The following is a 41,855-nucleotide window of genomic DNA, read 5'->3' as shown; positions in this document are numbered from 1 at the left end:
CTGTTGAGGGTGGTGATGTCGATGGTGGGCACGGCGGCGATGACCTCGCCGGTGTAGGGGTTGTGCACGAGCGTGGTGTCGGTGCCGAGTGTGATGCCGGGGGGCACGGCGGTGTCAGACACGGTGGGTCTCCTTCAGGACGGGGCGCGTGGGGGCGGAGTCGTCGTCGACGTGACGCTGGTGGATGGCGGTGATGTCGCGGGCGGCCGGGTCGGCGGTGAGGAGTTGTGCGGTGGAGGTTGTGTCAAGGTGACCAGGTCGGGGTCGAGGCGGTACCGCTCATCCTCGTGGGCTTTCTGCTCGGTGGCTGCGGTAGTCGTCGAGCCAGCCAAGACCTTCGCTCGTGCCGGCGCGGGGGCGGTACTCACAGCCGATCCACCCGTCGAAGCCCAGCTCGTCGACCACGTCGAGCAGATGGAGGACGTTGAACTCACCCTGGTCGGGCTCACCCCGGTCGGGCACACCCGCGATCTGCAGATGACCGACCCGGCCGGTCGGCAGGTCGCGGCGCAGTGTCGTGGTGAGGTCGCCCTCGACGATCTGGCAGTGGTAGAGGTCGAGCTGCACCTTGAGATGGGAGGCTCCCACCTCCCGCACCACGGCGTGGGCCTCGGCCTGGGTGCTCAGGAAATACCCCGGCATGTCTCGGCCGTTGATCGGCTCGATCAGGATGTCGACGCCCGCCGCATCGGCCCGTTCCGCGGCCCAGGCCAGGTTGGTCAGGTAGGTGTCGCGGTGCTTGGCCCGCTCGGTCGGTGTCGCGTCCGGTCGGACCAGCCCGGCCATCAGGTGCACCCGAGGGCAGCCCAGCACCCCCGCGTACTCCAGCGCCCGGTCCACGACGGAACGCGTCTCCGCCTCACGTCCGGGCAGTGCCGCCATCCCGCGCTCTCCGGATTCCCACGCTCCTGCGGGTGCGTTGAAGAGCACCTGCACCAGGGCGTGTTCGTCGAGCCGACGGCGCAGCTCGGCGGCGTCGTACGCATAGGGGAAGAGGTACTCGACCCCCTGGAAGCCATCAGATGAGGCCGCGGCGAAGCGGTCGAGGAAATCGTGCTCGGTGTACATCATGGACAGGTTCGCTGCGAACTTCGGCATGCTGGCTCCTGTGTTGCGGCAGGGGACGGCCTCGGTCAGTGGTTCAATCACCTCGCTCCGCAGCCTCCCTGCCATTGCGTTTGCGTGGTCTCCCAGGCGCTCGCTGCGGCATGGGCAGGTTCAGCCGTCTGCTCGTGCAGCACACGCACCGCGTTCTCCGTTCCGCTGCGCGGGCTGGAGAGCACGGGCTTGCCGACGGCTTCGGTGATCGCGGGAGCCAGCGGTGCCATGGACGCCTGGGCCAGCACGATCACGTCGACTTCCTTGGCCAGCGCCCGTGCCCCGCCCAGCACTATCGCGTCATGGCCGTCGCGGTCACCGGACATCAGCACCGAGAAGGCCCCCTCGCAGAGCAGCTCCTGGACGGTGATGTCGCGACCGACCGCCCGGGCCTTCTCCTCGACGAGGGCACGGGTCGGCGGCAGCGTCGTGGGGACCGTCGCCAGGACGCCGATGGCGTCCGCGGTCTCGACCGCTGACGCGGCCATCGCGTCGTCGATCTTGACGATCGGGACGGAGACCAGGCGTCGGGCCACGTCGATGGCCGGACCGACCGAGGAGCAGGCGGAGAAGATGACGTCGGCGCCCGCGGCCTGCGCGGCTTGGGCCAGATGCACCATGCGCTGCGTGCTGGCAGGTGAGACCTCGCCGTCGCGCACCACGGCGGCGAGCACGTCGCTGTCGACGAAGTGCAGGACCTTGGCGTCCGGCGCGAGTTCCGAGAGGTACTCGTTGATGACTGAATCAGGGCTGACGAACAGCAAGCTGGTGTGCAGTACGGCGATCGAGGCCGTGGGGGACATGGTGGCAGTGGTGGACATGGTGGCTCCAACAGGGTGCGGGTATGCGGCCGCGTGCCCGGGAGGGCACGAGAGCGCGGGACAGTGTGGGTGCGAACCGCGCGCGGCGCGCACGGCCGGAAGGGGACGACGGTCTTGAGTCCGCCGGTGCGGTGCGGTGCGGTGCGGTGCGGCTCCAGGCGGCGGGGCCCCGTTCAGGTCATGCGTTTGTCCCCTCGGTGCGGGGGCTCAGGCGGCCGATGACCTCCAGGGCGGCGTCCCGGACCGCGTCGCGGCCCGCCGCCCACAGGCAGACGAGGTCGGAGCCGGGCAACGCGGACGGGAGGGTCACGCGGGTGGCCTCCAGATAGGCGCGGCGCAGTTCGGCGTTGACGTTGACCTTGGCGACGCCTCGGGCGAGGGCGCCGTGCAGCTCCTCGACGGGCAGACCGCTGGCGCCGTGCAGGACGAGTGGGACGGTTACGGCCTCGTGGATCGCGGCCAGTCGCTCCAGGTCCAGGCGGACCGGGTGCTGGGTGAAGCCGTGGACGTTGCCGACGGCGACGGCGAGCGCGTCCACGCCCGTCGCGGCCACGAATGCGGCCGCTTGCTGCGGGTCGGTCATCGCCGCGGTGTGTGCGACGGCGTCGGTGGAGACGTCCTCGTCGCCGGGGAGGGCACCGAGTTCGGCCTCCACCCAGGCGCCGTGGTCGCGGGCCCGGCGGACCGCCTGCTTCGTCAACGCGATGTTCTCGGCGAACGGCAGGTGGGAGCCGTCGACCATGACGGAGGTGTAGCCCGCCTCGAGGCAGGCGGTGATCTCGTGCAGGTCCCGGCTGTGGTCGAGGTGTACTCCGAGAGGGGCCGTGGAGCGTGCGGCGGCGTCCAGCGCCAGCCGCATCAGGGCCTCGCGGCCGGCGTGCTTGAAGGGACTGGAGCCTGCCTGGATGACGACCGGCCGTCCGGCGGCCTCGGCGGCGGCCGTGATGCCCTGCACCGTCTCCAGGTTGTAGGCGACGAACCCGGGCAGGGCGTGACCGGCGGCCGCGGCCTCCTTCAGGGAATCGGTTCCGTGCAGCAGCATCAGGCACTCCTGAGCAGGTCGAGGGCGTCGGCGAGGGCGTCGGCGCCCCCGACGTTCCCGGCGAAGACGATGTAAGGGATGCCGGCGGCGGGGCCGTCCACGGGCTCCCAGAGCGAGACGATGCCCGGCAGCAGCGTGCCCCGGGCCCAGGCACGGCGGATCTCAAGGCCGTGGGTGGCGGTGTCGCTGGAGGTGATACCGCCCTTGGCGACGACGAAAGCGGGCCGCCGGGTGGCGTTGACCTGGCGCACGGCCTGAACGAGCGCGGCGGAGACCCGGCGGGAGATCGCCAGACTGTCGTCCGCGTCGGCACCCGTCACCAGCACGCGAGAGGTGCGGATGACGGCGTCGGCCGAGTCCAGCGCGTCGGCGGCCGCGGCCGCGACCTCGGCGATGTGGGCGTCTCGCCGCTCCTCGTCGAGCAGCAGGGCCACGTCCAGCTCGTACTCGGCGATCCCGCCTCGCTCCCGCAGCCGGTCCAACTGCCGTGTCGTCAGCGCCACATGGGACCCCACGACAATGAGACCGTGCGGTGTGTTGCCGCGCAGCGGGCGCAGTTCGGCCGGGGTGAGCGGTGCCCGCCCGGCTTGTCCGGCACGGGCTCTGACGAAGGACGGCCCGACCCGGTACAGCAGCCGCGTGCCGTTCTGCTCCGCCTGCGCGAGGGCCAGGGCGAGCACCCGCAGGTCGTCGTCGCACACCGCGTCGACCACGGCCACTCGTCCGCCGCGCAGCGAGGACAGCAGCCGCGCCGTGTGCTCCGGGCCGCCGCCGCGCAGGTCGTCGAGGGTGACGGGCAGGACCTCGTCCGCGGGCACGCGTCCGCCCGTCTTCTCCTGGACCCACTCGGGCAGCGAGGAGCTGCGGTAGCCGAAGGTGGCGTCGCGGGCGAACTCGCTCATCCCGACCGGGAGCAGCCCGTCGGCGGTCCGCATCCAGTGCTTCGAGCCGACGGTCAGCCGGCCTGCCTCGATGTAGGCGGGGACCAGCACCACGCCGTCCGGAGCTCTGCCGTCCAGCCCGGTCAGTTCTTCGGCGAGGACGTCGGTCTCCAGCGGGAAGTGGCCGCGCAGGGTGGAGTCGCCGCGGCTGGCCAGGACGTAGCCGGTGCCCTCGGCCGCGGCGGCCGCGTGCAGGGCGCGGACCACCTCGCGGTTGCGGGCGGCGGCGTCCTCAGCAGGCAGGCTGCGGGTGTTGGTGAGGACGAAGAAGACGGCGCTGTCCTGGCGCAGCGCCCAGCGCAGGTCGTCCACCGCCCAGGACGTCAGGACGGGCACGTCGGCGACCGTCTGGGTGCCGGTCGGATCGTCGTCGAGGACGACGAGACGGGGACCGCCGGATATCCGGGCGGCCACTTCCGCGGCGCTCACCTCACGGACTGGGGGCAGCCCTTGAAGCACGGCTGCCTCGGGGACGGGCCGCGTCTGGGCATGGAGGGGTAGGGACATGGCGAATTCCTGCTCCATCACGGGTGGTTGGGGGTGAACGTCAGTCGGGGTCGCGCTTGATCACGTCACACCGAGGCCTGACCGGGTCCCGCGACGGCCTCGGGACACAGCAGCTCGGCGAGGGCGCCGACGGGCAGCAGGCCTTTGTCCAGGACGAGTTCCGCGACCCCGCGTCCGGTGGCGGGGGCCTCCTGAAGATGCCGTTCGCCGCCTCGTAGCCGATGTACGGGTTGAGGGCTGAACAGGCCGATCGAGTTCTCCACCGCCGCCCGCAGCGCCTGGGTGTTGGCCGTGATCCCCGCGACGCACCGCTCGGCCAGCGCCAGGCACGCGCGGTCGGACAGACGTCGTTCGTCGACTGGCCGAGGTTGACGTCCTCGTGGGGGTGCAGGTGCTCGTACCGGCCCCTGGCGTGCCCCAGCAGCTCCAGCGCCCGGTTCGCCACGACCTCGTCGGCGTTCATGTTGGTGGAGGTGCCGGCGCCGCCCTGGATGACGTCGACGACGAACTGGTCGTGCAGCTTGCCCTTACGGATCTCACGGCACGCCTGGACGACGGCGGCCAGAGCGTCGATCAGATGCGGGCAGGCGGCAATCGGCGCGCCTGTGATGGCGAAGTTCTCCCGGGCGCGCAGCGTGTGGATGCCCCAGTACGCCTCGGCGGGAACGCCGCGATGACCGGGCAGGTCGTGCTCGCTGCGGTGCGCTACGGCGGTCATGGCAGGCCGGGCCTTCTCTCGGAGCGTGTTCAGGCGTGCGGGGTGTGCGGGGTACGGCAAGGGGGCGAGCGAGCACGACCCACCAGGGCGGTGCGACTTGCCACGACCACGCTGCGGAAGGTCTGGGCACTCTCACCGCCGTCGGTATCGGCTCAGAACGACTCGTCTTTCGCCTTGTCGCGGGCGCCGCCGAACGGCAGGAACCAGACGGTGCCGCCGTAGAAGGGGACGGGTGCCTTCGGCCATCGCCGGGCGGGCGGCAGGACCTCGGCCCGGAGGCCGTCACAGGGGGCGAGGGCGAGGCGGTGGTTCTGGTTCGTCATAGGCCGATTGCAGCAGCGGGTCGGGCGGCGCGTCCAAGACTCAATCCCGATGTGGCTTATAGGGCGGCCCTATAAGGCGATCTCTATCGCGGTCCACCCGGCTCTGCGTCCGGGAGGCCATCGCCACGGCAGACGGCAGACGGCAGACGGCAGACGGCAGACGGCAGACGGGCTGCGGGCGGCTGGAGGCGGGGCCCCCACTCGTGGTCAGCGGAGCGGACAGTGTCGAATCCGAGGACTTGCGAGCGGCTGCCGACGCGGGCGGCTGAGTGCACCACCCCCGGCGCGGCTTCGTCCAGCGGCGAGTCTGCGTGGAGCCGGTCGGCCCACGTTTGCGCGGACCGCGGCAGAGGCGGCCAGGCAGGGATTCCGCCGAGGAGGGAAATCCTTGGGAGCTACCGGGTGGATAGGTCAGGGACCTCCGCCGCAGACTGCGGAGATCCCTACGGTCCTCCAGCGCGACCCGGAGCGCGCTGACGCCATCCACACCGATGCACTCGGCGAGCGCGGTCTCGAGCCCGGCCAGTATCCGCATCGTTTCCCCGGGCGGCGTCGGACGCCGGCCGCCGAGAGGAGCACGAGCTTCGGGGAGGCCGTGCGGGCCCAGCGGCAGTCGGCGGGACGGCGCCAGTACAGAACGCCGTGGACCGTCAGCGGACCACGAAGTGGAACGACTTGTAGTGAAGTCGAAGAAACTCCGCAGTCAGCCGATTCCGCGACCGTGTGGTTGAGCCAGTGCTCGACGTCGAGGAACAGTGCCTTCTCGACGGCGAGGATCTGCGCAGTGTGCGTCCCCAACACATGACTCTCGCGACGACGGCCGGAGCGGTGCGCCCGGTTCTCACCCGTGTGCGTCGCGGAGGGTGCGCAGTGTGCGTTCCAGGTGACGGCGATCCTCCGCCGAGAGCAGCCCGGAGACATGCGTGCGCAGGTGGGAGACGTGCGTTGCCATGGCGCGGTCGAGTGCCGCGGCACCCTTGTCGGTCAGGACGGCGAGTGCGGCCCGCCGGTCGTGCGGATCGGGGTCGCGGCGGATCAACCCTTCCTTCGCCATGCGGTCGGCGAGCCGGGTGAAGCCGCCCGAGCTGAAGGACACCGCCTCCGCCAAGTCCGTCATACGCAGCCGGTGTTCGGGCGTTCGTCCCAGGCGCAGCAGTACCTCGAACCAGGTCTCCGGGATGCCCAGATCGCTGTGCACCAGGGGCTTGAGGCGGGTGAAGGCCTCTACGAACAGCCCGTAGAGCGTCACGTCGTCATCGTTGAGTACTTCCTCGTTCACGACCCCAGAGTGGCATAAGCCACGCAGAGAAGAAGCTGCCGTTGCAATATCTTGCTCGGCAGATATATTGTCTGCATCGGCAGATAATTTCTGCGTGCCCCCACCGATGTGGAGCCGATCATGCGCAAGCCCCTCCTCTCCGTCCTGGCCGCCGCCACGGCCGGAGCCCTCACCCTCGGCCTGGCTCTGGATCCGGCCACCGCCGACGCCGCATCCGACGCCTCGCACCCGGACCGGCACCGCACGCTCACCATCAAGGCCATCGAGACCGGCACCGCGATCAACATGGTCAATGTCGCCCCCGCCCTCGGCGACCAGCTCATCGGCACTGGCGACCTCACCACCCCCGCAGGCCGCGAACTCGGCACCAGCAGCTTCGTCGGCGTCTCCACTGACGCCAAGCCGCGCACCGCCGAACTGCTGACCTTCGTCTACGAGCTGCCCGACGGAAAGATCACCACGTCCGGCACGGCCACGCTCTCCGCCACCGGCCCCGTCTTCGACGAGCGGTTCGCCATCACGGGAGGCACCGGCGCATACCGGAACGCCACCGGCCAGGTGCGCGTGGTGCAGGAGACAGTCGAGCGGGCGAAGGTCACTTTCACCATCCAGCGCTGACCACTCGACGAGTACGACACGCACGAGCACACACGGAGTCACCTGTGAAGATCCTTCTGATCGGCGCCACCGGCATGATCGGCTCCCGCATCGCCGCGGAGGCGCTCAGCCGCGGCCACGCGGTCACCGCCGCCACCCGCTCGGGCGGCGTGGACGCCCTGCCGGAGCACCCGGAGCTGACCGTCCGCACCCTCGACGCCTCCGCAGCGGACCAAGTGGCCCGGGCCGCCGCCGGACACGACGTCGTCATATCCGCCGTCTCCCCGCCCCGCGACGGCTCCGACCCGGCCGCTCCGCTGCTGGCGACCTACCGGTCCCTGACCGACGGGCTGCGCACCGCCGCCGTACACCGCCTGGTGGTCGTCGGCGGCGCAGGCAGCCTGAGGACGGCCTCGGGCCGGGACCGGGTCGACACCCCGGACTTCCCCGCGATGTACAAGGCCGAGTCGCTCGCCCAGCGCGAGGTGCTGCGCCTGCTGCGCGCCGAGGCGACCGATCTCGACTGGACCTACGTCTCCCCGGCCGACGAGATCGCCCCCGGAGAGCGCACCGGCACCTTCCGCCTCGGCGGCGACGACCTGCTGACCGCCGAGGACGGCACCAGCTTCATCAGCGCCGAGGACTACGCCGTGGCCCTCGTCGACGAGGCCGAGAAGAGCGCTGCCATCCGCCGCCGCATCACCCTCGCGTACTGACCGGCGGGGGACGCGCGCACCACAGGGCGGCCCCGGAGGCCTGCCCGGCCGCCCGCTCGTCCCGTCCCCGCCGGAGCAACAAGGTTGCTGCCCGTTTCATCACCCTCCCTGGAAGGAACACGGCCATGCCGATGGCGCGACGTCAGGTACTGGTGGGCGGCTCGATCGCCTCCGCCGCTCTCGCGGTCGCAGGAGCGAGCGGGTTCGCGACGACCCCGCCGGCTTCAAGCCGCCGCGCCGACACCCGTGAGGAGACCAAGAGCCTGGATCAGCTGTACCGCGAGGCGAGGGCGGAGGGCGGCACGCTCGTCGTGTACGCCGGCGGAGACACCGCCACCCAGCAGGACGGCAACAAGGCCGCCTTCGAGAAGGCGTTCCCGGGCATCACGGTGAACATTGTCGTGGACTACAGCAAGTTCCACGACGCCCGCATCGACAACCAGCTCGCCACCGGCACCCTCGTCCCCGACGTCGTCCAGCTGCAGACCCTGCAGGACTTCCCCCGCTGGAAGAAGGAGGGAGTCCTCCGTCCCTACAAGCCAGCCGGCTTCTCCCGCGTCCACCCAGCCTTCAAGGACCCCGACGGGGCGTGGACCGGCATCTTCGTCGACGCCTTCTCCACCATCTACAACATCGACGAAGTGCGCCACGGGAAAGCCCCGGCCACCGCTCGCGACCTCCTCGACCCGCGCCTCAAGGGGAAGATCGTCTCCACCTTCCCGAACGACGACGACGCGGTGCTCTATTTGTACAAGCTCATCGTCGACAAGTACGGCTGGGACTGGCTGCGCCGGTTCGCCGCCCAGGACGTGGCCTGGGTACGCGGTACGCAGGAACCCGCCGACCGGGTCGAGGCCGGCACCGCCGCCGTGGCCCTCGGTACGGACGGCATGCTCACCCCGGCCGACGGCATGAAGACCCGATTCGTCTTGCCCCGGCACGACCCGTTCATGGCCTGGGCCCAGCGAGCCGCCATCTTCAAGGACGCGAAGCATCCCGCCACCGCGAAGCTGTACCTGAACTGGTGGCTGTCGAAGCAGACCCAGTCCGACTTCTACATGTGGTCCGTACGCACGGACGTGGCCCCGCACACCGGCTACCGGCCCATCTGGGACTACCCCAACGCCCACCTCGACGGCTTCGAACACTTCATGGCCGATCGCGCCCTCGTCGAGCGCTTCAAGCAGCAACTCACCCTGTACGTAGGTGAGGTGACCGGCGAACCCTCCCCGCAGTGGCTCGGCCTCCACCCCGGTCGCTGACACGGACGCGGCTCGGATCGCGAACGAGAGAGGCTCCAAGACCGTGCCCTGATGGCCAGTTAACGGTCATGCTGGGCATGGGGAGTGGACGGTGGGGTTGATCGTTCCGGACGCCTTGTGGGAGTTGGCAAGGCCGTTGCTGCCGGCGGCGCGGATTCGTCCGCAGGGTGGCGGGGCCGCGAACCTCGATAATGAGGCGGTGTTTGCCCCGATCATCTACGTTCTGGTCAGCGGCTGCGCCAGGCGGGCGTTGCCACCGTGGTTGACCGGCTCGCCTGCCTCACGCAGTTCGGCCGTGCTTCTGGGGGACCCCGGAGGCCCCACCATGCCCAGCAACTTCAGCAGGCGCCGGTTGCTCACGACCGGTGCCGGTGTCGCGCTCGGCGGTGCCGCCGCCGTCGCCGCGCAGAGCACTGCGAGCGCCGCCCCGGCCGTCGGCTCGTCGCTCACCGGCGTCCGCGAGAAGACCCGCTCTCTCGACGAGTTGTACGAGGCGGCGATCGCCGAGCGCGGCAGGCTCGTCCCGTACCAGGGCGGGACCGTGGACAGCCAGGCGGCCGGGGTGCGTGCCGTGTGGGCCCTGGAGCGTCTGGACTTCACCCGCTGGGGGCGTGAGGGCAAGCTGCTGCGCTACAAGCCGGCCGGGTTCTCCAAGGTCCACCACGCAGTCACCCTGCTGCGGGTCACCCAGGGGTTGCTCGCCAACGCGTGCGAGCACGCGAGTCACCGCACGGCGCCCGGGTCGAAGCCGGTCCCGTCATCGCGCACCTCGACGGCCGCCGCCCCCTCCTCGCCGTACACCAGGGTCACCTGCACCTGATCGGCGCGCCGAACGGCGCGCCCAGCGCCCTCACGAAGGCCGTCGGACGCGGCGCTGCCGGGCAGGTCTGGCGTCCAGCAGCGCGAGGGCGTCGCGGACACCCTGGTCGAGGACGTCGTCGGCGAGCTTGGGATCGGCCAGGGCGCGGGCGAGCTGGAGCGTCCCGACCATCATGGCGAAGACGCCGAGCGCCTGTGCGCGTGCCGAGGGCGGGCTGTCGGGTGCCAGGCGGGCGGCGATGTCGTCGATGACGGTCAGCAGGCCGTCGGTGAACGCCTGCTTGGTCGCCTCCGCGCATCGCCCGATCTCGTCGAGGAGAGCGGCCGTGGGGCAGCCGTTCTCGGGGTTGTCACGGTGCTCGGCGGACAGGTAGGCGCGGATGAACTGTTCGAGCCCGGCGCGGCCGGGCGCGAGTGCTTCGAGGCTCGCGTTCTGCGCGCCCAGCTGGTCGGCGACGGCGTTCGCGACGAGGTCCTCCTTGGAGGCGAAGTGGGCGTAGAAGGCACCGTTGGTCAGCCCCGCGTCCGACATCAGTGTGGAGACTCCGGAGCCGTCGATGCCGTCCTTCTTGAACCGGCGGCCGGCGGCCTCGATGATCCGCTGCCGCGTCGCCTGCTTGTGCTCTTTCGCGTAGCGCGCCACGCGCTCCTCCTCGTAGCTCCGGCGGAGAGGCCGCTTGCCGCTCTCCGTCTCCCGCCCTAGAGTAATTGCATTACGATCGTAATCCAATCAACCAGGAGACCCATCATGACCACGAACCGGCAGGTAGCACTCGTGACCGGAGCATCGTCAGGTATCGGCAAGGCGGCTGCCTCCGCGCTCGTCGATGCGGGATTCGAGGTCGTCGGCACGAGCCGCCGAGCCTCGAACGGCGACCGCCGCGAGGGCGTGACGTTCCTCGACCTCGACGTGGCCAGCGACACCTCGGTCGCCCGCGCGGTCGACCGCGTGATCGAGAAGTTCGGGCGGATCGACGTCCTGGTCAACAACGCCGGCATCGGTTCCGCCGGCGCCGGGGAGGAACGCTCCCTTGCCCAGGACCAGCAGCTGTTCGACATCAATGTGTTCGGTCTGATCCGCATGACCAAGGCCGTCCTGCCGCACATGCGCGCCCAGGGCGGCGGCCGGATCATCAACCTCTCGTCCGTCCTAGGATTCGTCCCCGCTCCCTACATGGCCGCCTACGCGGCGTCCAAGCACGCCGTCGAGGGCTACTCCGAGTCCCTGGACCACGAGGTCCGCCAGCACGGCGTCCGCGTACTGCTCGTCGAGCCCGCCGTGACCAGGACCGCGTTCGAGGCCAACTCCCCGAAACCCGCCACGCCTCTGCCGGTCTACGAGCAGCAGCGGCAGGTCTTCGAGCGCCTGATGGGCGCGGCGATGAAGGACGGCGACGATCCCGCCACCGTCGCCAAGGCGATCGTCGCCGCGGCGACCGACCCGAAGCCGAGGCTGCGCTACCCCGCCGGACCGACCGCCGGACGCGTCAGCGCCCTGCGCCGCCTCGTCCCCTCCCGGGCCTTCGACCGGCAGATCCGCAAGCTGAACCAGTTGCCCGCCTGACCGACACTCCCATGCCCCGCCACCACGACCGGCACCAGGAGCCTTCCGTGGACCTGTCCACCAGCACCTCACCGCCGAGCCGCCCCACAGCAGCTCCAGCTCCAGCTCCAGCTCCTGCTCCTGCTCCTCGCCGAGCTTGTCGTCCGCCGCCGAGGCGAGCGGGCGACCCTCTCCGATCCGCTCGACGGTCTTCGATCGCCAGCCAACTGGTCGCGCTGGAGCGGGAAGGCTGCACGAAGGTGTTCCAGGCGGCCATCGATGAGAGGGCTTCGTTTGGCTCTCGGAGTCCTGGTGTGTGATCGCGCCGAGTTGCGGGCCTGTTCGCGTGGTGGCCAGGCAGATCCAGTCGAAGCCGTCGTATCCCTCGGTGTCGAGATGTTGTGCTCGGCTGAGCCCGGCGCGTATCGCCACGCGCTGGGAAGCGAGGTTGGCCGGTCGAACGCGTGCGATCAGCGGTAGGTCGGGCAGGTGACGGGATGCCCAGGTGACGACAGCAGCCGCGGCCTCACAGGCGAAGCCCTGGCCCCAGGCCGAGGTGGCGAAACGGTGGGAGTCTGCGCACGGGGCGCCCGCGCTCGCCGAAGGGGACGTGGAGACGTCCTTCGGCACTACGCACGTCTACCGCTACGGCCCCGCGAACCAGGCTGCCCCATCCCGCACTCCCGTGGTCCTGGTGCACAGGGCGGGCTCCTGCTCCGCCATGTGGTACTCGAACACCCCCCCGCCCTCAGCGCCCGGTCTGCGCGATCGACACCCCGGGCGAGCCCGGCCGCAGCGTGCAGCGCGAACCCATCCACCGGCCCGAACACGCGGCGCAGTGGCTGGACGAGACGCTCGCCGGGCTCGGACTCGACCGCGCCCACCTCGTCGGCTGGCTCCTACGGCGGCCGGCTCGCCCTGAACCAGGCACCTCAGGCCCGAGCGCCTCGCCTCGGTCACGGTGCTCGACCCCGGCGGCCTGGAGAAGGCGGGTCTGCGCTTCGGCGGGTCTGCGCTTCGTCGTCTGGATTTTGGCCAGCCTCTTCGCGACCTTCGCGCCCAAGGTGTTCCGCCCGCGACTGGCGGCCTGGCTCGACCAGCCGGTCCTCGTCGTGCCGGAACTGCGCGCGATGGTCGGAACGGCGGGTCGCGCCTACCGCATACGCCGCCCCGCGCCGCTTCCCCTGTCCGAGGAGGAACTGTCCACCATCAGGACTCCGCTCTACCTGGTGCTCGGCCAGCGAAGCCTCCTCGTACACCCGCAGCGGCAGGCCGAGCGTGTGCCGCGCCTAATCCCCGGTGCCCGAGCCGAGATCATCTCCAGCACCGGCCACGGACCGTAGATCGACCACGCCGAGGAAGTCAACGGCAGAGTGCTGAACTTCATGGCCTCCGTCGACTGACAACCGCCCACGCCGACGGGCCAGGACGGCACCGGGGAACGCCGGCCGGAGGCCGCCTTCAGCGAGTGGTCGTGGCGTACTGGTCCGACGACAACTCGAACACTCGTACTCGTCGGCCGCAGGTGGGATTGACGGTCTCACGGATCAGATGCATCCCCAGTTTGCCCATGATCCGTTCGGAGGCGTCGTTGCCCACTTGAGCGATGCTGACGATCCGCTCCAGCCCTCGCTCTTCGAACGCGAACCTTACAGCGGCCGCAGCTGCCTCGGTGGCCAAGCCCTGCCCCCAGTGGGAACGTCCCAGCCGCCAGCCGACCTCAACCGCCGGCAGTACCTCCGGCAAGAAGTTGGGCACCGAAAGGCCGGTGAACCCGGCCAGCTCGCCAGTGGACCGGATCTCCACGGCGAACAGACCGAAGCCCTCTGATTCCCACTCGCTCTCCCATGCCTGGATCCCGCCGCGAGTCTGCCGTTCGTCACGGACGCTGCCGTCACGGATCCACCGCATGACCTCGGGGTCGGCATTGACGGCAGCCATGGGCGCAACGTCATCCTCGTGCCAGCGGCGCAGGATCAAACGGGGAGTCTCAAGCCTGACCATCCGATCATCCTGGATCACAGATGGGGCTCTCCGCCATTACTCACCAGGCACTCCTCAGAAGGCCCGCATTGGGGGGACACCGCGCAGGCCTCTCACACGTCCGCCCCCGCCGGCGAGGGCGGCACTCAGCCCTTCCCCGTCCCAGCCCGCCACCCGTCCTTGCCGGAACCGGTCCCGACCGTTCCCTTACAGCGAGGGGTAGTTCAGGAACAGGCACTGAAAAACTTCGCCACCGGCTTGTGGCTGCGGGACAGCGCGGGCCGGGCCGAACAACGGCGTCGCGCGCTGTCGCTGTGGGACGAGGACATGCGTGACCGCCACCAGCACGAGCAGGAGACCGGTAGACCGGCCACACCCCGGCCCCGGCGGCATGACCGGCGCCGACCGCCGCGCCGAGATCCGCGACTGGCCGATCGGCTCGGCCTGGACCCGCTCAGCGCCCCGCCCCCGGGACCCCACCAGATCCCCCGGCGGCCGCTTGCACAGCCGGTCTGACATCCGTCAGGGGCTGCGCCGTCTGGCGGGGCAGGCCCAGGGCGTCGGCGACTTGGTCCACGAACAGGGGGCCGCGATTTGGGAACTATGCCCTCGTCCCCGAATCGGCGGTAGTTCCTCGGGGAGACCTTGAGGCGGTCCACAACGTCCCGCGCCCGCAGCCCAAACGCCCGCCGGAAGTCCGCAAGCGTCCCGGTCTATTGCTCGGCCGGCCCATGAGCTGGAAGAGGCGGACCCCACACGACAGCGCCCCGCCCCTGGGCTGGGGAGGACGGGGCGAGGCGCCACAGAAGATCAGATGTTCGCGCAGATCGCGTACAGCGAGATCCCGACGTCGCCGTACCGGTTCTGACGGCCCAGACCGACCCAGCCGCGCCCGTCATCGGTCGGGAAGGAACCGACCAGGATCGCGTCAGAACCCTGCGCCTCCGCACCGCCCCCCACAGCGACCTTCCCAGCCGGGCAGTACACCGTCCGCCGCTGGAAGTTCGGCACATTCGCGTTCGGCAGCTTCACCACTTGGTACCCGTCGACCGCCGCGGCCGCCGCCTTCGGCTTGGCCGGCGCCTGACTGTCCGCCGCCTGCGCCGCCCACCCGACGCCCGACACCAGGGCCACCGCCAACGCGCCCGCCCCGAGAGCCTTCAAGCCTCGCATCCTGCTCCTTCACGTCCGGCAAGGACCCGACAACCGGGCCCTCATCGCAACCACCACCCTGCCCGGCCAAACCCCCCAGAACTCCGGATACAAGGCCAAACGCCCGCATGTGAGGAACGGGTAGCACACCCGCCCAACTCGCGCCCGACGACCGCCCCAGGTGCGCCGCCTTCACGAGGTCGGCACCGATACGAAGGCGGGGATCGTCGTCCCCAAGGGCGGCGGGCACACCTGGCTGTCGGTGGACGAGCTCGGCGCGACGGGCCAGCTGGAGTCGCTGACCTGGCTCAAGGCGCGATGGAGGCGATGCTCCGCGGATCGCCACACACGGAACGGACACGCCCGGCATCGCCGGGTCGCTCATCACGAACCAGGTCCGTGCCTACGACCTGCTGCGGATGTTCGGCCGTGAGGGCCACCCGACCCCGCTCGGTGCCGCGTTCGCCGAGGACGCGCGGATCAATCCCGCGTTGCCGCCCGCCATCTGGTGCAAGCGCTGCGCCAGACCTCCTCCCGCTCCCAGTGCAGGGCCTCATCCCACCACCGGACGACCTCCGTATCGGCCCGCAGGCCGCCGCCGTGGCGCCGGGTGGGGGAGTTGCGCACGTCCACTGCCGCAGCACGCCGGCGGCAGGCAGACCGTAGCGGTCTGCGGCCCGGTTGATCAGTGACGAGGTCGGCTTCCCGGACAGCGGCACGTTCCGTCATGTCTCTGTTGCCACTGGTCCCCCTCTCAGTGGCCTTTCCCGCCTCCTGCCCGGCCCCCGGCACTTTCCGGTTACAGCTCGAACTGGAGGTCGACGAGGTCGTTGAGTTCCACTTCGAGGCCGTAGGCGCGGCGACCGTTGTCGCGGAAGTACACCTCGCCCAGGGCCTCGGCCGCGACCTGACGTAGCTCGTCCTCGTCGACTCCGGCCTCCTGGGCTTCGAGGAGGCGGGCGGCGTGACGGGGCGGCAGGGCGAGCGTGAGGTGACGCACGCGGGCCTGGTCTGTGCTGCCGACGGCGGCGGTGTAGCCGAACCTCGCCTGTACATCGATCATGATGCCGCTCGTGGTGGCCGCGGCCTTCTTCGCCCTGGCTCTGATCTGCGGCTGCCAGCGCACGCGGACCTCACGCTCCAGCCGGTCGGCGAGTTCCGGCCGGGGCTTTTTGATCTGGTTGTTCACATAGCGTTCGACGGTGCGCTGGCTGATGCCGAGCAGCTCGGCCACGCGCCGGGTGCTGCGCTGGTGCTGCCTGACCAGGTACCGCATCTGCGCCCCGGCCGACTTGGGAACGGGACGCGTGAACGCGCCCTGCACCGCCTTGTCGAGTTCCTCCCCGACCGTGACCATCGCCGTAACGCTCCCTATTCTCCGGTGTCCATGGCGGTGACCTCGCCGGTCTTGATGTAGCGGGCGAGGTTGGCGACATGGCCGTCGCCGGCGAGCTGTTCGAGGACGTCCGCACCCCACAGCACGCTCTGGGTGCCCTCGTGCTTGACCATGCCGGGCGAGACCCCCAGCCGGAAGCTGCCCGGCACGGTCTTGCCGTCGGCGCCGTAGGGCAGGACGTCCAGCGGGCTGGGGCCGTCGGCCGCGTACACCGCACAGTCGGACAGGACCGCGACCGGGTAACGGCCCGTGGCCGCCGCGAGGTTGAGCATCTTGCGGTGCATGTTGATCCGGGCCCGGGAGATGACGGTGGCGCGGATGTCCGGGCGCCACGTCGGCCGGGCGAGGGCGGGCCAGGCCTGCCCCGGCTTCCAGCCGCCGCCGCGCGCCTTCTCCTGCAGCTTGCCGATCCCGCCCTTGACGGTCATCTTGACCGCGTCCACCACGATCCCCAGCTCCGGATCACGGCTCTTGTAGCCGTCCATCGCCTTCAGGAACTCGGCCGGGGACAGCTTCTCCGCGACGCCGAGGTCCGCCATGGTGGCGACGTAGGCATCGCGCAGCCGCTTGTACCAGCCGTCCAGGAACCGGCCGCTCTCCCGGCGCACCCACGCCTCCACAGGCACGACGTCGTAGCCGAGTTCGACGGCGTAGGCGACCGTCGGCGTGGCGTACCAGGCCGGGCCCTCGGGGCGCTTGCCGGTCGGCGTGAACGGGCTGGGCAACAGCGCGCCGTCGAGGTCGCGCCACTGCTTGGCGACCTTCACCCGGGACAGGTCGACATGGGAGAGGTCGACCAGCCAGGAACCGGGCACCGCCGCGTCGAAGCCCGGGCGGGTGACGTGCACGGGCGGCGAGGCCAGGCCGACGACGGCGCCGTTGGCGGCCGCACCGAAGGCAAGGTTCACATCCAGGCCGACCAGGTGCCGCTGCATGCACTCGGCATCGGTCAGATCCCGCGCCCAGTCGTAGGCCTCCTCGAACAGCCTCTCGCCGGGGCCGCGCACGTGGAAACGGGGCAGATGGGCCAGCACCGGGTGTCCGTCGGTCGCCTCGCACGGCGCGGGGTCCATCGGCTCCGTACCCAGTGACCCGGGCCGGTGCTCACGGTGCCGCCTGCCGTCGGCGTCGGGCTCGCTCGCGCGGGTCGGCGGGCTGAGCGCGGTCATCAGCTGCAGCCCTGTCACAGCGGTGGAGCCGACCGGCGTCATCACCCGGGCCGCGTACACCCCCAGCACCCGGGCGAGCTCCGGCGGCGAAAGCTGCGCGGCATGGCCCCAGGCGCGGCCGTCCAGGGCCCGCCAGGAGGGGATGCACAGCTGCACGCACTGACGGCGGCTGCCCTGGGCGGGGCGGTAGATCCGCGCCCACGGCCCCAGCCCCCGCTTGGTCAGCCGCCAGTCGGCGCGCTCGAGCTGCCTGATGACCTTGTGCCCCTCCGCCAGCCGTCCGGCGAGCCGCTCGGACTCCGACAGGGCGGCGGGCAGGCCATAGCGTTCGCACGCTGCCTCGGTGAGCACCAGCAACGGGTCGGCGTCCTTGCCCGAGCCATGCAGCTTCTCCGACCCCAGCTGCGCCTCGGTGAGTGTCCACTCCACCAGCGCGGGCAGCGACTTGGCGGGCACGTCCAGGATCAGACCGCCGACGCCGTAGCCGGTCACATTCCGCTCGGAGTCGGCGTCGAGGACGAGCAGCGGGCCGTGCGCGTACGGCCCGCCGGGCGCGGGAGTGTTCGCCGGGGCGAGCTTCTTCGCAGCAGGGCGGCGCGGACCCGAGGCGGCCCGTTCGGCACGCGGCGCACGCGGCGGCGGCCCGGCGGCCGGGCCGCCCGTCGCCGGGGCAGTGGCCGAAGGTGCGGCGGTGGGCTCCTCGGCGCCAGGCGGGACAGCAGCTTCCGGAGCCCCGCTTGCGGGCTGGGGCCGCGTCGTGGGCGCCACGGGAGTGACGGTCCGCGTCGCCGGGGTATCCGTGTCCTCCTGCGGAGCGCCGGAGCTCTCGGCGGCGGGGTAGAGGGTGGCGAGCTGCTTCAGCAGCCGCGCGTACGCCTCCCGCTCCGGGGGCCGTGGCTCGGACCTGCCCGACTCCCAGCCCCCCACGGTCGCCCGCCGCACGCCCAGCGCAGCGGCCACCTCGTCCAGGGTGAGCGCGTGCGCTTGGCGCAGCCGCCTGCGCTCGGCCGGCAGCGGCAGCGGGGACCGGGATGCGACCAGCGCGTCGACCGCGTCGAACAACTCGGACATCGAGACACCTCCGTCCCCACCTTATCCCGAAACGCCACTACCGCGTACCTATAGCGTACAGATCACGTACCGATAGCGTACCTATAGCGTACAGACGGTGTTCGCGGTGATAAAGTCCGGTCGCCGAACCTGGATGGGTGACAGCGTGACGAAGCAGCGCGAAAGCATGGGGCGTGGTTCGAGGGGGAGCGGTGACAGCACAGAGTGACGGCTGGGCCGGCATGGGCTGGGACTGGACGGACGCCGACGACATCCGCCGGCGCCTCGACGACGGGGCCGATCCGGACAGCTGTAACGGGAGCCGGCCTTTGCACCGGGCAGCGGTGTCCGGCTCCCCGGAGGCTGTTGCGGAGCTGGCCCGCCGGGTTGCGGATGTGAATGCGCTTCAGGACGGGGTGACGGCCCTGTGGGAAGCCGTCGTGTCCCGGAAGCCGGCCAACGCGCGGGCGCTCGCCGCTGCCGGGGCGGACCCCTGGCGGCCATCGCTCGGCGGCTGGTCACCGGGGCGGCTGAGCCTGGCCGGACCGACGCCCGAGCTGTTCCCGGCGCCGGAAGGAATAGCTCTGACTGACACCGAGCGTGCGGCAGCACAGGAGGCCCACCGCCTCACCGTGGCGCTGGGTGAGTTCGACTACGACGGCACGGGCCTGGCCTGCGTGGCAGCCATCGACGCGGCCGAAGCAGTACGCCGTCTTCAGGCCCCGCCGGTGGTGGACGACGGCCTCCTCGACGTACTCAACGAGCTGGTGGAGGACCCCTATGCGCACGACATGGACGAGAGCCTGCACATCGTGGGCGTGACGTCCGTGCCGGGCGGCTGCGTGGTCACCCAGCCCTGGGGATACGCGCCGCAGATGCCGGGCGTGCTGATCCGGTTGTCCGCCGGCACCCTCTGCTACGGCCTCTACGCCAATCCCAAGAGCGGCAATCAGGGCAGCATCGCCCGCGACGGAATCATCGAGGGCTCGGACCTGCATCCCGGCGGAGACCCGGACGAGGACGACACCTCCGCACAGGTGCTGGCCGCCTACCTCTACCAGCACAACGCCGTCGCCTACGCCTGCGCCTTCGCAGGCCTGCGCCTTGCCGACCGGCGCGCGGTGACCGGGCCGCCGGATGTGTGGGCCGAACTGCCCCACCGCGACTACTGGAGCCACTGACTCGGCAAGGAGCCGCTGACCGTGCAGAAGTCCCGCCACCGCCTGGCCCGCGCGGTCTGCTACGGCGGCCGGGGCCAGATCGGGCAGGCGTACCACGAGGGCCGGCGGATCAGCTGGCCAGTCTGGGTCTCGTCTCCCGGGCTCGCCGCCCGGGCGGCGGCGGATCACGGTGTGGAGCATGTCCTCGGTGATGGCTTGGGGCCTGCCGCCGTGCTTGCCCTTGCGGGGCGCGGTGTCGAGCCCCTCCAGCTGGATTCGCGGATGTTTTTCCGCTCGGTCTCTGCCATCGCGGCCTCCCTCACCAACAGGGCAACGGCTGACCGGTCAGCGCAACGGCGCCGATGCCAGTGAGAAGGAGGCCCGATGGCGCCACTGTGTCCCGTCGTGGATGAGCAAGTCGACCGTCGAGACCTGCGCGATGACGGGGAGACCTGTGAGCAGGTCGGCCTCGGCCTTCGCCAGGACAACCTCGTCCTGCCCCTGGGCGACGGTCAGATGCGGGACAACATCGTCGAACTGCCCGCCGAACGGCGGGTATTCCGGCCACCGCTCCACGATCGCCTCGGTGAGACTCCTGAAGCCGGCGTCCGGTTCGGGGGCGAGATAGAGCACTCCAGGGAACCGACCGCAGTGGTCGAACCGGGCCTCGAAGGACTGGTGCCGACCCACTGCCTCACTGATCACGGCGCAGACACCCTCGTCAACACGGCTCGCGTCAAGAAACGGGAAGAGCACGGTGACATGCGCCGGAACACCGGCTTCGGCCGAGGGATCAAGCCGGTCACGCCACGCTCGAACCAGAGGCTCCGCCTCCGGAATCCTCACGATCAGCCCCGACTGCCCTGCCTGGAATTCCCGCACGTCGTCATCCGCCATCGGGTCTGTCTATCAGCGGGCCCCGGCCGGCGGCGACCTGATAAACACCGTCATGCCAAGCAGGACGGCGCACCGCCCAAGCACATAGCTGGGACCAAACACGGCCCCGGCTGTCAGTGGAAGCTTGCCCCACCGGTGTCGTCTGGTGACATGATCACGGCATGACTGCAGTGCTGCCGCGGACGATCCGGGTAGTGGACACCGATCACCTCCTCCTGCTGCAGCGGGAAGCGGCACGCTTGGGCTTCAGCCAGCGGCTCCCTGCTGAGCGCGACGGCGAAGGCGGACATCGCTGCCCGTATGAGGCGGGCGCTCAGCGTGAGGGAAACCTTGTTTGAGCTCGCGGTAGTCGTGTTCGATGCGCCAGCGCCTCTTCGCCCACCGCACCAGGTCAGCGGCCGGTGTGGTGGCGGGCAGGTTCGATATCCAGTAGTTGGTCGGAGTGTCCTGGCCGTCCGGCCATTGGATGAGGAGCGTCCGGACGGGCAGGACGCCGTCCAACGGCTGCGGCCGCCGTCCGCCTCCTGAGCCGTGGCCAGGGACTGCTTGCCCGAGGGCCGCACGGACAGCACCGCGAACCGTGAGGTCATCGCGCCCTTGCTGCCCTGCCTCCAGGTCACCTCGGTGAACCGCTGCCCATCCACTTCCGCCGCGAGGGCGGAAACGGCTCGCGGTGGGGTGCAGTAGGGGGGAAGGGTCAGTTTCGTTTGGATCAAGTAGTGGGTGCCGGATCGATGGACAGGGAAAGGCGTGCGCGACTGGACGATGATCTCGCCCCAGTCACCGGGGATCTTGTGTCTGTCCTCGATCGTGATCAGGGAATCGACTGACCCGAAGTCGGCATTGCCACTCGCGGCGACCGCTGCCCGCGCCCGAGGAGTCGAGCCCCTCATGACCTGCTTGTGGGGATGCCAAAGGCGCACCACGTCGTCCTGCCGTCATCGGTGACGCCCCAGTCGCGCGCGAGGACAGAGACGATGAGCAGACCACGGCCCGAAGTGTCGTCGCCACCGGTCACCCGCAGTGTCGCTGGAGCGCGGTTGTCATCGGTAACCTCGATGCGCAGTCGCGTCCTCGCGTTGAGCAGCCGGACTCGAACATCACCTGTTCCATGCTGGACGGCGTTGGTGACAAGTTCAGAGACGACGAGCACGACGTCATCAACCAGAACACCGGGGACGTCCCACTGCCTCATGACAGCGGCGACGTCTTCACGGGTTCTCTGAGCACAGGCTGTCTCCGGTGCGTGAGCGGCCTCAAAGACAAGCTGACTCTCGGCCAGTGACTGAACGGGCGCTTCCGTTGCGGCGGTGAGGGCAGTCATCCGGTTCTCCCATGGGTCGATGCGGAGCGGCGCCTGTACCTGTCCCCGCCGTGCTACCTATCGGCATCCTCTTCGCGGGGCTGTGGGGTGAGCCGGGCGTCCACGTCCACCAGAATTTCCGATTGAGTGTCGATGCCCGCACTGCGCTCGTGGACGGCTTGCCGAGCTGGCCATGGGCCGAGTGGTCCGGGAAGTGAACTCGTAGTGTCAATTCGATGCGGTGTCCACCACGTATGCGGTTGACAATAGCCATGGTCCAAGCCAGAGAAGAGGTATGAATACTCCACTCATCCCGGTCATCTGGTGGTTGGTTTTGCCCCTACCGGGGGAGGAGCGGCAAACGGGCTCGATTCGATGCGCAATGAAATGAAAGGGGATGGCTCTCTTCGGCCCGGCAGGCCGGCTGTCGGTTGCAGCAGTCCCTCGCTGGGGGATGCGGCTCGGCAGACCATGAAGTCCAACGCGGAGGGCGTTCGTCGCGAGATCGCACATCACCAGGAGCGTGTCGTGGACGGTGTCCCCGGGCCGGTCCTCCGCTTCGATGGGAAACCGGTGGCCGACGTGGCGCGGCGGTAAGCGCAGCCCTGGAGCAGTCACTGATCTTGGGCCGCTGCGACGGGAACGGCAGGACGGCCGCTGCTGATGTCTGCTACAACCGGCGGAACATGGCGGCAAGGGCTTGCCCCCCACCGATGCACAAGGTCACGACGCCGAGCTCGAGGTCGCGGCGAACCAGATCCAGTGCAATCCGCAAGGTCAAGATCGCACCGGTGGCGCCGACCGGATGGCCGAGCGCGATCGCACCGCCGTGGGGATTGACTCGTCCCGGATCGAGCTTCGCGTCGCGGATGCAGGCGACAGCTTGCGCTGCGAAGGCTTCGTTGACCTCGAACACGTCGATGTCCGAGGGTGCTGTGCCGGTTTTCTCGAACAGCTTGCGCAGCGCCAGTACGGGCGCGTAGCCCATCAGCTCGGGTTCCAGTGCCGCAGCCGCGACGGCTTCCAGTGCGACCAGGGGACGCAGGCCGCGGGTGATCGCCGCGGTTTCGCGGGCGACGACCAGCGCGGCGGCACCGTCGTTGATCCCTGAAGAATTACCCGCGGTGACCGTGCCGCCGGCGAGGAAGGCAGGCCGGAGCGTTCGCAGGGTCTCGAGAGACGTTCCGGGCCTGGGGTGCTCGTCCCGGTTGACGATCTGTGTCATCCGGCCCGCGATCTCGACCGGAACGATCTCGTCCGCGAAGATGCCACTCGCCGAGGCGGCGGCGCATCGACGCTGCGACTCGACGGCGAACTCGTCCTGCTCCTGCCGGGACACGTTGTACTTCTCGGCGACGTTCTCTGCGGTCATTCCCATGGGGATGTGGTGAAAGGGGTCAGTCAGCATCATGAGCGTGCCGTCGGCCAGTTCGCGGTGGCTCAGCCGGTAGCCGCTGCGGGCGCCGAAGTCATAGAACGGCATACGCGACATCGACTCGTCCCCACCCGCGAGCGCGATCTCGGCGTCGCCGCAGCGCAACTGCATCGCGGCCGACCACACTGCCTGCAAGCCCGAACCGCACAGTCGATTGACCGTGTACCCCGGCACGTGGGTGGGCAGGCCGGCGGCCATGGCGACGCGGCGGGCGTTGAAGGTGTCGGCGCCGACCTGGCCGACGCAGCCCATGACGACCTCGTCGACCTCGGCGGGATCGACGCCGCTGCGACGCAGCGCCTCGCGAGCGGCCGTTGCTCCGAGGTCGTGGGCGGCAACCGAACTCAGGGCGCCGCCGAAACTTCCGATGGGCGTGCGTGCGCCGTTGAGGATGACGATCCTCTCGTCCTGCATGGCACCTCCTTTCCGGGGACGGATCCGGCTCATGCGAAGCGGGTCGAGGCTCGAAGAGCCGTCTTCGACAGCTTGCCTGTGCCGGTCTTTGGCAGGGTGGTCATGAAGACGAACTCGTCGGGCAGCCACCACTTCGCCACCAAGGGAGAGATGTGCTGCAGCAGGTCCTCAGCGCTGGTGGCGCTGCCCTCGCACAGGGAGACGTAGGCGACAGGTCTCTCGGTCCAGCGCGGGTCCGGTCGGGCGATCACAGCGACTTCGACGACGTCCGGGTGGGAGGCGATGGCAGTCTCGAGTTCGACCGAGGAGATCCATTCGCCTCCGGACTTGATCAGATCCTTCATCCGGTCCACGAGCCGGAGGTAGCCGTCGGAATCGATGGTGGCCAGATCGCCTGTGCGCAACCACCCGTCTTCGGTGAAGCTGTCGTCTGCCTCGATACCGAAGTAGCCACCTGCCACCCAGGGTCCGGCGACCTGCAGTTCACCGACGGCGTGGCCATCATGGGGCAGCTTCCTGCCCGTCTCGATGTCCAGGAGCCGCATGCTCACCAGCGGGAGCGGCTGGCCCTGGGCGGCACGCACAGCGGTCTGTTCCTCGGGGCCGAGCTGTCGGTGCTGGCTGCGAGTGCCGCCGACGGCGCCGACGGGGCTGACCTCGGTCATCCCCCAGGAGTGTGTGATGGGCACGCCGACGGCGGTGCGATACGCCTCCGACAACGAGTCCGGGACCGCGGAGCCGCCACCCAGAAGGAACCGCACCGCGCGCAGGTCGTGAGCCGAGAGCCCAGGGGTCAGGCTGGTCCACACAGTGGGCACCGCCGCGGCGACGCTCACCCGTTCGGTCTCCATGAGCTGGAGCAGATGCCCGGGTTCCGCTGACAGCCCCGGCAGCACGAGCGAGGCTCCGGCCATCATCGCGCCGTAGGGCAGACCCCAGGCGTTGGCGTGGAACATCGGCACGATCGGCATGACGACATCGTTCTCACTGAGGCCGATGAATCCGGCCGCGAGGGTGCCCAGGCAGTGCAGGACCGTCGAACGGTGGCTGTAGAGAACTCCTTTGGGCGGTCCGGTGGTACCGGAGGTGTAGCACAGACCTGAGGCAAGGTGCTCGTCAGCGAGCGTGAAGGCCTGCTCGAACGAGCCCAGGAAGACAGCAGCACTGGAGATCAGCTCGTCATAGTCACGGACGCGCGGATCTGAGGGGATCGCGACGTCGCTGCCGTCCGGGAGCACGACCCAGTGGCGCACCCTGGGCATCCGTTCGACGCTGGGCCAAATCCGTGGCAGGAGCGCCCGGTCGACGAAGATCACGTCGTCCTCGGCATGGTTGACGATGAACTCGACGTGCTCGGGACTGAGCCGGATGTTGATGGTGTGCAGGACCCGCTTGGTGGCCGGCACCGCGAGATAGAGCTCGAGATGGCGCCGGTTGTTGCTTGCGAAGGTCCCGACCCGGGCGCCGCGGGGCACTTCAAGCTGTTCCAGCACCGTGGCGAGGCGCCGAGCATGGCCGGTGACATCGGCGTAGGTCAGCTGCTCGGTGCCGGCACTGGTGACGAGCTTGTGGGAGTAGAGGAGCTCGGCGCGCTCCAGGATGTGTGCGATGGTCAGTGGGCGCGGCTGCATGAGTCCCGTCATCACGTCGCCGAGGCCGATGTTGTCGTCTGGGCTCAGCATCGGGGACCACCCGCGACATAGAGGGTCTGACCGGTGGTGAAGGATGCCTCGTCCCCCACGAAGAAGGACACTGCTGCGGCGATGTCCTCGACCGTGCCCGTGCGACCGACCGGGATGTCGGCGGCGAACTCGGCGAGCAGTTCATCGTACGACTTGCCCATGCGCGCTGCGGTGGCCTCGAGCATGTCGGTGGCGATGAATCCGGGGGCAACCGCGTTGACGGTGATCCCGAAAGGCCCGAGCTCGATGGCGAGGGTCTTGGTGAAGCCCTGCAGACCGGCCTTCGCCGCCGCGTAGTTGGCCTGACCGCGATTGCCGAGGGCCGAGGTGCTCGACAGGGAGACGATCCGTCCCCACCGCTCCTGGACCATCCAGCGCTGTACCGCCCGGCTCATCAGGAAGCTTCCACGGAGGTGGACACTCATCACGCCGTCCCAGTCCGCGGTGGTCATCTTGAACAAGAGGTTGTCGCGAGTGATGCCGGCGTTGTTGATCAGGATCGTGGGTGCGCCGAGCCGCTCTGCACACTCCTCGACCGCCGAGTTGGCAGCCGCCTCCTCGCTGACGTCGGCTCCCAGCCCGACGGCGGAGCCGCCGGCAGCGATGATGGCGTCGACAACCGGTGCGCAGGAGGCGGCATCGAGGTCGACCACAGCTACGCGGTGGCCGTCTCCGGCGAGCCGTCGGGCAACGGCTGCACCGATGCCGCGGGCGGCTCCGGTCACGATCGCGACACGGGACTGGTCAGGCATGGGAATCTCTTTCGGTCAACGGATACTCCCGAAACACGGCACGGATGGATGGGCACCTGGACGGTGATCAGAGATACGAGGGCTACTGTCGGCCGGGAACGTCGACGCGGACGGTCTCGATCCAGCCCTGCCGCTCCTCGGTGTCCCCGGGCTGCCAGCTGTTGGAGGTGAGCAGATAGAGGCCGCGCCCATCGGGGCCGCCGAGTACGCAGTCAGCCGCGCAACGGCCTGGCACGTCGACGATGTCGGTGACCTCGCCGCCGGCCAGGACACGGATGAAGCGACCGTTCGCGACGCACGAGACCCATACACCACCCTCGACATCGACGCACAGGCCGTCGGGTGTGGAGCCCGCAGGCAGCGGGGCCCACAAACGCTTCCCGCTCAACGCGCCGCCCTCGCCGATGTCGAAGGCAGTCAGACGCGCAGCCCAGGTCTCGGCCACTACGAGGGTCCTGGTGCCGGGAAGGATCACCGACCCGTTGGGGAAAACCATGTCGGAGTCCGCCAGGTACGCCTCCCCCGCTGGTGAGATCGCGAAGAGAGGGCCGTTCTCCTGCGGCGCGCCTGCGTACAGGTCGTAGCCGAAACCTCCGACGTATGCGGTGCCGGACTCGTCGACGACCATGTCGTTGATGGGTGCGTCCGTCATAGCGGACAGATCGGCGTAGACACGCTGACTGCCGTTCATGTCGTCCTTGAGTACGACGCGGCGCAGCATCGAGCTGATCAGCAGTGATCCGTCAGCCAGCCAGCCGAGGCCGGAGGGCTGGTCGTCGACGCGGGTGACGACTTCCGGCAGCTGGTCGCCGTCTGGATCGACACGGAAGATCTCTCCGGTGTGCATGTCGGAGAACCAGAGTCGGCCGTCATGCCAGCGGCCTCCTTCGGGGAAGCGGAAGCCCGTATAGAGCCGGGTGGGTGTGGTCACGATGCGGCCTTTCTCGAGTCGATCGCCCTGGCGAGGGCCGCTGAGCGGCGTGAGTGCAGCCTGACGGAGGATCGGGTCCAGACCCTGCGTAGACCCGGCGCTTCGACAGCGACGATGAGGAGCAGCAATGTGGCGTAGAAGAGCTGGGCCAGGTAGCTCGGCAGGCCGGCGGCGGTGACGATCTGGGCGAGCAGGGACACCGTCAATGCCCCGGCCAGGAGGCCGGCGACGCTGCCGCGTCCGCCGGCTAGTGAGACACCGCCGAGCAGCGCGCCGACGGCGGCAAGGATCAGCGGCTGGGTTCCAGGATCGGGGTTGGCCGCGCCCAGGCTGAAGTCGAGCAGGGCGCCGGAGGCCGCGGCAAGCACGCCCGAGGTGGCGAACAGGCCGATGAGCAGGCGGTCGGTGCGTACCCCGGAGGCCCGGCTGGCGCGGCGGTCCGATCCGATGGCGCGGATTTCTCGTCCCCAGCGTGAGCAGCCGAGAAACAAGCCGACGACCGCGAAGGCAGCGAGCACGAGCAGGCTTCGGGGCGAAAGGACCACGGCGATCTGCCTGTCGACCCACAGTGTCACCGAGATGTTGTCGTAGGTCTTGCTCAGCCCGCCGGAGATCGCCTTGGTCAGGCCCAGGAGTGCGATGTAGGTCCCCAGGGTGACCGGCATCGAGGGGATGTTGAAGCGGGCGACGATGGTGCCTTGGACAGCGCCGATCACTGTGCCGGCCGCGAGGGCGACAGCTATGCCGATGACCCAGTGAGCGCCACCGTACTGCACCGCGAGCATGCCCCCCAGGGCGTAGGTACCGACGAGCGAGAGGTCGAACTCTCCGGCGAACATCGTGAGCCCCAGGCCTAGCACCAGGGGGGCGAGGCGGGCGAAGAACTGCAGTGCGTTGAAGGTGTCGAAGGCCTGTAGCGGCTCGCCCGAGTAGAGGGGCAGTGCCAGGTAGGCCAGCAAGGCGATGCCCAGTGCACTGGTCGGCAGCAGGCGCTGAGGTCTGCTCAGGAAAGCCCTGACGAAACGGGTTTGGGACATCATCGGGTTCCTTTGCGGGACCGGAGGTGGACCACGACCACGATGGCGAGCACGATCAGTCCCTTGACCAGGACCTGTGCCCCGGTGCTGTAGCCGCGCAGCAGCAGGACGTCGGAGACGGCGGCGATCAGCACGGCTCCGCACAGTGTGCGAACTGCTGAGCCGCTTCCTCCGGCGATGGGGGTGCCGCCGACGAGGACGGCGGCGATCGCGTCGAACGTCAGGGTGCCTCCGAGGTTGACGTTTGCGGTGGTGTTGAAAGCGCCGCTGAAGGAGGCCGCTACCGCGAACAGGGCGCCGGCCAAAAGCCAGGCGATGGTGATGGTGCGTCCGACTGCGAGGCCGGCCGCAGTGGCCGCGCGCCGGTTCTCACCGGTGAGATAGAGGATCCTGCCGAAGCCTGATCGGCGGAGCAGGAGCTCGAGCAGGACGGTGAAGGCCACGAGTACGTAGACACTCAGCGCAACGCCGCCCGGCGTCGCATTGAGGTGGATGTAACCCGCGCCCTGAGGAGCAACCGAGGTTCCTCCGGTGACCCAGGTCGCCACGCCGACCAAAGCGAAGCCGGCGGCGATGCTCAGCACGACAGAGTTGGCCTCGCCGTACCCGACTGCCAGGCCTTGCAGCGCAGTGACGGCCGCGCCGACGGCGAGCGTGGCCAGCAGTGAGGGAACCAGCCCCCACGACTGGGTGGCCAGGAACACCATGGCGCACACCGAGGCGGTCTCGGAGATCGCGAGGGAGACCGACGTCCCGGCGATCACGATGAGGGTCAGCCCAAGAGCGGCGATGCCGACCAGGCTGGCTGAGGTGAAGACCGCGCGTAGGTTGTCGAAGGTGTAGAAGCGGTTGGTCGCCGCGCCAAGTGCCAGCAGGGCGACGAGAGCGAGGGCGGCGACAGCATCGCTCCAGGCGACCGCGCGCCGGGTCCCACCGCTGGCTGTGGCCGCGGTGTCCAGGGGTGTCTGCACAGTGTTCACCGGGCGCCTCCCACCTCGTGCACGGCGGTGCCGTGGGTCATCTCGAAGAGCAGCGCGTCCCCGGAGGCCACGCTGTCGTGCCGGGCGACGACCTCGCCCTTGTGGAACGTGACGACGACGTCGGCGAGCTCGACGAGCTCGTCGAGCTCGGTAGACGCGAACAGAACCGTCATCCCATCGGCCGCGGCTTGGCGGACGAGCCGGTGGATGGCCGCCCGCCCGCCCACGTCCACGCCGCGGGTGGGTTCGTCCAGGAGCAGCACCTTCACGTCCGGGCGTCCCAGCGCCCGTGCGACGAAGACCTTCTGCTGGTTGCCACCGCTGAGGTCACCGACCGCGACCCCCAGGCGCTCCTGCAGTCCGCAGGACGCTGCAAGGCGACGCTCACAGGTCCGCCACGCACGACTACGGACCAGGCCGGCTCGGGTGAAGGCCGGGATCCTCGTGGCCATGAGGTTCGTGCCGACCGGGCGTCGCAGGAACAGGCCTTCGGACTTGCGGTCGTTGGAGGCGAACGCGATGCCGCCACTCGATGCGGCAACGGGATCGCCGACGGTCATATACCGTCCTGTCACGCTGACGCGCCCGCGCATCGCCGGCTCGAGACCCGCTATGCCGCGCAACACCTCAGAAGCCCCTGAGCCCACTTGGCCTGCCAGGGCGTAGACAGTCCCGGCATGAGCGTCGAGGGACAGACTCTCGAACCGTCCGGGCACTGCAATCGCGTGGAGCTGCAGAGCCACCTCGCCGACGTTCGCCGGCCGCTTGAGACTGCTCTCCGACGTCTCGCCGAGGATGTGCCTGATCAGGCTCTGGACGGTGAGCTTCGCTGTGTCGGCCACGGTCACGACGCGGCCGTCGCGCATGACAGTCACCCGGTCGCACAGCTGGAGCACCTCGCCGAGCCTGTGGGAGACGAAGAGCACGGAGCTGCCGGTGGCGGCCACGCGGCGTACGGCGGCATAGACCCGCTCACTCTCGACATCGCTCAGCGTCGCGGTCGGTTCGTCGAGGATGACCACGCGGGCACGCTGGCCCACGGCCCTGGCGATCTCCACCAGTTGTCGCTCGCCGAGCCCCAGCGAACCGAGAGGCTGGTCGGGGTGCACGTGCGCGAGCCCCATCTCGTCGAGCATGTCGCGAGCGCGAGCTCGTTCCTGCCGAGGCCGGTGAACCCACCCGGCGCTGCGGTCGCCGAGAAAGAGGTTCTCGGCCACCGTCAGGGCCGGAACGACGCTGAGCTCCTGGTCGACCAGCGCGATGCCCGCCAGCTGAGCGCTGCCCCTGTTGCGCAGCTCGACGACCTCGCCTGCGATGCTGATGGTGCCGGCGTCAGGGCCCTCCTGTCCCGAGAGCATCTTGACGACCGTGCTCTTGCCTGCGCCGTTGTGCCCGCACAGGGCGTGGACCTCACCTGCCCGAAGCACGAGGTCGGCGCCGTGCACGGCCACCGTGTCGCCGTAGGTCTTGCGCAGGCCGGTGAGGCTCACCAGCGGAGGGCCGGCCGGGGAGTGGTAAGGCCGGGCGCTCATGCGTGGCTGCACTGCGTGGCGTACTGGTCGACGTTGGCGGCGGTGATCCGCTCCTCCTTGACGGTGCGCTTCCGCGGAGGGTTCTGGCCGCTGAGGTAGTCCAGGACGTAGGCCGCCGTCTGGTTCGCGATCGTGCCGGGATCCTCGGTCGCCGTGCCGTAGAGGGTGCCCTGCTTGATCGCCTCGATGCCGGCCTTGAAGCAGTTGCTGCTGGTGACGACCAGGCCGTTCTTCCCACCGACCTCGCAGCCCGCCTGCTGGGCCGAGGCGATGATCGGGAGTGCCATGTAGTCCGCCATACCGTAGGCAGCCTGGATCCCGCCGCAGCTGTGCTTCGCCAGCAGCTGGGTCGCGATCTGGCCCGAGAGCTTGGGGTCCCAGTTGCCGTCCTGGGTCTCGATCACCTTGTAGCCGGGAGCGGTCGCCATCTCGGCGTTGAAGCCCTTCATACGATCCTGGGTCACCAGCGAGGAAGCGGTGCCGGTGATGACGACCACGTTGCCGGACTTGCGCCCTTGTGCCTTCAGGCCTTCGATTATGTTCTCGGCAGCGGCCTTGCCGAGTGCGACGTTGTCGCTCACGACCTGAAGCACGTCACCGTCGACCTTCGGATCGGGGCGGCCGTCGAAGACCAGCACCGGCACACCGGCCTGCTTCGCCTTGGCGATCGGAACTGCCATCGACTTCGTGTCGAGCAGTGCGGTCACGATGAGGTCGGGCTTGTCCGCGATGGCCTGGTTGAAGTTTTGGACCGCTGTACCCGCGTCCATGGTGGTCAGGTCCTTGAGCTTGACGTCAGCGGCCTTGAGTCTCTTCTCAAAGACGCTGTTGAAGTACGCAGCCCACTGGTTGGTGTTGCCGTAGCCGATGAAGTGGACGGTCTTCCCCGCGGCGCTGCCGCCGTTCTTCGTGGTGCTGCCCGACGGTCCGGTGGCTGTGGGCGACGAGCTGGCGCAACCGGCGGCCAGTGCCGCCATGGCGACCAGGGATCCCGCCAGAGCGATCTTGTTGATCCGCTGGCGGCCGGTCGTTGTGAGGGTGGTCCCGTCTGTGGCCAGGCGCGTTTCAGGCTTCATGTGTCATGTCTCCTCATGGGCACCTCGGTGTGTCTTTCGCCATGCGTCACGTTAGGTACAGTTCTTTCAGTAGAAGAGGTATGAAAGATCCACTCCTGTGCGCCACGTGGTGCATGTTTCCCACACCACTAGTGACGGTGGTGTGACGGGAGGATGTGAGGGAGATGACGTCGACGGCGTCGCCCTTTCCCGCTGACGAGAACTCGCAGGCCTATCACCTCCGGCGCAAGCGTGAGCTCTCGTCGCTCTATGCGACCGCCAGGTCGCTGACTGCGCTGGGGGAGCTCGATGACGTGCTGCGGTCGATCGTGCGCCACGCTCACGGACTCATCGGCACCGACTTCACGTACCTGTCCCTGCTCGGCCCTGACAATGCGCTGTCAGTCCGCGCCTCGGAAGGCACCATCTCCGCTGACTTCCTTGCCGCCGGCATTCCTCCGGGCACTGGACTCGGAGGGCAGGTGATCGAGCGGTGCAAGCCGATCTGGGTCAGCAACTACCTCATAGCCGGCGAGCTCAACCACGACCACGACTTCGACGGGCTCGTCGCACGAGAAGGCATGGTCGCGCTGCTCGGGGTGCCCTTGCTCGTCCGCGGCCGGGCGGTCGGTGCCCTGTTCGCCGCCGACCGCTCGGAGAGGTTGTTCAGCTCGGAGGAGATTGCGCTCTTCAGCGCATTCGCAGATCACGCCGCGATCGCACTCGACAATGCCCGTCTGTACGACCAAAGCCGCACCGCCCTCGAGAAACTTCAGGCGGCCTACAGCGTCATCGAAGAGCACGTTGCCACAATCGAACGCTCGCAAGCCGTTCACGAGGCGCTCACCGAGGTCGTCCTCACCGGCGGTGGACCGAAGGACGTCGCCCGCCACCTGGCCGATCAGATGGGCGGAGCGGTGATCTTTCTGGGTCGCGACAACACGCTGTTGGCGAGCGCGGGCGTCGACCAGACGCTCCACGACAGCGACAGTCCGGCGTGGCCCGGGATCAGGCAAGCCCTCGAGGGCGCGCGTCGCACGGGACGCTGCGTGACTCAGCAGGACGCATCCGCCACGACGCACAGTGTCGCAGTCGTCCAGGCCGGAGACAGCTACCTCGGGGCCCTCGTGTGGAGTCAACCTTCCAGCCCGAGCCCGGCTGACCTGCGCATGCTCGAGAGAGCCACACACATCGTCGCTCTGATGATCCTCAAGGAGAACGCGGTCGCCGACGCGGCCGAGCGGCTCAGCGGTGAGCTGATGACAGAGCTGCTGGTCAACAGCCCTCATGTCAGCGCGGCGCAGCGGGCACGTACTCGCGCGCGCGGCATCGATGTCGACGCGCTCAACCTCCTCGTGGTCGCCGACTCCACGACGGCTGCCACCGTTGAGCTGTCACGCCAGCTCCATGCATACGCACAGAACCACGCGGGCCTGGCAGGTGAATACCTCGGCCGGGCCACGATGCTCCTCCATGCCGAGAACGCCGATGAGGCTGTCTCCGACGGGCACCGTGCCATACGCCGACAGCTCGACCGCGACGTCAACCTCATGGGCGAACACGTTCAGGGCCGCGACTGGGCCCGCGCATTCGCGACGGCGAGCCGGTGCCTCGACCTCGCACTCGCTCTGGGCAGGACGGACCACGGCGCCACAACAAGTGACTATGCGCTCTACTCGCTCCTCTTCGCGCCGGAGCGCATCAACGAACTGGACCGCTTCATCTCCGCCACCATAGGCCCCCTCCTCGCCTACGACGCCCAGCGCTCAACCGACCTCGTCACCACTGCTGTGACCTACTTCGCGAACCGTGGAAGCCTGGCTCAGACCGCACGGGCCCTCCAAGTCCATCTCAACACGCTGCTCAAGCGGCTGGACCGCATCGACCTCGTCCTCGGCGACGGCTGGCGAGGGCCGGAGGCGCTCGACACCCAACTCGCGCTCCGGATGCACCAGCTGCGCGTCTCCGTGGGTATCTAGACCGGTGTCCTGCGTGGTGAGGCGTCATTGTTCCGGGCGTGGGGCGTGGGGCGTGGGGCGTGGGGCTTGGGGCGGGGCACGTGGAGTTGGATTGTTCCGGAGGGGCTCTAGGAGATCGCGAAGCCGCTGATCCCGCCGTCGAGAGTGCGGCCGCAGGGCGGCGGCACGCAGGACACATCTGATGAGACGCTGTTCGCGGCCATCATCTACGTCCTGGTCAGAGACTGCGCCTGGCGCCGACTGCCACTCTGTCTCGGCACATCGAAATCGACGGCTCACCGCCGCTTCCTGATCTGGTCGCGCGGGCCGGTGTCTGGAGCCGCCTCCATGAGGCAGTGCTGCACCGGCTCGACGACGCCAGCCTCATTGATGTCACCCGCGTCGTCCTCGACACCGCCCACGTGAGGGCTAGAAAGGACGATGGTGGAGGATCACCAGACGAGACACGACCCCGGTCGCGGCCGGCACTTCAAGTCCCAGCGCCTACACGCCGACAAGGCCTACGACCGTGCTTTCCGCGGGGATGGTCCTTTCTCTGATGGCGGGACGATGTTGGCCGCCGTGCTCTGTCGGCGGGCCGAGGAGACAGCACTCCGCGCCCACTGCTTGGCCGGTCGTGGGCATCGCTGGTGGATGGCTGCGGCTGCGGAGGGCTGCGGGCATTCGGTGGGGTCGCGGAAGGGCGGCCCGGGCCCGGGTAGGCGCCTTGTCTTGGAGCGGAGCGCCCCTTGCTGCGCCCCTGCTCCGTTGACATGCGATGCCCATGCAAGAGGTGTGTACGCCTGGGTGATGTCGCGTCCTGAACCAGTTCCGATCACTTCTGGCCACACTTCGGCTTCACTCTGCGGCGGAGTTTGCCGCACATGCCTCTCTTGTCCCAATCGATCAATTTGCCGGGAGGGTGCGCATTCACTTGTGGTGTGAGTCGCACATGGAGGGCGAAGGTGCATACCGCAGGGAGTCCTGGGGATACGGGGGCGCTTTCTCATTCCACCGTCGGCGCGAGATGGCCGATTCCTTGATTGGCCGTGTGACGCCTTGTCGCTCCGTCCCCTACGGTTTTGGGACGGCAATCGAGGCGCGGGGAGGATCAGTTGCCAGAAAATCCGGTGAAACGCATACAAGGGCTCGCCATGGAGGAACTTGCGAACGAATTCGGAACCCCTCTGTTCGTATATGACGCTCAGGTCCTCGCGGGACAGTTACAGAAAATCTCCGAAGCCTTACCCGTCGGCGTGGACGTCTTCTACTCGCTGAAAGCGAATCCGAATATCAGCGTGTGTGGTTTTCTCGGCAGCCGGGGCGCGGGGGCGGAGGTCTCGTCGCACACGGAACTCCTCACCGCCCTCAGGGCGGGAGTGGACCCGGACGACATCATCTTCCTCGGGCCGGGCAAGAGCAGGGTCGACCTCGAGGCCTGTGTCTCGGCCGGTATTCATGCCGTGGTCTGTGAATCGCTCACTGAACTCCAACTCCTGGACGACGTGGCAGCTGCCCGGGGAGCGGGCCGGTTCCCTGCTGTGCTGCGGGTCAACCCGAGCTTCCTCAGCAAGGGGTCCGGGCTGTCGATGGGAGGCAAGCCGCGCCAGTTCGGCATCGACGAGCAGGAGGTCCGTGGAGCAGGGGCCCTGCTCCGCTCCCTGGAACACGTCGAGGTCAAGGGATTCCACGCATACATGGGAACCCGATTCCTTGACCACCAAGATGTCGTGGCGAACACACTCAACATCTTGGCGATGGCAGAAGACCTCGCCACGCGACTGGACATAGATCTCTCCGTCGTGGACTTCGGGGGAGGCCTCGGGGTGGCCTACTTCGAGAACGAGTCGGAGCTCGACACGACGGAACTCGGAAAGAGCTTGGAAGGCCCGGTGGGTGATTTCCGTGCGCGCCACCCGGGCTGCAGGCTCATCATGGAGCTCGGGCGATTCCTCACAGCCGATGCCGGCACCTATGTGACACGGGCCGTCTACGTGAAGGAATCGATGGGTGAATTGTTCGTCGTAGCAGACGGCGGCACCAATCACCACATGGCAGCAGTAGGGATCGGAAGCTTCGTGAAACGGAACTTCCCCATCGTCCACCTGGGACGCCCTGCCGCCCGCCCCACTCACACCTACACGGTCACCGGGCCGCTGTGCACGCCGAACGACACCATCGTGAAGAAGGCCAGGCTCCCCGAAGTCCGCCCCGGTGACCTGCTCGGGATCGAACGCTCCGGCGCCTACGGTCCCACCGCCTCGCCAGGACTGTTCCTCAGCCACGGCTATCCCGCCGAGGTTCTCGTGCACGACGGACACGCCACCCTGGTGCGAGAGCGGGACACACCCGAAGAGATGCTCTCCCGCCAGCATCTGGCGGTCTTCAAGGACGCCTCGTGACGCCCGGTGCACCCATGGGCGTAGGTCTGGACGTTCTCGAGCGCGACGAACTGGCTTGCCTGGTGAAGCGCCACTGGTTCCTGCGGTACTGCTACGCCCCGGAGGAGATCCAGCAGGCGCAGAACCTCGGACCCGAAAGGCGCCTGGAGTACCTCGCCGGACGCTTCGCCGCCAAAGAGGCCATCCTCAAAGCGCTGGGCAGGGGTCTGTTCCAAGGCATCGCGCCACGCAACATCCACATCAAGCGTGCTGACGACGGATCACCACGTGTCGAGCTGCGCGGCGAAGCCGCAGAGGCGGCGTCCGACCAGACGGTGCGTATCTCGATCACGCACAAGAGCAACGTGGTGGCCGCCGTGGCTCTCGTTTCCTAATCCGAACCAGCACGCCACCATCAGTGACGGAAGAAGGAATGACGCATCCATGACTTCTCCTGAGGGTGACATGAACGCTGTCACAGCGCAGCTGCGCATCAGGATCGGCCAGGAAGAAGCCCACTACGGCGGGGAACTCGTCGACGGCGCACGCCTTCTGCGTCTGTTCGGCGACCTCGTCACCGAAATCACCATCCGTACCGACGGTGACGAAGGGCTGCTCGCCGAGTACTCCGAGGTCCGCTTCACAGCCCCCGTCCGCCCCGGAGACTTCATCGAGGCCACCGCCCAGCTCGTGCGGAGCACCAAGCTGCGCCGCTTCGTAGCCCTGGAAGCCCGCAAGGTCATCGCCTCCTGCGACACGAGTCCCAGCGCGGCCCAGCCCCTGGCCGAACCCATCACGGTGTGCACGGCGAACGCGGTGACCGTCGTCCCCAAGCCGAAACGGTCCAGCCCACCTGACAGCAGCCGGCACCGAAGCGACAAGGACACTGTGCTGACAGGAGGACGGTAGTGCCCCAGCATCTGACCCTTCACTCCCTACTCGACGAGGCAGCCGCGGTCCACCAGGACCGGTGTGCCATCAGCACCGCCTCGGACTCGATCACCTACGAGAACCTGGCACAGGCCTCTCGCCGTGCCGCGCACCTGCTGCGCGCGCACGGTGTCCGGCGCGGCGACCGGGTCGTCATCTCCTCACCCGACGCGATCACCGTCGCCGTCACAGTCCACGCCGCCTCCCGAGCAGGCGCGATGTTCAGCGTGCTGCACGAGGACGTCCGGGACGACCCGCTCCAGCACGTGCTGCAGGACTGCGAACCCGCCGTGATCGTGACCGACGACCCCGGTGTCTCCGCCGTCGCGCAGGCACACGACGTACATGTCCTCACCTCTCAGGAACTGCGCCACGCCCCAGCCCCGAGGGAAGACCCACACCTGCCCGACCCTCCGCTCGCAGTCGACGGGGCATGCCTGATCTACACCTCGGGCACCACGTCACTGCCCAAGGCGGTGGTCAGCACCCACCAGCAGATACTCTTCGCCACCCAGGCCATCCAGGACTGTCTCGCCTACCGCGCCGACGACATCATCTACAGCCCTCTGCCACTGTCCTTCGACTACGGCCTGTACCAGATGTTCCTGACGTTCCTGGCCGGCGCGCAGTTGCGAGTAGGGCATGTCGCAGAAGCCGGCCCGCCCCTCCTGCGCGCCCTGCAGGACAGCAAGGCCACCGTGCTCGCCGCCGTGCCCTCCGTCTCCGACCGCCTGGCCTGGCTGGTACGCAGGGCGAAGAACAAGCCCGCCCTGCGCCTGCTGACCAACACCGGTGCCGCCCTGTCCGAGAAGACCATCGCCGACCTGCGCGAGGCGATACCCGCCGTGCGCGTACAGCTGATGTACGGGCTCACGGAATGCAAGCGGGCCACCATCATGCCGCCGGACGGAGACCTTCAGCGGCCCGGCTCCTCCGGAAAGGCGCTCCCCGGCACCGAGGTCTTCACCATTGACGACGACGGCGAGCGACTGCCGGCAGGAGAGGTCGGCCAGTTCGTCGTCCGCGGCCCCCACGTCATGGCCGGATACTGGCGGCGCCCTGAGATGACCGCCGAACGCTTCCACCGGCGTGACGGCCTCTTCCCGGAACTGCGCACCGGCGACTACGGCTGGATGGACGACGAAGGCTACCTCTACTTCTCAGGGCGCCGTGACGACCTCTACAAGGAACGCGGATTCCGGGTCAGCGCCACCGAAGTGGAGGCCGCAGCCCGCCGTGTCGAAGGCGTGGACTCGGCTGCCGTGCTGCCGCCCGGCCCGAAGACCGGAGGCACCGCGGTACTGGCCGCAGTGACCGAACTGGACGGACCCGAGGTACTGGCCCGCATGCAAGGCCTCATCGAGGACTACAAGATCCCACGCCGCTGCGTCCCGGTCCCGCACCTCCCCACCAACCACAACGGCAAAGTCGACCGACAGGCCCTGACCAGCCTCATCCACGACCCCGCAAACGCATGAAAGGAGCAGGCTCGATGAGCCTCAACCGCACAGACGTGACCACCGCCATGGAGACGGCCCTGAGTAACGTGCTGGACCGGCCGGTGACCGAACTCTCCGGACAGACCAGGCTCTTCGACGACCTTCACCTGGACTCCACCACGATGCTCGAGATGCTCATGGAGCTCGAGGACTCCCTGGGTCTGGAGGTGGACCCCGAAGAGCTCGAAGCCGACGACTTCGAGACCGTCGACACCTTCACCGACTTCGCCCTCGCCCACCTCGAGACACGCAACGCGGCCTGAACGACCCACCACACCGGCCAGCACAGGTCCGCAGCCAGGCCGCCGAGCCTGCCCGAGACGCCACGCACGCATCCGACACGAGCCCAAGGGAAGGCAACCGTGATCGTTCGCTCGTTCAAGGACATCGAAGGCACCGACAGGCATGTCAAGTCCCGCTCCGGAACATGGGAGAGCAAGCGCATCATCCTCGCGAAGGAAGGAGTCGGCTTCTCCCTGCACGAGACGACCGTCTACGCCGGCACGGAGACGACCATGTGGTACGCCAACCACATCGAGGCCGTCCTCTGCGTCGAAGGCGAGACCGAACTCACCAACGAGGAAACCGGCGAGAAGCATCTCATCACCCCCGGCACCATGTACCTGCTGAACGGACACGAGAAGCACACGCTGCGCCCCACCGTGGACTCCCGTTTCATCTGCGTGTTCAACCCCCCGGTCACCGGCCGCGAGGACCACGACGAGAACGGCGTCTACCCGCTGCTCACCGAGGAGGCCATTGCATGACCGCGCCGGCCTCCCTCTCCACCTCCAGCCGGGTCCGCCCCGAGTACCGGACGCCGCGCGTCGAGGACGCGCAGGCCATGTGGCAGATGGTGCACGAGTCGGACGAACTCGATGACAACAGTCCCTACTACTACGCGCTGTGGTGCCGCGACTTCGCCGAAACCTCCCTCGTGGCATCACTCGGCGCCGAGGTCGTCGGCTTCCTGACCGGCTACTTCCGCCCCAGCCAGCCCGACACCTATCTGGTGTGGCAGGAGGCCGTGAAGCCGCGCCACGGCATTCCGATGCTCGGAGTGCAGCTGTTCGAACGGGCCGCCGAGCGCGCGGTCGGCAATGGCGCCCGCTATATCGAGGCGAGTGTGTCGGCTGACAACAAGGCCATCATCATGGTGCTGAAGAAGTGCGCCAAGCGGTACCGGGCCCCCGTTCACACCGAGGTGCTCTTCCCGGCCTCGCTCTTCCCCGAGGAGCACCACGACGAGGTGCTCTACCGGATCGGGCCCATCGAGCAGGCTTCTGCACTCGCCTGATGGCCCGGCTGATGCGGTGTCACCGCGCGCGTGCCCTCACCGTGCTCCGCACAAGGTGTTGCGGTGAGCGCGCGGTGACACTCCCGGTGCCTCGCGGAAGTGCACGTCGGGAGACCGGTATGACGCCGATGCGGTGGCTCGGCGGGCAGCGTGCGCAGTACGCCCGTCGGCTGCTGGAACGCACGGGCGACCCCGTGGACCGCATCGCCGCCGCGGCCGGTTTCGGGACGGGAACCGCGGTGCGCCAGCAGCGGCACCACCGTGCCGCGGGCGACAGTGACGTCGACGCCGACGTCATGGTCACTGCGGTCATGTGCAGGCACAGGTCGATTCCCGCGGCAGCACCCGCGGACGTCAGCACCCGCGGACGTCAGCACCCTTCTGTCGTCGAACCGGTGCAGCTGGAAGCCAGGCGCGCTGTCGCCGGCTCTTCCGCGAGAGCCGCCTCGGCCAGCGGCCTCAGCCGGCCCTGCTGCTGAGGCCCGTGGTCCTCGACCGCGGCCGGCACGATCACCGTGTCCGCGTCGCGCAGGGCCAGCGGCCCCAACGGCACGTTGACCGTGAAGTCGGCGTCGGTCACCACCTTGCCCGGCTCCACCACCGAAGGATGAAGGCATGCACAACACCACCGGCCATCGCACCAACGCCGCCGGGCGCCGCGCCTGGTGGGTAGCCGCCGTCACCGCAGTGGCGATCATCGTCGCCGGCGCCTTCTCCACCATGCCAGGCATCCTGCAGGACCCCCTGCGCCAGGAGTTCCACTGGTCCCGCGGCTCCATCGGCCTGGCGGCCTCGGTCAACATGATCCTCTACGGGCTCACCGCGCCCTACGCCGCCGCCCTGATGGACCGTTTCGGCATCCGCCGGGTCGTCATCGCCGCGCTGGGAGCCGTCGCCGCCGGAGCACTGCTCACCACCACGATGGGCTCCGCCTGGCAGTTCACGCTCTTCTGGGGCTTTCTCGTCGGCCTGGGCACCGGATCGCTCTCGATGACCCTCGGCACCACCGTCACCAACCGCTGGTTCACCACCCGCCGCGGCCTGGTGACCGGCATCCTCTCCTCCGGCAGCGTCCTGGGCCAGATGGTTTTCCTGCCCGCCCTGTCCTGGACCATCGCCCACCACGACTGGCGACCCGCCCTCGTCAGCCTCGCCCTCGCCGCCCTGGCGGTCACCCCCCTGATCTGCCTCGTCCTGCGCGACCACCCCGCCGACGTCGGACAACGCCCCTACGGTAGCGACACCTTCATCCCGCGCCCCGCACCCGTTCCCGGAGCCGCCCGCCGCACCGTGACCGTCCTGCGCGACGCCGCCCGGACCGTCCCCTTCTGGCTGCTCGCCGGCGCATTCGCCATCTGCGGCGCGTCCACCAACGGCATCATGTGGACCCACTTCGCCCCAGCGGCCCACGACCACGGCATGCCCATCACCACCGCCTCGACACTGCTGGCACTCATCGGCGTCTTCAACGTGGCCGGCACCATCGCCTCCGGATGGTTCACCGACCGCATGGACGCCCGCCGACTCCTGGCCGCCTACTTCCTCCTGCGCGGCCTGCTCATGATCGGCCTGCCCCTGATCATGACCGCCACCGTCAACGCGCCCATGCTCACCTTCGTGGTCGTCTTCGGTCTCCTCGACCTGGCGACCGTGCCGCCGGTCATCGCCCTGTGCCGCACCTTCTACGGCGACGACAGCGCCATCGTCTTCGGCTGGACCAACGCGGCACACCAGATCGGTGCGGCCTCGGCCTCCTTCCTCGGCGGCGTGGCCCGCGACGCCTTCGGCAGCTACGACCCCGTCTGGTTCGCACTCGCGGCCCTGTGCGCGGCCGCCGCCATGCTGTCCCTGGTCATCCGCCTGCGCCCCACCGCCTCGACCGAGGCCGACAAGAAGACGTACGCATCTTCCGCCCCGGGGCGGTGACTGCCAACGTCGCCCCGCGCCCCCTGGCTGGCGCGACGACAGCCGGGACCGGGGGGGAACACTTCGTCCGACCCACCAACAACGTAGGACCGGCTGAGGCGGACCCGCCTCCCCACACGAACGAACTCGAGGTCATCCAGCAGAACCGGCTCCACCGCCCCTATCGGGTCGACGGACCAGGACCGCGTCCGGCACTTGACCGCCGCCCTGCCGCTGTGACCGCGCCGGAACTCCCGCTGGGCCGGGGCTCGTTCATCATTCGGATGTCGG

39 protein-coding genes and 8 pseudogenes are annotated in these 41,855 nt (G+C 68.9%); 21 read left to right on the top strand and 26 right to left on the bottom strand.

The features are described from left to right. Positions 1–279: 279 nt before the first annotated feature. From otnI to SMA5143A_RS40880, 8 genes and pseudogenes are all read right to left on the bottom strand, one after another. Positions 280–1,098 (bottom strand): 2-oxo-tetronate isomerase, encoded by an 819-nt coding sequence (gene otnI, locus SMA5143A_RS40915; RefSeq protein WP_107467856.1) that lies wholly within the window; start codon positions 1,096–1,098, stop codon positions 280–282. A 47-nt stretch (positions 1,099–1,145) separates the two neighbouring features. Then, positions 1,146–1,919 (bottom strand): aspartate/glutamate racemase family protein, encoded by a 774-nt coding sequence (locus SMA5143A_RS40910; RefSeq protein WP_258194036.1) that lies wholly within the window; start codon positions 1,917–1,919, stop codon positions 1,146–1,148. Positions 1,920–2,097: 178 nt separating this feature from the next. After that, positions 2,098–2,961 carry a class II fructose-bisphosphate aldolase gene (locus SMA5143A_RS40905; protein WP_107467855.1) on the bottom strand — a complete coding sequence of 288 codons (864 nt, stop codon included), beginning with the start codon at positions 2,959–2,961 and terminating at the stop codon, positions 2,098–2,100. Then, entirely contained in the window at positions 2,961–4,331 is a 1,371-nt protein-coding gene (locus SMA5143A_RS40900; protein WP_258194034.1) for a four-carbon acid sugar kinase family protein, read from the bottom strand. Before SMA5143A_RS40900 ends, SMA5143A_RS40905 begins: the two co-directional genes overlap by 1 nt. Before the next feature lie 409 nt (positions 4,332–4,740). Then, positions 4,741–5,127: pseudogene (locus SMA5143A_RS44910) on the bottom strand (lyase family protein); the annotation flags it as partial. Positions 5,128–5,279: 152 nt separating this feature from the next. Continuing rightward, entirely contained in the window at positions 5,280–5,450 is a 171-nt protein-coding gene (locus SMA5143A_RS43375; RefSeq protein ID WP_181362272.1) for a hypothetical protein, read from the bottom strand. A gap of 182 nt (positions 5,451–5,632) precedes the next feature. Continuing rightward, positions 5,633–5,749 (bottom strand): annotated as a pseudogene (locus SMA5143A_RS45050) (DUF4037 domain-containing protein); the annotation flags it as partial. A 542-nt stretch (positions 5,750–6,291) separates the two neighbouring features. Further along, positions 6,292–6,729, bottom strand: a complete 438-nt coding sequence (locus SMA5143A_RS40880) for a MarR family winged helix-turn-helix transcriptional regulator (protein ID WP_107467854.1) — start codon at positions 6,727–6,729, stop codon at positions 6,292–6,294. 120 nt (positions 6,730–6,849) lie between these two features. On the opposite strand from SMA5143A_RS40880, the gene SMA5143A_RS40875 reads away from it, so the two are divergent. The 5 genes and pseudogenes from SMA5143A_RS40875 to SMA5143A_RS40855 all read left to right on the top strand — a co-directional run bounded on the left by SMA5143A_RS40875 (position 6,850) and on the right by SMA5143A_RS40855 (position 10,124). Then, the gene (locus tag SMA5143A_RS40875; RefSeq protein WP_181362270.1) at positions 6,850–7,347 is read left to right on the top strand and encodes an allene oxide cyclase barrel-like domain-containing protein; all 498 of its coding nucleotides are present in this window, start codon (positions 6,850–6,852) and stop codon (positions 7,345–7,347) included. Positions 7,348–7,391: 44 nt separating this feature from the next. Further along, positions 7,392–8,042, top strand: coding sequence for an NAD(P)-dependent oxidoreductase (locus SMA5143A_RS40870; RefSeq protein WP_107467852.1), 651 nt, complete (start codon positions 7,392–7,394; stop codon positions 8,040–8,042). Between the two features lie 125 nt (positions 8,043–8,167). Next, a complete protein-coding gene (locus tag SMA5143A_RS40865) occupies positions 8,168–9,304 on the top strand; it encodes an ABC transporter substrate-binding protein (RefSeq protein WP_107467851.1) in 1,137 nt (378 codons plus the stop codon). A 91-nt stretch (positions 9,305–9,395) separates the two neighbouring features. Beyond that, positions 9,396–9,563 (top strand): annotated as a pseudogene (locus SMA5143A_RS44445) (transposase); the annotation flags it as partial. Between the two features lie 66 nt (positions 9,564–9,629). Beyond that, a complete protein-coding gene (locus tag SMA5143A_RS40855) occupies positions 9,630–10,124 on the top strand; it encodes a hypothetical protein (protein WP_181362269.1) in 495 nt (164 codons plus the stop codon). Between the two features lie 30 nt (positions 10,125–10,154). Here SMA5143A_RS40855 and SMA5143A_RS40850 read toward each other — a convergent pair whose 3' ends face one another. Further along, positions 10,155–10,766, bottom strand: coding sequence for a TetR/AcrR family transcriptional regulator (locus SMA5143A_RS40850; protein WP_107467850.1), 612 nt, complete (start codon positions 10,764–10,766; stop codon positions 10,155–10,157). Between the two features lie 105 nt (positions 10,767–10,871). Here SMA5143A_RS40850 and SMA5143A_RS40845 point away from each other — a divergent pair, with 105 nt between their 5' ends. Further along, positions 10,872–11,687 carry an oxidoreductase gene (locus SMA5143A_RS40845; protein WP_107467849.1) on the top strand — a complete coding sequence of 272 codons (816 nt, stop codon included), beginning with the start codon at positions 10,872–10,874 and terminating at the stop codon, positions 11,685–11,687. 402 nt (positions 11,688–12,089) lie between these two features. Here the strand turns inward: SMA5143A_RS40845 and SMA5143A_RS40840 are convergent. Further along, positions 12,090–12,296, bottom strand: a pseudogene (locus SMA5143A_RS40840) (GNAT family N-acetyltransferase); the annotation flags it as partial. Between SMA5143A_RS40840 and SMA5143A_RS40835 the strand changes: the two are divergent. Beyond that, positions 12,244–13,009: pseudogene (locus SMA5143A_RS40835) on the top strand (alpha/beta fold hydrolase); the annotation flags it as partial. The pseudogenes SMA5143A_RS40840 and SMA5143A_RS40835 sit on opposite strands and share 53 nt — an antisense overlap. Before the next feature lie 118 nt (positions 13,010–13,127). Here the strand turns inward: SMA5143A_RS40835 and SMA5143A_RS40830 are convergent. The 4 genes from SMA5143A_RS40830 to tap form a co-directional block, all read right to left on the bottom strand. After that, positions 13,128–13,670 carry a GNAT family N-acetyltransferase gene (locus SMA5143A_RS40830; RefSeq protein ID WP_107467860.1) on the bottom strand — a complete coding sequence of 181 codons (543 nt, stop codon included), beginning with the start codon at positions 13,668–13,670 and terminating at the stop codon, positions 13,128–13,130. A 789-nt stretch (positions 13,671–14,459) separates the two neighbouring features. Continuing rightward, complete coding sequence (locus SMA5143A_RS40820) at positions 14,460–14,822, bottom strand: hypothetical protein (RefSeq protein WP_107467847.1); 363 nt, start codon at positions 14,820–14,822, stop codon at positions 14,460–14,462. 778 nt (positions 14,823–15,600) lie between these two features. Then, the gene (gene tpg, locus SMA5143A_RS40810; protein ID WP_107467845.1) at positions 15,601–16,158 is read right to left on the bottom strand and encodes a telomere-protecting terminal protein Tpg; all 558 of its coding nucleotides are present in this window, start codon (positions 16,156–16,158) and stop codon (positions 15,601–15,603) included. 14 nt (positions 16,159–16,172) lie between these two features. Continuing rightward, a complete protein-coding gene (gene tap / locus SMA5143A_RS40805) occupies positions 16,173–18,437 on the bottom strand; it encodes a telomere-associated protein Tap (protein ID WP_107467844.1) in 2,265 nt (754 codons plus the stop codon). 191 nt (positions 18,438–18,628) lie between these two features. Here tap and SMA5143A_RS40800 point away from each other — a divergent pair, with 191 nt between their 5' ends. After that, positions 18,629–19,597, top strand: coding sequence for an ankyrin repeat domain-containing protein (locus tag SMA5143A_RS40800; protein ID WP_107467843.1), 969 nt, complete (start codon positions 18,629–18,631; stop codon positions 19,595–19,597). 324 nt (positions 19,598–19,921) lie between these two features. Here the strand turns inward: SMA5143A_RS40800 and SMA5143A_RS40795 are convergent, their stop codons facing one another. After that, positions 19,922–20,473 (bottom strand): 2'-5' RNA ligase family protein, encoded by a 552-nt coding sequence (locus SMA5143A_RS40795; RefSeq protein WP_107467842.1) that lies wholly within the window; start codon positions 20,471–20,473, stop codon positions 19,922–19,924. Between the two features lie 161 nt (positions 20,474–20,634). Here SMA5143A_RS40795 and SMA5143A_RS43370 point away from each other — a divergent pair, with 161 nt between their 5' ends. Next, complete coding sequence (locus SMA5143A_RS43370) at positions 20,635–20,811, top strand: hypothetical protein (RefSeq protein ID WP_181362268.1); 177 nt, start codon at positions 20,635–20,637, stop codon at positions 20,809–20,811. Here the strand turns inward: SMA5143A_RS43370 and SMA5143A_RS45045 are convergent. The 10 genes and pseudogenes from SMA5143A_RS45045 to SMA5143A_RS40745 form a co-directional block, all read right to left on the bottom strand. Continuing rightward, positions 20,801–21,171 (bottom strand): annotated as a pseudogene (locus SMA5143A_RS45045) (IS701 family transposase); the annotation flags it as partial. The gene SMA5143A_RS43370 and the pseudogene SMA5143A_RS45045 overlap by 11 nt on opposite strands. A 191-nt stretch (positions 21,172–21,362) precedes the next feature. Next, positions 21,363–21,797, bottom strand: coding sequence for an ATP-binding protein (locus SMA5143A_RS40785; protein ID WP_107467841.1), 435 nt, complete (start codon positions 21,795–21,797; stop codon positions 21,363–21,365). A gap of 649 nt (positions 21,798–22,446) precedes the next feature. Next, positions 22,447–23,625, bottom strand: coding sequence for a thiolase family protein (locus SMA5143A_RS40780; protein ID WP_107467840.1), 1,179 nt, complete (start codon positions 23,623–23,625; stop codon positions 22,447–22,449). Positions 23,626–23,654: 29 nt separating this feature from the next. Continuing rightward, positions 23,655–25,307 carry a long-chain fatty acid--CoA ligase gene (locus SMA5143A_RS40775; RefSeq protein WP_258194032.1) on the bottom strand — a complete coding sequence of 551 codons (1,653 nt, stop codon included), beginning with the start codon at positions 25,305–25,307 and terminating at the stop codon, positions 23,655–23,657. Beyond that, complete coding sequence (gene fabG / locus SMA5143A_RS40770) at positions 25,301–26,059, bottom strand: 3-oxoacyl-ACP reductase FabG (protein WP_107467839.1); 759 nt, start codon at positions 26,057–26,059, stop codon at positions 25,301–25,303. The genes SMA5143A_RS40775 and fabG overlap by 7 nt, the downstream gene beginning before the upstream one ends. Positions 26,060–26,141: 82 nt before the next feature. Then, entirely contained in the window at positions 26,142–26,990 is an 849-nt protein-coding gene (locus tag SMA5143A_RS40765; protein WP_181362267.1) for an SMP-30/gluconolactonase/LRE family protein, read from the bottom strand. Beyond that, entirely contained in the window at positions 26,987–28,030 is a 1,044-nt protein-coding gene (locus tag SMA5143A_RS40760) for an ABC transporter permease (RefSeq protein WP_107467838.1), read from the bottom strand. Before SMA5143A_RS40760 ends, SMA5143A_RS40765 begins: the two co-directional genes overlap by 4 nt. Continuing rightward, the gene (locus SMA5143A_RS40755; RefSeq protein ID WP_181362266.1) at positions 28,027–28,998 is read right to left on the bottom strand and encodes an ABC transporter permease; all 972 of its coding nucleotides are present in this window, start codon (positions 28,996–28,998) and stop codon (positions 28,027–28,029) included. Before SMA5143A_RS40755 ends, SMA5143A_RS40760 begins: the two co-directional genes overlap by 4 nt. Positions 28,999–29,003: 5 nt before the next feature. Next, positions 29,004–30,497 carry a sugar ABC transporter ATP-binding protein gene (locus tag SMA5143A_RS40750; RefSeq protein ID WP_181362265.1) on the bottom strand — a complete coding sequence of 498 codons (1,494 nt, stop codon included), beginning with the start codon at positions 30,495–30,497 and terminating at the stop codon, positions 29,004–29,006. Between the two features lie 38 nt (positions 30,498–30,535). After that, positions 30,536–31,615: a sugar ABC transporter substrate-binding protein gene (locus tag SMA5143A_RS40745; RefSeq protein ID WP_107467835.1), complete on the bottom strand. Its 1,080-nt coding sequence runs from the start codon at positions 31,613–31,615 to the stop codon at positions 30,536–30,538. A 164-nt stretch (positions 31,616–31,779) separates the two neighbouring features. Between SMA5143A_RS40745 and SMA5143A_RS40740 the strand changes: the two genes are divergently transcribed. The 10 genes and pseudogenes from SMA5143A_RS40740 (at position 31,780) to SMA5143A_RS44435 (ending at position 40,138) form a co-directional block, all read left to right on the top strand. After that, a complete protein-coding gene (locus SMA5143A_RS40740; RefSeq protein ID WP_107467834.1) occupies positions 31,780–33,573 on the top strand; it encodes a helix-turn-helix domain-containing protein in 1,794 nt (597 codons plus the stop codon). A gap of 114 nt (positions 33,574–33,687) precedes the next feature. Beyond that, positions 33,688–34,083 (top strand): annotated as a pseudogene (locus SMA5143A_RS40735) (transposase); the annotation flags it as partial. Positions 34,084–34,706: 623 nt separating this feature from the next. Next, on the top strand, positions 34,707–35,954 hold the full coding sequence (locus SMA5143A_RS40730) for a type III PLP-dependent enzyme (protein WP_107467857.1): 1,248 nt from the start codon (positions 34,707–34,709) through the stop codon (positions 35,952–35,954). Further along, the gene (gene acpS, locus SMA5143A_RS40725) at positions 35,951–36,328 is read left to right on the top strand and encodes a holo-ACP synthase (RefSeq protein WP_258194030.1); all 378 of its coding nucleotides are present in this window, start codon (positions 35,951–35,953) and stop codon (positions 36,326–36,328) included. Before SMA5143A_RS40730 ends, acpS begins: the two co-directional genes overlap by 4 nt. 70 nt (positions 36,329–36,398) lie before the next feature. Further along, complete coding sequence (locus SMA5143A_RS40720; protein ID WP_258194029.1) at positions 36,399–36,842, top strand: hotdog fold domain-containing protein; 444 nt, start codon at positions 36,399–36,401, stop codon at positions 36,840–36,842. Continuing rightward, a complete protein-coding gene (locus SMA5143A_RS40715) occupies positions 36,842–38,341 on the top strand; it encodes a class I adenylate-forming enzyme family protein (protein WP_107467831.1) in 1,500 nt (499 codons plus the stop codon). Before SMA5143A_RS40720 ends, SMA5143A_RS40715 begins: the two co-directional genes overlap by 1 nt. A gap of 14 nt (positions 38,342–38,355) precedes the next feature. After that, a complete protein-coding gene (locus SMA5143A_RS40710) occupies positions 38,356–38,625 on the top strand; it encodes an acyl carrier protein (RefSeq protein WP_055713601.1) in 270 nt (89 codons plus the stop codon). Positions 38,626–38,724: 99 nt separating this feature from the next. Continuing rightward, positions 38,725–39,129 carry an ectoine synthase gene (locus tag SMA5143A_RS40705; protein WP_055713600.1) on the top strand — a complete coding sequence of 135 codons (405 nt, stop codon included), beginning with the start codon at positions 38,725–38,727 and terminating at the stop codon, positions 39,127–39,129. After that, positions 39,126–39,659, top strand: a complete 534-nt coding sequence (gene ectA, locus SMA5143A_RS40700; protein ID WP_107467830.1) for a diaminobutyrate acetyltransferase — start codon at positions 39,126–39,128, stop codon at positions 39,657–39,659. The genes SMA5143A_RS40705 and ectA overlap by 4 nt, the downstream gene beginning before the upstream one ends. Further along, entirely contained in the window at positions 39,659–40,138 is a 480-nt protein-coding gene (locus tag SMA5143A_RS44435) for a helix-turn-helix domain-containing protein (protein WP_146194046.1), read from the top strand. The genes ectA and SMA5143A_RS44435 overlap by 1 nt, the downstream gene beginning before the upstream one ends. Here the strand turns inward: SMA5143A_RS44435 and SMA5143A_RS43365 are convergent. After that, on the bottom strand, positions 40,030–40,257 hold the full coding sequence (locus SMA5143A_RS43365; RefSeq protein ID WP_181362271.1) for a hypothetical protein: 228 nt from the start codon (positions 40,255–40,257) through the stop codon (positions 40,030–40,032). The genes SMA5143A_RS44435 and SMA5143A_RS43365 overlap by 109 nt on opposite strands. A 17-nt stretch (positions 40,258–40,274) precedes the next feature. On the opposite strand from SMA5143A_RS43365, the gene SMA5143A_RS40690 reads away from it, so the two are divergent. After that, positions 40,275–41,585 (top strand): MFS transporter, encoded by a 1,311-nt coding sequence (locus SMA5143A_RS40690; RefSeq protein WP_107467829.1) that lies wholly within the window; start codon positions 40,275–40,277, stop codon positions 41,583–41,585. Between the two features lie 138 nt (positions 41,586–41,723). Further along, positions 41,724–41,798 (top strand): annotated as a pseudogene (locus tag SMA5143A_RS40685) (telomere-protecting terminal protein Tpg); the annotation flags it as partial. Positions 41,799–41,855 lie beyond the last annotated feature (57 nt).

This window comes from Streptomyces sp. MA5143a (assembly GCF_900290235.1).
Classification (GTDB): Bacteria; Actinomycetota; Actinomycetes; order Streptomycetales; family Streptomycetaceae; genus Streptomyces.
Note: the sequence above shows the minus strand (reverse complement) of the source record. Positions and strands in the feature narration are given on the sequence as shown.

What these genes read in the sequence shown, in the direction of transcription:
- SMA5143A_RS40730 (WP_107467857.1), top strand. Translation starts at nt 34,707, where the DNA reads ATGGAGGAACTTGCGAACGAATTCGGAACCCCTCTGTTCGTATATGAC.
- SMA5143A_RS40855 (WP_181362269.1), top strand. Translation starts at nt 9,630, where the DNA reads ATGCCCAGCAACTTCAGCAGGCGCCGGTTGCTCACGACCGGTGCCGGT.
- SMA5143A_RS40780 (WP_107467840.1), bottom strand. Translation starts at nt 23,625, where the DNA reads ATGCAGGACGAGAGGATCGTCATCCTCAACGGCGCACGCACGCCCATC.
- fabG (WP_107467839.1), bottom strand. Translation starts at nt 26,059, where the DNA reads ATGCCTGACCAGTCCCGTGTCGCGATCGTGACCGGAGCCGCCCGCGGC.
- tpg (WP_107467845.1), bottom strand. Translation starts at nt 16,158, where the DNA reads ATGGTCACGGTCGGGGAGGAACTCGACAAGGCGGTGCAGGGCGCGTTC.
- SMA5143A_RS40710 (WP_055713601.1), top strand. Translation starts at nt 38,356, where the DNA reads ATGAGCCTCAACCGCACAGACGTGACCACCGCCATGGAGACGGCCCTG.
- SMA5143A_RS40875 (WP_181362270.1), top strand. Translation starts at nt 6,850, where the DNA reads ATGCGCAAGCCCCTCCTCTCCGTCCTGGCCGCCGCCACGGCCGGAGCC.
- SMA5143A_RS40795 (WP_107467842.1), bottom strand. Translation starts at nt 20,473, where the DNA reads ATGGCGGATGACGACGTGCGGGAATTCCAGGCAGGGCAGTCGGGGCTG.
- SMA5143A_RS40690 (WP_107467829.1), top strand. Translation starts at nt 40,275, where the DNA reads ATGCACAACACCACCGGCCATCGCACCAACGCCGCCGGGCGCCGCGCC.
- SMA5143A_RS40740 (WP_107467834.1), top strand. Translation starts at nt 31,780, where the DNA reads ATGACGTCGACGGCGTCGCCCTTTCCCGCTGACGAGAACTCGCAGGCC.
- SMA5143A_RS40910 (WP_258194036.1), bottom strand. Translation starts at nt 1,919, where the DNA reads ATGTCCACCACTGCCACCATGTCCCCCACGGCCTCGATCGCCGTACTG.
- ectA (WP_107467830.1), top strand. Translation starts at nt 39,126, where the DNA reads ATGACCGCGCCGGCCTCCCTCTCCACCTCCAGCCGGGTCCGCCCCGAG.
- SMA5143A_RS44435 (WP_146194046.1), top strand. Translation starts at nt 39,659, where the DNA reads ATGGCCCGGCTGATGCGGTGTCACCGCGCGCGTGCCCTCACCGTGCTC.
- SMA5143A_RS40745 (WP_107467835.1), bottom strand. Translation starts at nt 31,615, where the DNA reads ATGAAGCCTGAAACGCGCCTGGCCACAGACGGGACCACCCTCACAACG.
- SMA5143A_RS43370 (WP_181362268.1), top strand. Translation starts at nt 20,635, where the DNA reads ATGACTGCAGTGCTGCCGCGGACGATCCGGGTAGTGGACACCGATCAC.
- SMA5143A_RS40720 (WP_258194029.1), top strand. Translation starts at nt 36,399, where the DNA reads ATGAACGCTGTCACAGCGCAGCTGCGCATCAGGATCGGCCAGGAAGAA.
- SMA5143A_RS40785 (WP_107467841.1), bottom strand. Translation starts at nt 21,797, where the DNA reads ATGACTGCCCTCACCGCCGCAACGGAAGCGCCCGTTCAGTCACTGGCC.
- SMA5143A_RS40830 (WP_107467860.1), bottom strand. Translation starts at nt 13,670, where the DNA reads ATGGTCAGGCTTGAGACTCCCCGTTTGATCCTGCGCCGCTGGCACGAG.
- SMA5143A_RS40775 (WP_258194032.1), bottom strand. Translation starts at nt 25,307, where the DNA reads ATGCTGAGCCCAGACGACAACATCGGCCTCGGCGACGTGATGACGGGA.
- otnI (WP_107467856.1), bottom strand. Translation starts at nt 1,098, where the DNA reads ATGCCGAAGTTCGCAGCGAACCTGTCCATGATGTACACCGAGCACGAT.
- tap (WP_107467844.1), bottom strand. Translation starts at nt 18,437, where the DNA reads ATGTCCGAGTTGTTCGACGCGGTCGACGCGCTGGTCGCATCCCGGTCC.
- SMA5143A_RS40845 (WP_107467849.1), top strand. Translation starts at nt 10,872, where the DNA reads ATGACCACGAACCGGCAGGTAGCACTCGTGACCGGAGCATCGTCAGGT.
- SMA5143A_RS40820 (WP_107467847.1), bottom strand. Translation starts at nt 14,822, where the DNA reads ATGCGAGGCTTGAAGGCTCTCGGGGCGGGCGCGTTGGCGGTGGCCCTG.
- SMA5143A_RS40905 (WP_107467855.1), bottom strand. Translation starts at nt 2,961, where the DNA reads ATGCTGCTGCACGGAACCGATTCCCTGAAGGAGGCCGCGGCCGCCGGT.
- SMA5143A_RS43375 (WP_181362272.1), bottom strand. Translation starts at nt 5,450, where the DNA reads ATGACGAACCAGAACCACCGCCTCGCCCTCGCCCCCTGTGACGGCCTC.
- SMA5143A_RS40865 (WP_107467851.1), top strand. Translation starts at nt 8,168, where the DNA reads ATGCCGATGGCGCGACGTCAGGTACTGGTGGGCGGCTCGATCGCCTCC.
- SMA5143A_RS40760 (WP_107467838.1), bottom strand. Translation starts at nt 28,030, where the DNA reads ATGATGTCCCAAACCCGTTTCGTCAGGGCTTTCCTGAGCAGACCTCAG.